This window comes from Bombilactobacillus sp. ESL1097, assembly GCF_058107205.1.
This window is the reverse complement of record NZ_JBYLUB010000001.1, coordinates 576,715-634,385: the sequence shown is the minus strand read 5'-3', so window position 1 is coordinate 634,385 and position 57,671 is coordinate 576,715. Positions and strand designations below refer to the sequence as shown.

At 38.4% G+C, this 57,671-nt stretch carries 51 protein-coding genes, 1 tRNA gene, 1 other RNA gene, 1 pseudogene and 1 riboswitch (2 of these 55 only partly in view); of the genes and pseudogenes, 13 read left to right on the top strand and 41 right to left on the bottom strand.

What is annotated here, in order from left to right; translation table 11 throughout:
* Nucleotides 1-261: the beginning of a C69 family dipeptidase gene (locus tag AC3B6D_RS03050; protein WP_489774881.1), read on the bottom strand. Its footprint begins 1,158 nt before the window's first position; only the first 261 of its 1,419 coding nucleotides appear in the window; its start codon is at nt 259-261; its stop codon lies off the left edge, out of view.
* A gap of 154 nt (nt 262-415) precedes the next feature.
* Between AC3B6D_RS03050 and AC3B6D_RS03045 the strand changes: the two genes are divergently transcribed.
* Nucleotides 416-488: transfer RNA gene (locus AC3B6D_RS03045), tRNA-Gln, on the top strand.
* 537 nt (nt 489-1,025) lie between these two features.
* On the opposite strand, the gene AC3B6D_RS03040 is transcribed toward AC3B6D_RS03045, so the two are convergent.
* Nucleotides 1,026-2,408 (bottom strand): NAD(P)/FAD-dependent oxidoreductase, encoded by a 1,383-nt coding sequence (locus tag AC3B6D_RS03040; RefSeq protein WP_489774880.1) that lies wholly within the window; start codon nt 2,406-2,408, stop codon nt 1,026-1,028.
* 283 nt (nt 2,409-2,691) lie between these two features.
* Here AC3B6D_RS03040 and AC3B6D_RS03035 point away from each other — a divergent pair, with 283 nt between their 5' ends.
* Together AC3B6D_RS03035 and AC3B6D_RS03030 are read left to right on the top strand one after the other, a co-directional pair.
* Complete coding sequence (locus AC3B6D_RS03035; protein WP_489774879.1) at nt 2,692-5,103, top strand: Xaa-Pro dipeptidyl-peptidase; 2,412 nt, start codon at nt 2,692-2,694, stop codon at nt 5,101-5,103.
* A gap of 34 nt (nt 5,104-5,137) precedes the next feature.
* Nucleotides 5,138-6,193: a YdcF family protein gene (locus AC3B6D_RS03030; RefSeq protein ID WP_489774878.1), complete on the top strand. Its 1,056-nt coding sequence runs from the start codon at nt 5,138-5,140 to the stop codon at nt 6,191-6,193.
* A 113-nt stretch (nt 6,194-6,306) separates the two neighbouring features.
* On the opposite strand, the gene AC3B6D_RS03025 is transcribed toward AC3B6D_RS03030, so the two are convergent.
* Genes AC3B6D_RS03025 through lysA form a run of 7 tightly spaced genes read right to left on the bottom strand, consistent with a single transcriptional unit; the run spans nt 6,307 to nt 13,438 of the window.
* On the bottom strand, nt 6,307-7,356 hold the full coding sequence (locus tag AC3B6D_RS03025; protein ID WP_489774877.1) for an aspartate-semialdehyde dehydrogenase: 1,050 nt from the start codon (nt 7,354-7,356) through the stop codon (nt 6,307-6,309).
* 23 nt (nt 7,357-7,379) lie between these two features.
* Nucleotides 7,380-8,561, bottom strand: a complete 1,182-nt coding sequence (locus AC3B6D_RS03020; RefSeq protein WP_489774876.1) for an aminotransferase class I/II-fold pyridoxal phosphate-dependent enzyme — start codon at nt 8,559-8,561, stop codon at nt 7,380-7,382.
* A 14-nt stretch (nt 8,562-8,575) separates the two neighbouring features.
* Nucleotides 8,576-9,334, bottom strand: coding sequence for a 4-hydroxy-tetrahydrodipicolinate reductase (dapB, locus tag AC3B6D_RS03015; RefSeq protein WP_489774875.1), 759 nt, complete (start codon nt 9,332-9,334; stop codon nt 8,576-8,578).
* Nucleotides 9,334-10,248 carry a 4-hydroxy-tetrahydrodipicolinate synthase gene (gene dapA / locus AC3B6D_RS03010; RefSeq protein ID WP_489774874.1) on the bottom strand — a complete coding sequence of 305 codons (915 nt, stop codon included), beginning with the start codon at nt 10,246-10,248 and terminating at the stop codon, nt 9,334-9,336. The genes dapB and dapA overlap by 1 nt, the downstream gene beginning before the upstream one ends.
* Nucleotides 10,249-10,259: 11 nt before the next feature.
* Nucleotides 10,260-11,405, bottom strand: coding sequence for an N-acetyldiaminopimelate deacetylase (locus AC3B6D_RS03005; protein WP_489774873.1), 1,146 nt, complete (start codon nt 11,403-11,405; stop codon nt 10,260-10,262).
* Between the two features lie 5 nt (nt 11,406-11,410).
* Entirely contained in the window at nt 11,411-12,112 is a 702-nt protein-coding gene (gene dapD, locus AC3B6D_RS03000) for a 2,3,4,5-tetrahydropyridine-2,6-dicarboxylate N-acetyltransferase (protein ID WP_489769083.1), read from the bottom strand.
* A 6-nt stretch (nt 12,113-12,118) separates the two neighbouring features.
* Complete coding sequence (gene lysA, locus AC3B6D_RS02995; protein WP_489774872.1) at nt 12,119-13,438, bottom strand: diaminopimelate decarboxylase; 1,320 nt, start codon at nt 13,436-13,438, stop codon at nt 12,119-12,121.
* 102 nt (nt 13,439-13,540) lie between these two features.
* A riboswitch (Lysine riboswitch) is annotated at nt 13,541-13,720 on the bottom strand.
* A gap of 171 nt (nt 13,721-13,891) precedes the next feature.
* Here lysA and AC3B6D_RS02990 point away from each other — a divergent pair.
* Nucleotides 13,892-15,244 (top strand): aspartate kinase, encoded by a 1,353-nt coding sequence (locus AC3B6D_RS02990; protein WP_489774871.1) that lies wholly within the window; start codon nt 13,892-13,894, stop codon nt 15,242-15,244.
* Nucleotides 15,245-15,255: 11 nt separating this feature from the next.
* Nucleotides 15,256-16,224, top strand: coding sequence for a diaminopimelate epimerase (gene dapF / locus AC3B6D_RS02985; RefSeq protein WP_489774870.1), 969 nt, complete (start codon nt 15,256-15,258; stop codon nt 16,222-16,224).
* A gap of 87 nt (nt 16,225-16,311) precedes the next feature.
* Here dapF and AC3B6D_RS02980 read toward each other — a convergent pair whose 3' ends face one another.
* The 3 genes from AC3B6D_RS02980 to AC3B6D_RS02970 form a co-directional block, all read right to left on the bottom strand.
* On the bottom strand, nt 16,312-17,751 hold the full coding sequence (locus AC3B6D_RS02980) for an APC family permease (protein ID WP_489774869.1): 1,440 nt from the start codon (nt 17,749-17,751) through the stop codon (nt 16,312-16,314).
* Nucleotides 17,752-17,957: 206 nt separating this feature from the next.
* Nucleotides 17,958-19,406, bottom strand: a complete 1,449-nt coding sequence (locus AC3B6D_RS02975; RefSeq protein ID WP_489774868.1) for a multicopper oxidase family protein — start codon at nt 19,404-19,406, stop codon at nt 17,958-17,960.
* A 54-nt stretch (nt 19,407-19,460) separates the two neighbouring features.
* Nucleotides 19,461-19,940, bottom strand: coding sequence for a GNAT family N-acetyltransferase (locus AC3B6D_RS02970; protein WP_489774867.1), 480 nt, complete (start codon nt 19,938-19,940; stop codon nt 19,461-19,463).
* A gap of 93 nt (nt 19,941-20,033) precedes the next feature.
* Here AC3B6D_RS02970 and AC3B6D_RS02965 point away from each other — a divergent pair, with 93 nt between their 5' ends.
* Nucleotides 20,034-20,966, top strand: coding sequence for a glycosyltransferase family 2 protein (locus AC3B6D_RS02965; RefSeq protein WP_489757398.1), 933 nt, complete (start codon nt 20,034-20,036; stop codon nt 20,964-20,966).
* Nucleotides 20,967-21,052: 86 nt separating this feature from the next.
* On the opposite strand, the gene AC3B6D_RS02960 is transcribed toward AC3B6D_RS02965, so the two are convergent.
* Complete coding sequence (locus AC3B6D_RS02960; RefSeq protein WP_489757397.1) at nt 21,053-22,393, bottom strand: glucose-6-phosphate isomerase; 1,341 nt, start codon at nt 22,391-22,393, stop codon at nt 21,053-21,055.
* An 88-nt stretch (nt 22,394-22,481) separates the two neighbouring features.
* Nucleotides 22,482-23,087, bottom strand: coding sequence for a VanZ family protein (locus AC3B6D_RS02955; RefSeq protein ID WP_489757396.1), 606 nt, complete (start codon nt 23,085-23,087; stop codon nt 22,482-22,484).
* A 71-nt stretch (nt 23,088-23,158) separates the two neighbouring features.
* On the opposite strand from AC3B6D_RS02955, the gene AC3B6D_RS02950 reads away from it, so the two are divergent.
* Nucleotides 23,159-25,279 (top strand): LTA synthase family protein, encoded by a 2,121-nt coding sequence (locus AC3B6D_RS02950; RefSeq protein ID WP_489774866.1) that lies wholly within the window; start codon nt 23,159-23,161, stop codon nt 25,277-25,279.
* 91 nt (nt 25,280-25,370) lie between these two features.
* Here the strand turns inward: AC3B6D_RS02950 and AC3B6D_RS02945 are convergent, their stop codons facing one another.
* The 5 genes from AC3B6D_RS02945 to AC3B6D_RS02925 all read right to left on the bottom strand — a co-directional run bounded on the left by AC3B6D_RS02945 (nt 25,371) and on the right by AC3B6D_RS02925 (nt 32,719).
* Nucleotides 25,371-26,657 carry an NCS2 family permease gene (locus tag AC3B6D_RS02945; protein WP_489774865.1) on the bottom strand — a complete coding sequence of 429 codons (1,287 nt, stop codon included), beginning with the start codon at nt 26,655-26,657 and terminating at the stop codon, nt 25,371-25,373.
* A gap of 150 nt (nt 26,658-26,807) precedes the next feature.
* On the bottom strand, nt 26,808-29,351 hold the full coding sequence (locus tag AC3B6D_RS02940) for a M1 family metallopeptidase (protein ID WP_489769089.1): 2,544 nt from the start codon (nt 29,349-29,351) through the stop codon (nt 26,808-26,810).
* Between the two features lie 106 nt (nt 29,352-29,457).
* Entirely contained in the window at nt 29,458-30,942 is a 1,485-nt protein-coding gene (locus AC3B6D_RS02935) for an ATP-binding protein (RefSeq protein ID WP_489769090.1), read from the bottom strand.
* A complete protein-coding gene (locus tag AC3B6D_RS02930; RefSeq protein WP_489769091.1) occupies nt 30,939-31,655 on the bottom strand; it encodes a winged helix-turn-helix domain-containing protein in 717 nt (238 codons plus the stop codon). Before AC3B6D_RS02930 ends, AC3B6D_RS02935 begins: the two co-directional genes overlap by 4 nt.
* 47 nt (nt 31,656-31,702) lie before the next feature.
* On the bottom strand, nt 31,703-32,719 hold the full coding sequence (locus tag AC3B6D_RS02925) for a zinc-binding alcohol dehydrogenase family protein (protein WP_489774864.1): 1,017 nt from the start codon (nt 32,717-32,719) through the stop codon (nt 31,703-31,705).
* Between the two features lie 160 nt (nt 32,720-32,879).
* Here AC3B6D_RS02925 and AC3B6D_RS02920 point away from each other — a divergent pair, with 160 nt between their 5' ends.
* Nucleotides 32,880-33,353: a nucleoside 2-deoxyribosyltransferase gene (locus AC3B6D_RS02920; protein ID WP_489757389.1), complete on the top strand. Its 474-nt coding sequence runs from the start codon at nt 32,880-32,882 to the stop codon at nt 33,351-33,353.
* 88 nt (nt 33,354-33,441) lie between these two features.
* On the opposite strand, the gene AC3B6D_RS02915 is transcribed toward AC3B6D_RS02920, so the two are convergent.
* From AC3B6D_RS02915 to AC3B6D_RS02905, 3 genes and pseudogenes are all read right to left on the bottom strand, one after another.
* Nucleotides 33,442-33,630: a hypothetical protein gene (locus AC3B6D_RS02915; protein WP_489757388.1), complete on the bottom strand. Its 189-nt coding sequence runs from the start codon at nt 33,628-33,630 to the stop codon at nt 33,442-33,444.
* A 7-nt stretch (nt 33,631-33,637) separates the two neighbouring features.
* Nucleotides 33,638-33,967: pseudogene (locus AC3B6D_RS02910) on the bottom strand (C40 family peptidase); the annotation flags it as partial.
* Between the two features lie 477 nt (nt 33,968-34,444).
* Nucleotides 34,445-35,392 carry a nucleoside hydrolase gene (locus AC3B6D_RS02905; protein WP_489757387.1) on the bottom strand — a complete coding sequence of 316 codons (948 nt, stop codon included), beginning with the start codon at nt 35,390-35,392 and terminating at the stop codon, nt 34,445-34,447.
* 343 nt (nt 35,393-35,735) lie between these two features.
* Here AC3B6D_RS02905 and AC3B6D_RS02900 point away from each other — a divergent pair, with 343 nt between their 5' ends.
* Nucleotides 35,736-36,656, top strand: coding sequence for a DUF5067 domain-containing protein (locus AC3B6D_RS02900; RefSeq protein WP_489774863.1), 921 nt, complete (start codon nt 35,736-35,738; stop codon nt 36,654-36,656).
* On the opposite strand, the gene AC3B6D_RS02895 is transcribed toward AC3B6D_RS02900, so the two are convergent.
* Complete coding sequence (locus AC3B6D_RS02895; RefSeq protein ID WP_489774862.1) at nt 36,653-38,023, bottom strand: IS3 family transposase; 1,371 nt, start codon at nt 38,021-38,023, stop codon at nt 36,653-36,655. The two genes, AC3B6D_RS02900 and AC3B6D_RS02895, sit on opposite strands and share 4 nt — an antisense overlap.
* 5 nt (nt 38,024-38,028) lie before the next feature.
* On the opposite strand from AC3B6D_RS02895, the gene AC3B6D_RS02890 reads away from it, so the two are divergent.
* The 3 genes from AC3B6D_RS02890 to AC3B6D_RS02880 all read left to right on the top strand — a co-directional run bounded on the left by AC3B6D_RS02890 (nt 38,029) and on the right by AC3B6D_RS02880 (nt 39,247).
* Nucleotides 38,029-38,220: a hypothetical protein gene (locus tag AC3B6D_RS02890; protein ID WP_489774861.1), complete on the top strand. Its 192-nt coding sequence runs from the start codon at nt 38,029-38,031 to the stop codon at nt 38,218-38,220.
* A 66-nt stretch (nt 38,221-38,286) separates the two neighbouring features.
* On the top strand, nt 38,287-38,625 hold the full coding sequence (locus AC3B6D_RS02885; RefSeq protein ID WP_489774860.1) for a hypothetical protein: 339 nt from the start codon (nt 38,287-38,289) through the stop codon (nt 38,623-38,625).
* Between the two features lie 52 nt (nt 38,626-38,677).
* On the top strand, nt 38,678-39,247 hold the full coding sequence (locus AC3B6D_RS02880) for a hypothetical protein (protein WP_489774859.1): 570 nt from the start codon (nt 38,678-38,680) through the stop codon (nt 39,245-39,247).
* Between the two features lie 568 nt (nt 39,248-39,815).
* Here AC3B6D_RS02880 and ssrA read toward each other — a convergent pair.
* The 12 genes from ssrA to glmS all read right to left on the bottom strand — a co-directional run bounded on the left by ssrA (nt 39,816) and on the right by glmS (nt 49,408).
* Nucleotides 39,816-40,184, bottom strand: a transfer-messenger RNA (tmRNA) gene (gene ssrA / locus AC3B6D_RS02875).
* A gap of 116 nt (nt 40,185-40,300) precedes the next feature.
* A complete protein-coding gene (locus AC3B6D_RS02870; RefSeq protein WP_489757377.1) occupies nt 40,301-41,488 on the bottom strand; it encodes an acetate/propionate family kinase in 1,188 nt (395 codons plus the stop codon).
* Between the two features lie 4 nt (nt 41,489-41,492).
* Entirely contained in the window at nt 41,493-42,521 is a 1,029-nt protein-coding gene (locus AC3B6D_RS02865; protein WP_489774857.1) for a class I SAM-dependent methyltransferase, read from the bottom strand.
* A 220-nt stretch (nt 42,522-42,741) separates the two neighbouring features.
* Nucleotides 42,742-43,179: a hypothetical protein gene (locus AC3B6D_RS02860; protein ID WP_489774856.1), complete on the bottom strand. Its 438-nt coding sequence runs from the start codon at nt 43,177-43,179 to the stop codon at nt 42,742-42,744.
* Complete coding sequence (locus tag AC3B6D_RS02855) at nt 43,139-43,450, bottom strand: hypothetical protein (RefSeq protein ID WP_489774855.1); 312 nt, start codon at nt 43,448-43,450, stop codon at nt 43,139-43,141. Before AC3B6D_RS02855 ends, AC3B6D_RS02860 begins: the two co-directional genes overlap by 41 nt.
* Nucleotides 43,440-43,907: a hypothetical protein gene (locus AC3B6D_RS02850; protein WP_489774854.1), complete on the bottom strand. Its 468-nt coding sequence runs from the start codon at nt 43,905-43,907 to the stop codon at nt 43,440-43,442. Before AC3B6D_RS02850 ends, AC3B6D_RS02855 begins: the two co-directional genes overlap by 11 nt.
* On the bottom strand, nt 43,873-44,184 hold the full coding sequence (gene comGC, locus AC3B6D_RS02845) for a competence type IV pilus major pilin ComGC (protein ID WP_489757372.1): 312 nt from the start codon (nt 44,182-44,184) through the stop codon (nt 43,873-43,875). Before comGC ends, AC3B6D_RS02850 begins: the two co-directional genes overlap by 35 nt.
* 3 nt (nt 44,185-44,187) lie before the next feature.
* Nucleotides 44,188-45,186, bottom strand: coding sequence for a type II secretion system F family protein (locus AC3B6D_RS02840; RefSeq protein WP_489757371.1), 999 nt, complete (start codon nt 45,184-45,186; stop codon nt 44,188-44,190).
* A complete protein-coding gene (gene comGA, locus AC3B6D_RS02835; RefSeq protein ID WP_489774853.1) occupies nt 45,155-46,126 on the bottom strand; it encodes a competence type IV pilus ATPase ComGA in 972 nt (323 codons plus the stop codon). Before comGA ends, AC3B6D_RS02840 begins: the two co-directional genes overlap by 32 nt.
* Before the next feature lie 107 nt (nt 46,127-46,233).
* Nucleotides 46,234-46,962 (bottom strand): YebC/PmpR family DNA-binding transcriptional regulator, encoded by a 729-nt coding sequence (locus AC3B6D_RS02830; RefSeq protein ID WP_489757369.1) that lies wholly within the window; start codon nt 46,960-46,962, stop codon nt 46,234-46,236.
* Nucleotides 46,963-47,035: 73 nt separating this feature from the next.
* Nucleotides 47,036-47,545, bottom strand: coding sequence for a VanZ family protein (locus AC3B6D_RS02825; protein WP_489774852.1), 510 nt, complete (start codon nt 47,543-47,545; stop codon nt 47,036-47,038).
* A gap of 51 nt (nt 47,546-47,596) precedes the next feature.
* A complete protein-coding gene (glmS, locus tag AC3B6D_RS02820; RefSeq protein ID WP_489774851.1) occupies nt 47,597-49,408 on the bottom strand; it encodes a glutamine--fructose-6-phosphate transaminase (isomerizing) in 1,812 nt (603 codons plus the stop codon).
* 224 nt (nt 49,409-49,632) lie between these two features.
* Between glmS and AC3B6D_RS02815 the strand changes: the two genes are divergently transcribed.
* On the top strand, nt 49,633-50,475 hold the full coding sequence (locus AC3B6D_RS02815) for an SPFH domain-containing protein (RefSeq protein WP_489774850.1): 843 nt from the start codon (nt 49,633-49,635) through the stop codon (nt 50,473-50,475).
* Nucleotides 50,476-50,561: 86 nt separating this feature from the next.
* Here AC3B6D_RS02815 and AC3B6D_RS02810 read toward each other — a convergent pair whose 3' ends face one another.
* The 6 genes from AC3B6D_RS02810 to AC3B6D_RS02785 all read right to left on the bottom strand — a co-directional run.
* On the bottom strand, nt 50,562-52,241 hold the full coding sequence (locus AC3B6D_RS02810; protein ID WP_489757365.1) for a sensor histidine kinase: 1,680 nt from the start codon (nt 52,239-52,241) through the stop codon (nt 50,562-50,564).
* A gap of 116 nt (nt 52,242-52,357) precedes the next feature.
* Nucleotides 52,358-53,026: a response regulator transcription factor gene (locus AC3B6D_RS02805; RefSeq protein ID WP_489774849.1), complete on the bottom strand. Its 669-nt coding sequence runs from the start codon at nt 53,024-53,026 to the stop codon at nt 52,358-52,360.
* Nucleotides 53,027-53,033: 7 nt separating this feature from the next.
* Nucleotides 53,034-54,162 (bottom strand): peptide chain release factor 2 gene (prfB, locus tag AC3B6D_RS02800; protein ID WP_489774848.1). Its coding sequence is split into 2 segments (ribosomal slippage): nt 53,034-54,089 and nt 54,091-54,162, totalling 1,128 coding nucleotides; the frame shifts between segments, so codons are not numbered across the junction.
* Nucleotides 54,163-54,212: 50 nt separating this feature from the next.
* On the bottom strand, nt 54,213-56,573 hold the full coding sequence (gene secA / locus AC3B6D_RS02795; protein ID WP_489757362.1) for a preprotein translocase subunit SecA: 2,361 nt from the start codon (nt 56,571-56,573) through the stop codon (nt 54,213-54,215).
* A gap of 154 nt (nt 56,574-56,727) precedes the next feature.
* Entirely contained in the window at nt 56,728-57,276 is a 549-nt protein-coding gene (hpf, locus tag AC3B6D_RS02790; protein WP_489757361.1) for a ribosome hibernation-promoting factor, HPF/YfiA family, read from the bottom strand.
* Nucleotides 57,277-57,356: 80 nt separating this feature from the next.
* A protein-coding gene (locus AC3B6D_RS02785; RefSeq protein WP_489774847.1) for a ComF family protein crosses the window boundary here: on the bottom strand, nt 57,357-57,671 show its 3' portion. Its footprint extends 369 nt past the window's final position; only the last 315 of its 684 coding nucleotides appear in the window; its start codon lies beyond the right edge, outside the window; it ends in the stop codon at nt 57,357-57,359.

The window sequence follows — 57,671 nt, the reverse complement described above, 5'->3', positions numbered from 1 at the left end:
TTCAAATAGACCGTTCTTTGAGGTACATTCTGGAGTCGCTGTATATTTAAAGCGTTCTTTAGGCAACGGCATTTGAAAATGATTGGCTTGTGAAACAAATTGTTGTGCAGTCGTAAACTGTTGATGCTGATGTACTAGAAAATGTTTCGGTAACGCGGTATTAGCATCTTCATTGCGTCCAATAATAATTGAACCATCCAGGCTAGCATTTTTACCAATTAAAATACTAGTACAAGCACTGGTTCTATGTGGGGTTTCCATTGTTTAACCTTCTATCTAACATTATTTAATCAACTTATTTTAATTGTAGGCATGTTTATGCAGCAGTGCAACTAATCCCCCAATTAATCTTTAATTTTTCAAATTGCTATTGACACAAACGCCATATTTCGATAGTATATTAATGTTGATTCATTGGGTATTCGCCAAATCGGTAAGGCAACGGACTCTGAATCCGTAATTTGTAGGTTCGAGCCCTACATACCCAATCAGTTCTAAAACGTCAAAATACCAACCAAAAGGTTGGTATTTTTTTATGTTATTAAATTTTTAAAATAAAATGAGCATTAGGTATCATAAAATTGGTTAGTACGCACGATGCTAGTTAAAAAATAATTGAAATAAAAAGCCCGATCTCTAAACTATTTATACTATCATAATACCTCTTCTTTTTGTCCATAACATTTCCTTCAGATTTCCCCCAGATCACGAAATATAATTTTTAACGGCAACTCGGGTGCCATCATGTTTAAAGACGTCTTTATCTACATGCCAATTATAACACGACTATTTAAAAACTAACAACCTGCCATTTTGGTAAACTTCAAAGAATTCAATTTATGCCTGATCAAACTGATTTTGCATCATTCGCACCAAAATTAAATTGTGGTAAATCCATTCAGCAATTAAAACCAAAAAATGATATGTTTTGCAAATATCAGCTTTCTTTGCAAAGCATATCATTTTTAAATTAAGAAAATATTCTATAGCTCAATACTTAATCATGATTTTCATCACAGCCATTATTATTTAGTAAATTCTGGTTCATTTAAAGCATGTTGGGCAGCTAGATTGAGTAAGCTCCATTGCCGATCGAATCCGGGCTGGAAGAAGAAGTCCGCTTCTGCTAAATCTTCGACCGTCAATTGGTGTTGAATGGCTAAGGCTAAGACGTTAGCTTGTGCTGTAATATCATAAGTTGACAAGACTGCCCCTCCTAATAGCACATGACTTTGCGGATCAAAGAATAATTGCACGTAGACAGCTGGATTATTTGCACCACTAGGAACATAACTTGGCCGCAAAGTATCTTGGTAAAATGAACTAGCTAGCTGAACTCCTGCACGCTCGGCCGTGCTACTATTCAAACCACTTTGGGCAAAATGATAGTCAAACACACTCAAAGCTGACGAACCCACTACGCCCTTGAACGGCTGTGCCGGTTGTTCTTCAAATAAGTGTTGCACCACATAACGAGCTTCGCGCCGGGCTACCGTCGCTAAGGCAATGGGCATTTTTTGTCTAGCAGCTACCGAGTAAGCTAAGGTTGCATCCCCGATTGCATAAACATCTGGCAAATTAGTCCGCAAATATTCATCCGTTTGAATAAAACCGCGTTCATCTAAAGCAACCGTATCTTGTAACCAGTCAGTTACCGGTTTGACGCCTGCTGCTTGAATGACTAAATCACTGGGATAAGTAGCTTGCTTACTTTTGACGGCCTGAACTTGACCCGCTTGACCACTAAATTCCGTAATCTGGACATTAGTTTGAACATTAACACCTTGATCAGCTAAATGTTGACTTAAGATATCTGTTAACGGGGCATCTAAATACATTCCCAAAGGGCGCGCAATCACGTCTAATAAAGTAACTTTTTTACCAGCTTTCGTGGCGGCTTCCGCAGCTTCAATCCCAATATAACCGGCACCAATGACCGTTACATTTTTAACCATTGGATCTGCTAATTTAGCCTTGATTTTGGTAGCCCAATCTAAGCCCCGCATCAAATAAACATTATCTAAATCAGTTCCTGGAACTGGCAGTGATTTGGGTTGGACACCGGAACTCAAGATTAGTTTATCATAAGCAACCGTTTGACTTTGCCCCGTTGTTACATCTGTTACTGCTACTGTTTTTTGATCACTATTAATCTGAGTCACCTGGTGATTACTTAAAATGTGCACGTTATCTTGCGGGAAACTCTCCGCGCTAAAGTTGCGGACATCATGAACATCAGTCACGCTGTCTTCCAAATACAATTCCATACCGCAAGACATAAACGAAATAAAATCGCCGGCCTCAAATAACGTAATCTCGACCTGATCATGATAACGATTGAGTAATTCCAAGATGGACTGATGACCACCATGAGAAGCACCAACAATTACAACTCTCTTTTTTTTCATAAAAAATCTTCCTTTGAAAAATCAAATTAGTGATCCCATCAAATTGCTATTATTGTAGCAATAATTATTCAATTTAATAACAATTTGAACACCACCATTAAAGTTAGCACATTGAATTATAGTTTTCAAAGTTAAATTGGCCTAACAATTTAAATAGGAACGTTTAAAAGCTAAATTAACCAGTAAAAACAATAGCTTAATTTTTATTTTTAAAAATTCATTTAGCTTATTTCACTGTTACTCTATAATAAGAAGCATAACTAACTTGAAAGGAATTTTGGCAATGAAACTTAATCAATTTGGTATTCAACCTACTACTACTGAACAAGAAATTAAAGAACTGCAACAAATCAAATTTCTGTCCAACAGCCAACTACAAAAACCAGCAGCCACACTTTTTGCAGAATTAATCGGTAACTGCTTTCCTGAATTAACTAATCCTACATTAAAAATGCAACAATTAGAGAACCTCATGGCTACCCCCAACTTGACTGTTGCCCAATATCTTCAGCAGTACGATTTTGTCTCACCCAATGTTTTTTATAATGTCTACTTTCAATTACTAGGTTTAGAAATTGACCAAGATTTCACCTTAGCGACACCGCAAAAAACGACAGTCAAATTAAATTACCCCGCTTTTGCGCATAATCATTTAACCACTGCGGAAGTTATTCATGGCTTTTACCAACTGTTAATTACACATACCGTCAACGGGCAAACGTATCTCGATGAATTAGCTAGTCGGGGGTACTTTGTTGAATTAATGAAGGAGCAGCAAGTGCCCCAACCGTTATTTTTTAACGGCAAAGCCCAGCCTGTATTTGACACAACACAATTAATTAACGAAGTCGTTTATGTCGAATCTAGTCAAGACACCGACCACGATGGCCAGCGCGATTTACTCAAAGTCGAAATTACGCGTCCTGCGGAAACCAATAACGGACTTAAAGTCCCTGTTTTGTACACGGCTTCACCTTACAACCAAGGTACTAATGATGCCGCCGGTCAAAAATTAACGCACGAAAATATGGGCTATCAAGAACCCAAACAGCCACAAAAATCTACACTTTCAAATACTCTACCCCAAAATCCACCCATTCCTGCCCCCCGTAAAATCCTGGGCCACACTACTCAAGCGGAACAGAGTTTCGGTAACCATTTTACGTACAGTTTAAATGATTATTTTCTGGCACGCGGCTTTGCGGTTGTTTATGCTGCTGGTATTGGCACCAAAGATTCCGATGGTTTTCGCACCTGCGGTGATCAACAAGAAACCATCTCGACCACTGCTGTAATTGAGTGGCTTACCGAAACACGTACTGCTTTCACCAATAAAACAGACCAAATTCAAATTAAAGCTTGGTGGTCCAACCATAAGATTGCCATGACGGGCCGGTCATATTTAGGAACCTTAGCGACTGCTGCGGCCACCACTGGCGTTAAAGGCCTAAAAACCATTATTAGTGAAGCTGCAATTTCCAGCTGGTATGACTATTACCGTGAACACGGTCTGGTCGTGGCTCCTGGCGGTTTTCAAGGCGAAGATTGTGACGTTTTAGCTGAGGAAACTTTTTCTCGGCAAAAACAAGCGGGTGATTATCACAAAGTTCAACAGCGCTGGCAACAACATTTACAACAAATCACCCAGGGTCAAGAACGCGAAACTGGTAATTATACTGATTTTTGGGAACAACGCAATTACCGCCATCAAGCCCAAAATATTAAAGCTGACGTTATTTTAGTGCACGGCTTAAATGATTGGAATGTCAAACCTAAAAATGTACAAAAATTGTGGGCCAAATTACGTGATTTGCCAATTACCAAGAAGTTGATTTTACATCAGGGACCCCACATTTATATCAATAATAATCGTTCGCTAGATTTTAACGATATGATGAATCTCTGGTTATCCTACAAACTTTATGATGTGGATAATCAAGCTGACCAGATTTTACCAACTGTGCTCATTCAAGATAATACAGTTCCAGAAACGTGGCACACCTATGAAGACTGGTGCAGTCCAGCTAATCCTGTACAAACTTACTATTTATCAGATCATTATTTAACCAAGCACCAACCACAAGCCATTGAAAAAGCAAGCTTTACTGATCGTTCACATTGTTTTTTGACCTATTACAATAATGCCAAACAATGGCATGACAACTTAATGAATCTCAACTATTCGACCTTAGCCAACAACCGACTAATCTTTTTGAGCGATAACCCTAATGATCAACTAATTATTGATGGTCGTCCCACAGTTCACTTACGGGTTGCTAGTTCTGATAAGCAAGGCTTCTTAAGTTTGCGCTTAGTCGATTTTGGCACCGCACAACGGCTCAAACCACTCCCCACTACTTTGGCTGCCCAAGCCTATGATCAGGGTTATCATTATCATTCAGAAGATTTAAAAGAATACGAATTAGATTCCCAACGAAGCGACTATCAATTAATTTCTTTAGCACATATTAATTTACAAAACCGCCACAGCCCGAGCCAAGTCGAAAGAGTAACTCCCAATCATTTTTATGATATTGACGTGCAGTTGCAACCTACTCATTATAAATTAAGCAAATTCCATCAACTGGGATTAATAATTTATTCCAGTGATTTTGAAATGACCAATCGTCCCAATAATATTATTGATTATACCTTTGAGTTAAGTCATTGCTCTTTAGATATTCCCCACTTATAATAATGATAATTATATTTTAAAGGGGTCATTTAGTATGCCAACTCATTACTTGCTTTGGGGACTCTGGTTGATTGTTGTCGGCAGTCTAGTCGGTTTAAGTATTAGTCTGGCTCAAAATAAGTTTCGCTTATTAAACGGTGCCTTGGCTAATATTCTCGTTTTTACACTCGGAATTGCTTTAATTTTAACCGTTGAAACCATGCATAACCCTTTGCTGTACCAAATTGTCTACTGGATTGTCGCTGCTATCACTACTGCAATTCTGATCTTTTACGCTTCTTTAGGATTGTTGCTCCTTTGGAATGCGGTTATTGTCTGGCAACACGAAAGTCATTCATTGGCTAATAATTTGACATTAATTTTAGGAATAGTACTTGTTAGCATTCCTATTATTAAATTATGTACGCGCCATTTTCTATCGCCGACTTTCTTTAATTTATATAAGCATATTGTTATCCCCATCGTTGGCTATGTTGTTTTTTGGTTTTTAGCCTTTGTAACTTCTTTTTTAATCACAAGACTCTATCGACCACGCTTCAATCAAGATTACATTATTATTTTAGGTGCGGGATTATTACACGGTGATCAAGTTTCGCCCCTGTTAGCAGCGCGAATCAATGTAGCTTTAAATTTTGCACAGAAACAATTTCAAAAAACAGGCTACTTTCCGTTAATCATTTGTTCCGGCGGCCAAGGAACAGACGAAACGATCCCTGAAGGTCGTGCCATGAAAAATTATGTTTTACATCAAGGTATTGCGCCGCAAAATGTGCTGAGTGAGGAACAATCACGTACTACGTATGAGAATATGCTTTTTTCGAAAAAAATTTTACAAGCCAAACACATCAATTTACAAAATGGTATTTTTGCCACCAGTGACTATCATACCTTTCGTGCCGCCGGTTACGCTCGTTATGTTGGCTTAAATATCACTGGTATTGGTGCGAAAACGAGTCACTTTTTTGTGCCAAATGCTTTTTTACGGGAATATTTGGCCCTATTAAATAATCATAAAAAATTTCATATTATTTGTTTGAGTTTGATTTTAGTAGGTTCACTTTTTGATGTTTGGGCGGTCCTAACCAATTAATCATTAACCTAAATATTTGCTTCAAAGTTAAACGTTTAATCGTATGTAATGAAAAAGTAGCTAGTAACAATCATCATCCTGTGACTGTTACTAGCTACTTTTTATCGCTTAACTTATAACAATTGATCTTCAATCAAACATTGCGCAATTTGGACAGCATTCCAAGCAGCACCCTTTAATAGATTGTCGGCAACCACCCACAAGTTAAAGGCTCCCGGATTTTCTGAATCTGCACGCAAACGTCCAACAAACGTTTCTCGCTTACCAGCAGCCGTAAGTGGTTGCGGATAAAGTTGGTGTTGAGGATCATCTTGGACAACCACACCAGGCGCTTGTACTAACAGTTCACGTAATTGGTTCGCAGTAGCACTTGTATCTTGGACAGTGAAATAGACTGATTCACCATGACCAATCGCTACCGGTACCCGAACACAAGTTGCTGTAACTTTGAGTTGAGGATCGTCCATATCTTCTCGTAAAATCTTTTTAGTTTCATGAATCATTTTCCATTCTTCATGGGTATAACCAGAGTCCTCAAACACATCAATCTGTGGTAATAAATTAAGCGCTTGCGGATAATGTTTACGATCACCTTTGGTTGGTAAAATTTCCGCGGTTAAAGGTTCATTATTTAAATACTGTCGGGTTTGTGTTAATAACTCATTTAAAGCGGATTGTCCCGCACCAGAAACTGCTTGATAAGTGGAAACAATCACTTGTTGCAAACCAAATTTTCGATCAATAGGAGCTAAAGCCATTAACATTTGAATCGTGGAGCAATTAGGATTAGCAATAATGCCATGGTGATGCGCCAAAGCAGTTCGATTAACTTCTGGAATCACCAGAGGTACCTCGGGATCCATCCGAAAAGCACTAGTATTATCTACACAAATCGCTCCGGCAGCCACCGCATGCGGCAGTAAATGCTTGGAGACTGCGCCACCAGCTGAAGATAAAACCAAATCGACGTTTTTAAACGAATCTTCGGTCGCTTCTTGAACGGAACATGTGGTCTCACGAAAATGTAATTTTTTACCAACTGAGCGTTTAGAAGCTAATAATTTTAAATTTTTTACTGGAATTTGTGTTTGTGCTAATTGTTCAATCATTCTGGTACCTACGGCACCAGTAGCTCCTAAAATTGCTACATTGTACTCTTTCATCTTTTCAATCTCCTAATTACTTTTTACTTCAGTAACCAATCACGCATTTGCTGGACCGCTTGCTGTAATTTCTCTTGACTAGCAGCAAAGGAAAAGCGAATGTAGCCTTGACCTGCTTGGCCAAATGCTCGCCCGGGCGTACAGCCAACTTTGGCTTTTTGCGCTAACAACCGCGCAAATGCTAAATCATCATCACCAAAGCGAGCCGGTATTTTGGCAAACATATAAAATGCTCCTTGCGGTTTGACTGGGGTAAAGCCCAAATTAGTTAACTCTTGGAACAAGTAATCGCGCCGCTGTTGGTACAAGTTTACTGCTTGCTTGGGATCTGCATCGCCTTGAATTTGCAGTGCTTCGGTCGCCGCCGCTTGTGACGGATTAGGCGGACAAGTTACTAAAAAGCCGTGCATTTTGGCAATTAATTGAATCCAAGGTGCTGGTGCTACCACATATCCAGCCCGGTAGCCGGTCATCGCATGTGATTTTGATAAACCATTGACTAATACGGTGCGTTCACTAGCAAATTGGGCAATCGACTCGTGTTGACAGTGGTCATACGTCAATTCACTATAAATTTCATCAGCAATAATCCCTAGATGATAGTTGCGACTAAGCTGCGCCAATTGCTGCAATTGTTGATGTGAATATTCTTGACCAGTAGGATTTCCCGGGTAATTTAAAATTAAAAATTTAGCATTCGGATGTTTATTTAGAGTAGCTGCTAATTGCTCCATTGCCAAAGTAAAATTAGTGGGCGCAGTGTTAATTTCTATCATCTTGGCTCCTGCCAATTTTAATAGTGGAAAATACAATGCGTATGTGGGTGTTGGGATTAAGACTTCATCACCTGGATTAACTAAAGCAAAAATCGTTGCTGTCAACGCCTCGGTTGCCCCAACTGTGGCAATGATTTCCGTTTCTGGGTCGTACTCTAATTCGTATTTGCGTTTTAAATATGCACTAATAGCTTGCCGCAATGCAACTGTCCCTTTTTGTGGCGAATAATGTGATTCATTTCGTTGAATACTAGCAATTGCCGCTTGTTGTACATGCAATGGTGTATCCAAATCTGGTTCGCCTAACGTTAATTTCAAAATTCCCGGAATATCGGAAATTTCTTGATCAAATTGTCGAATTGCTGAAGGTTCAATGGCCGCTAAGGTTTGATTACCTGCTGATTGTAAATCATCTGCTAATTGTGGCATGCTATTAACTTCCTCTATAAAATATTTTCTAAGCCCCAAACTAGTTGAGTCAATTGTGGCACCTTGTCTAAGGCCACATCAACGCCGCGCATAAATGAACTGCGATCAAACGAATCTTGACGAATACTCAAAGCTTCACCTGGTCCGCCAAATAAAACTTCCTCGTGAGCTACATAACCCGGTAAGCGAACTGCATGAATGGCTACGCCCTCATGATCTAACCCTCGAGCCGCTTGGGCAAAAGTTGGATTAGAACGTGCTACTTTACGACCAGCTTGAATCTTGCGTGCCGTATTCAAAGCGGTTGCTGAAGGCGCATCTTTTTTATCTGCATGATGCAGTTCAATCACTTCTGCGTCTGGGAAATATTCAGCCGCCATTTGGGCAAAACGTAACAACAACACCGCCGATAAACCAAAATTAGGGGCAATCAAACCGCCTAAACTTTGTTGTTGTGCTAAATTTGTGAGTTCTTGAACTTGTTGTTCATCTAAACCACTAGTTCCAATAATTGGTCGCATTTGGTGATTTAATGCAAATTGCGTATTTTCAAAGACGGCTTGCGGCGTCGTAAAATCTAGCCATAAATCATAAGTTTGGTTAATTTGTTCCAATTTAGTAAAGCGTTGCGTCGTGGAACTGAGTTCTAAATCAGTTGTGTCAGCTTGGGGCGCTAAAATGGCCGACACTTCATAATTGGACTTATTTTGAACTAATTGAACTGCTTGTTGACCCATTTTGCCCGTCGCACCAGCTACTAAAACTTTATACATTATTTATCCTCTTCCAAGTCAAAACTTAAATTATCACTTAATTGCTGAACTCCTAACGCTTGGGCCACCTGCGCTTCTTGATCAGACGTTAAAGTTGCAATTGGTAACCGACAACTCCCCGTTGTAAAACCTTGAGCATTTAAACTAGCTTTAACAGCAGACGGTGATGGATACATAAATAACGCATGCATCTTAGGGGTTAACAACCGTTGCCAAGCTCCAGCTTGCGCCACATCACCCGCAGCTAAAGCCGCATACATTTTTGTCATTTCTCTTCCATATAAATGGCTGGCTACTGAAATAACTCCTTTGGCGCCTAATACTTTTGCTGTCAAAGCTTGTTCATCTTCGCCAGTGTAAACGGCAAAGTCTTGGGGTACTGCTTGAATAATGGCTTGTAAATCCGTTAAGTTTTCACATTCCTTAACGCCAATAATATTCTTATTATGTGCTAAATGAATAACGGTTTCTGGTCGCATGCTAACGCCAGTTCGTCCTGGAATATTGTAAATCACAATTGGTAGAGGACTTTGAGCCGCTATGGCTTCATAATGGGCAATCATGCCGCGTTGGTCAGGCTTATTATAATAAGGAACTACTACTAAAACGGCATCAATTCCGGGAATTTGCCCGACTTGCTTGGTAAAATCAATCGTCGCTTGTGTGTCATTAGAACCACTACCAGCCACAATCGGTACACGGCTATTAATGGTCTGACTAAAATGTCGGTACAAAGCTAATTTTTCTTCATTAGACATCGTAGCTACTTCGCCCGTAGTTCCGCCAACAATAAAACCTTGACTACCAGTCTGTAGTAAATGCTCAATCAATTGATCCAAACCGTCAAAATCAATTTGATTATCTTCGGTAAAGGGTGTCACAATCGCTGTCATTAATTCTACTTGTTCAAACATTATTCTTCCTCCTATTGTCCCATTCTCTGTTCCAAAAACTTCCGGCCCACGCGTACACCTACTGCCAAAGCCGCTTCATTCGGCTGCAATTGGGCAGTATGTAAACTCGCAGAACTCTGCACTCCCAACCAAAACATTACACCAGGAAAATGATGCAACAAATACCCAAAATCTTCACCAGTCATAGCCGGTTTGGTTTCTACCAATTCAATCTGTGAATCGCTTTGACAAGAATCCATAAACAATTTGGTTAATTGCGGATCATTGACTACTGGCAAATAGCCCCCTTGATTAAGTTTTAACTGAACTTGCAAATCAAAACTTCGCGCAATTCCATGAGCTATATCATCTAGCCGTTGCCCAATTTTTACGATCATGGGTTGATCCAACCCCCGAATCGTCCCAGCTAAATGGGCACGACCAGCAATAATATTCCGAATTGTTCCAGCATTCAGCTGACCAAAAGTAACTACCCCACTGGCTAGAGGATCAATATTGCGAGCTACTATCGTTTGAGCTTGGTTAACAAACTCTGCGGCCGCCACAATCGCATCATGGGCTTTTTGGGGAGCAGCTGCATGCCCACCTTTGCCAATAAAATCAACATCAACCTCGGTAGTTCCAGCAAATAATGTGCCCTGGCAACAACCGATTTGGCCGACTTTCAAATCGGGATTAACATGCAAGGCATAAAATTCGTCTGGCCGAAATTGCCCGGTAAATACACCTGATTTTTCTGCTATAACTGCACCACTATCACTTTCTTCCGCTGGTTGAAAGAAGAATACTAAATTATCTTGTGGTTGATGCTCCGCAAAATATGCTAAAATCCCCAAAGCAATCGTTAAATGAAAATCATGCCCACAAGCATGCATGACACCAGCATGCTTAGATTGATAGCTTAAGTTAGTTGCTTCGGTCAATGGTAAGCCATCCATATCTGCCCGATAACCCAAAGTTCTTTTCGGATCCGTACCTTGAACATGAACCAAAATGGCCGTTGATAATTGACTAATCGTTTGTACTGTTAGATATTGCTGTGGTAATTGCGCAATAATTTGTCTTAAGTAGGCAGACGTTTGCGTTTCTTTTAAAGCTAGTTCGGGGATTTGGTGCAAGTGGCGCCGAATTTGAATTAAATCTTCATTTAATAGCATTAATTTCACAACTTTCGTAAGTCAGATTCTAAACCGGTTTTTTGCTGTGTTTGAGTATCAACTTGTTTAATCACTTTCGCCGGTACCCCCGCCACAACACTATTGGCAGCCACATCCTGGGTCACTATTGCTCCGGCTGCTACAACTGCATGCGATCCAATTTTCACCCCCTCTAAAACTACAGCATTAGCACCAATTAAAACATCATCACCGATAACAACGGGCTGGGCAGAAGCCGGTTCAATCACACCAGCAATCACGGCGTTAGCTCCGACATGAACCCGTTGACCAATCTGAGCGCGCCCACCGATGACTGTGCCCATATCAATCATGGTTTCGGCACCAATTTGAGCACCAATATTGATCACGGCACCCATCATCACCACGGCCTGATCACCAATTTGTACGTGATCACGAATCAAAGCTCCAGGTTCAATCCGCGCATTAACATTCTGAATATCTAACAAAGGCACCGCTGAGTTACGCGCTGTTACTGTTAAATGTTGAGCTGTAATGACGCTTTGGTTAACTTGTAAAAATTCTTGCACCTGAGCATAATCGCCATAAATAACTCCGACTTGCTCGCCAACAAAACTTTCAACCCCAGCTATCGCTTGTAACTTAGATAAATCGCCCTTAATTACTACTTGCACCGGCGTTTTCTTGGGTGCTTGACTAATAAAATTAATAATTTCTTGTGTATTCATCACAAATCACTCTTCTCCAGTTACTTGATAATCTTGATCTAAACGAAGTAAATCCATCGGTGTTTCTCGTTTGACAACTACTTGGCTATGCCCACGTTCGGCAAAAACCACTGCCGGACGTGCTACGCGGTTATAGTTGGAAGCCATTGAATAACCATAAGCACCCGTATCCAAGATTGCTAAAATATCGCCCGGCTGCGTTGGCGGTAAAGGTTGATTCTTAACTAAGATATCACCAGATTCACAATAACGTCCTGCAATAGTTACCGTTTGCGTCGTTTTAGCTTGTGGTGCTTTCGCTAACACAGCAGTATAATCCGCTTGGTATAAAGCGGGGCGAATATTATCACCCATGCCCCCATCTACCGTGACAAAATTACAAATCCCAGCCACTTTTTTATGGGTTCCAATTGAATAAAGACTGACTCCGGCGGCCCCGACTAAAGAACGTCCCGGTTCAATCCAAATTTCTGGTAAAGGTTGTGAAGCTAATGGCCAAGCTTGTTGTAATGTTTGAACAATGGCTTGAACAAATTGCTTAGGAGCCAAATCCTCGTCACTTGCAACATACTGAATACCAAAGCCGCCGCCAAGATTTAAGACTTGTGGTACAAATTGAAATTTTTGGTACCAACTGGCGACTAACTGACATAACTTTTTAACTAACAATTCAAAACCTTCAACAGCCATGATTTGGGAACCGATATGGGCATGTAAACCAATAACTTGTAATTGTGGTTCTGCCAAAGCCTGTTGTAAGGCAGCTTGTGCTTGCTGTGATTGCACATCAAAGCCAAACTTGCTGTCAATTTGCCCAGTTTGATCATATTCATGGGTATGTGCTGAAATACCAGGCGTAATGCGTAGCATAATCGCCACTTTTCGCTGAGGATAACTTTCGTGTAGCAATTGTGTCAACATGTTTAATTCATCAAAATTGTCAACAATGATGACTCCAATCTGATTTTGCACGGCGTAATTTAATTCTGATAATGATTTATTATTACCATGAAAACTAATCTGCGCGGCGGGAAATCCGGCTTGTAATGCCGTCATCATTTCTCCTAAAGAAACTACATCAACATGTACTTGTTCTTGTTGCATCACTTGATAAATAGCTTTCACAGCAAAAGCTTTGCTGGCATAACTAATCGTGGCGTTAACGCCGGCTTGTTGAAAAGCTTGCTTAAATTGATGAACTTGTTGCCGAATTTGGGCGACATCATACACAACCAATGGTGTTTGATATTTATGTGCTAAATCCAGGGCATCGCAGCCCCCGATTGTCAAATGTCCTTGCGCGTTTAATGCCATTGCTGACTGCATGATTGCGACCTCCAGTAAAAATAAAAATTAATAATAAAAAAGGTCCTTTTGCTCGCTTTCGAACAAAAGAACCCATCATTCATTGCTAAAATTATGGCATTAGTTTGTCGTAAGCGCTCCGTAGAGATATTTTTCTACGACAGTCCATAATTTATTCAATTATGTCCCAGAATTTAAGCCCCGGCCTTTGGACTTAATCCTTCGGCAATCGCCCCTTTCACTATATTCTCAGCTGACCAGCTCCTATAGTTACTCTTGTTGATTGCGACCTCTTCGATATGTAAAATATTATAATTAATTAAAATATTTGTCAAGCTATTTTAATTTATTTCGGCAGATAGTTAAAAAATAAGTAGTTGCAGATTAAAAAATAAATGTTAGAATGCAAATTAATCCCCTAATAATTTTAATAATTGGGTAATAATTGATCAAGCAGAGAGGAATTCGTTAGTTATGAAAGTTATTAAATTTGGTGGTAGTTCGCTAGCCACTGGTTCACAATTTCAAAAAATTATTGCCATTATTCGAGCTGATCCTCAGCGCCGCATTATCGTTACTTCCGCTCCCGGTAAAAGATTTTCCCAAGATACCAAAGTAACCGATTTGCTAATCAAATACAGTCAATTAGTTATTAACCATCAGGATTTTACCCCCATTGTGACCGAAATTTGGCAACGTTACGTCGAAATTGCCCAAACTTTTGGTTTATCGAGTCTGCAAATTGCTGACTTAAAGCACCAATTAGACATTTTACCCACTACCACTTTCGCCAATAATGATTATTTAACCGCCGCGTTTAAAGCCCATGGTGAAAAGTTAACCGCCCAATTATTAGCCCTGATCTTGCAACATCAAAATCTTGATGCCCAATACATATCACCGCAAGATCTCGGTTTATTAGTTAGTGATCAACCTCATGATGCTGAAGTTTTACCGCAAACTTATCTTAACCTCAAAAAAATTAAGCTCCAACACCAATATTATATTGTGCCCGGTTTTTATGGCCTCACGGAAAAGCAACAAATTGCGACCTTTTCCCGCGGCGGTTCTGATATTACTGGGGCCATTTTAGCTAAGGGATTTCAAGCTGATCTTTATGAAAATTTCACAGATGTTGACGCTATCTATGCGGCTAATCCCCAAATCGTTGAGCATCCTCAAGCTATCAAAACTATGACTTACCGGGAATTACGTGAATTATCCTATGCTGGTTTTTCTGTTTTTCATGATGAAGCGCTCATTCCGGCCATTCAAGCCCAAATTCCGATTAATGTCAAAAATACTAATCATCCCGATTTACCAGGAACTTTAATTGTACCTGAAAAAGACTTTCACCCTCAACAATTAATGACGGGGGTGGCCACGTCCAACCATTTTGTGGCTCTCTATTTGCACCGTTATTTACTCAACAAAGAAGTGGGCTTCACACTCAAATTACTACAAATTTTTTATAAATATCATATCTCTTACGAACATATGCCTTCTGGAATTGATGATGTTACAATCATCTTTGATCAACGCCAATTTACACCTCAAATCGCCAAACAAATGTGTCAAGAAATTCAAGACACGCTTCATCCCGATCAATTAGAATGGATCGATGATTACGCCATTACAATGATTGTTGGCGAAGGTTTCCGCCAAAAAATTGGGGTCTTAAAAAAGATTATTGATCCGTTAGCACACGCCCATATTGGTTTACACATGATTAATCAGGGGGCTTCCCGTATTTCCATTATGATCGGTACCAAACAATCAGACGCTGATAAGGCCGTGCGGGCCATTTATCATAGTTTTTTCGAATAGGAGACTTTAATATGGTGCAATTACTCAAAGTTCATGGTTCACTCAATCAATTCTTATTGCTGGACCAAACCCTTTTACAACAACCATTAACTACTCAAGAATTACAATTATTAGTCCAAACTTTAACCCAGATTCCCGCTTTGCAGCCGGTTGACGGTTTGCTTGTCGTGGACCAAGCAACTGAGCCAACAGCCTTAGGTCAAATGCAAATTTTTAATGCGGACGGTTCAACAGCTTTAATGTGCGGCAATGGTTTACGAACAGTGGCCCGCTATTTAGCAGATAAATTTCAGCAAGATGATTTCACTGTGGAAACTTCACAAAAAAGTTTACACGTTAAACGTTATCCCAATTTGGCACCTAACGTACCGGCCTTTGGTGTGGAAATCTCCCCCGTAAGTTTTAAACCACAGACTGTCGGTTTAACTACTCCAACAGAGCCGGTCATCAATCAGGTTATTCCCACGATTGATCCTGACTTAAAATTTACCGCTTTAGCTGTTCCCAATCCGCACTTGATTACTTTTGTACCAGAAATTGATACAACTCGTTTGCAACAGCTCGGTCAACAATTAAATGACCACAATCCTGAATTACCTGACGGAGTTAATCTAAGCTTTGTTAAAATTTTAGGAGCGCAAACAATTTTTGTGCAAACTTTTGAACGCGGTGTCGGTTTAACCAACGCGTGTGGGACCGCAATGTCTGCGGCCAGCTTAGCTTTAGTCTTAAATTATCCGCAAAAAGCCCAGTTAGAACAACTACTTCAAGTTTACAATCCGGGCGGTATGGTTCAAACCAAAGTTCATCACCAAGCCGCTCAATACTGGATGGAATTAATTGGTAATGCGACCATCATGGGCCAAACGCAGTTGTCAGAAGCTTGGTTACATCAGCCCCAAGCTATGGACAAGATTAGTTTGCAAACTGACAGTGAAGCCATTGCATACCGTAATTGGACTCAACAGCTAAAACTTTAAAATAATAATAAAATGAGGCTAGAACAATAAGATTACGCTCTTGTTATTCCAGCCTCATTTTTGTTTTAGTTTAAAATAATTGATTTTTTAAGATTTGGCTTTTTGATTCAAATACGAATGCCGAATACCATAACAGAAATAAACAATTAAGCCAATGATAAACCAACCTAAAGCATACCACTTAGCTTCTTTACTCAAGCCCCAAAAGACTAAGAGTGAACCTAAAAATCCTAGTAATGGCATAACTGGGTAAAAGGGCATCTTAAATCCAGGTTCCGGCAAATCTTTGCCTTCACGCTTCCGTAAGCCGTAAATTCCTAAAGTAACAAACATAAATGCAATTAAAGTTCCGGCCGAAACTAATTGTGACAAAATACCAAATGGGAAAATAGCGCCCACGATTACATCAACAATCGTCAAGATTAAAACAGCATGATTAGGCCGATTTTTTTGATCCAAATGACCAATCCACTTAGGTAACAAACCATCACGGCCAAAAGAATACAATAACCGTGATCCAGCCATCATCATTCCAATTAAAGCGGTAAACATACCAATAACCGCTACGGCTTGCACAATAGCTGCCACTAAACTATGACCGCTATGCCGTAATGCCCAACCAACTGGTTCAGCATTATTAGCATATGCAGTATACTTAAACATTCCCACCAAAACTAACGAAACACAAACAAACAAAAACACAGCAATTAATAACGAGCCTAAAATGCCCCGCGGCATAGTTTTTTGTGGATCCTTAGCTTCGGCCGAATTAGCTGCAATTGAATCAAAACCAATATAAGCTAAGAAGATCATCGAAACACCAGCATAAATACCACGCCAACCACCAAAGGCACTACCATCAGGGTTTAAGTGATACTTAGGAATAAATGGTACATAATTGTGCGGATGAATTGCAGTTAAACCAACGACAATAAATAACAAGATTGCTAAAACCTTGCACACGACTAACACATTTTCTACTCTAGAAGCTTGAGATGCACCTAACGATAACAAAAGAGCAACCGCAATAATTACCACAGCAGCAATTAAGTCGATGCCGCCACCTGAAGTTCCAATCGGATTCGCCAAAAATTGGGGCAATTGCAAACCTAAAGGTTCAATCAATCCCCGAAAATTAGCCGAAAGACCAGAACCAACAAAGGCCACCGCAATGAAATACTCTGCTAATAATGCCCAACCGGCAACCCAACCAAAAAATTCACCAAAAATCACATTAATCCACGAATAAGCGGAACCCGCAAAGGGCATGGCTGAAGCCATTTCTGAATAAGCAAAGGCCACTAATCCAGCAACAATCGCCGCTGCTAGGAACGATAACACTACCGCCGGTCCAGCATGTAAAGCTGCCACATCACCAGGTAAAGTAAAAATGGCCGTCGATACAATGGTTCCCACTCCTAGAGCCAAAAAGTCCTTTGTTGTTAAAGATTTAACTAAGTGTGAATCCTTTGATTCATAAACACTCGGATCTTCTTTTCGAAAAATCCGCTCCTTAATACTCGCCATAAAAATGCCTCCCATAACTTTGTTGCTTTAATGAAACTTCATTAGAGTATGGTTAACATTTTCTAACAAAAATATAAATTTGTCAATCTTTCATTTCCACTTTTAGCTATTTATTCAAAAATAGTATTTTACAGATAATTTAATGTGCCTGAAGCATAGAGAAAGGCCTAATTATTAGGCCTTTCTGAGATTAATTCTTAACTTCTTTACATTTCGTGCATTGCGTGTAAATGGTAAGTTCGTGGTTGCTTAGGATCGTAAACTTCAATTTGCGCCATCATGCCGGTATCTTCATGCTCCAAAATATGACAGTGGTACATAAAAATACCTAAAACATCAAAGCGAACTCGAATGCGCACCGTTTCGCCAGCATTAACACCCACTGTATCCTTAAAACCGGTTTCGTTAGGATACGGGGCTTGACCATTACGACTAATTACTTGAAAATGACAACCATGCATGTGAAATGGGTGAATCATCCCCCCACAAGTATCATTTGTATTCGTAATTTCCCAATCAACGGTTTGTCCTAATAATTGTTTGCGATCAATTCGCGTCATATCAAAGCGCCGACCATCAAGCAAGACCTCATCATCCATTCCCGACATTACAACCTTTTGAACCGGAGCTTGTTCATCAGCTTGCCACTGCGGAACATCGAATAACTGATTGGGAATAGTTTGTTTAGCTTTAGTCATGGCACCAATTTCAAAAGTACATAAAACCGTATCATCAGACAGCAACTGTACTTGATCGCCAACTTGACAATCACTAAAATCAACCACAATTTCAGCTCGTTCAGGAACAGTTAACATTAAACGATCTAAATCAATAGTTTGTTTTAAGAAACCACAGTCTCCCGCAATTTGCGTAAAACGGCGCCCATCATTAAAATGCAACCGAAATTCACGTCGATTAGCAGCATTTAATAAGCGTAACCGCACTTGCGGAGTCGTCACCTTAAACACACCATTGATCGTACCGTTCACTAACGGATACTCACCTAAAGTCCCATCCACATCATAATCGGCTTGATAATCCAATTGATTATCATGATAGGAGCGATCTTGCAGAATTAGTGGTAAATCATCGACACCGTATTCTTGAGGCAGTGGTAAGGTTTTAGCATGTTCATCAGTAACAATTACCATGGCTGCTAAACCATTCCAGACTTGGCGGGCTGTATTGGGACACGGATGTGGATGCATCCAATCTGTTTGCGCCCCTTCTTGATGCAATGTAAATTCAATATCGCGCGCTTGCCCAGGCAAAATGGGAGCATGGGGACCACCATCAGTAATGGGCCCCGGAATGTTTAACCCATGCCAATGTAACGTCGTGGTTTCGGGTAAGTGGTTTTCAATATGCACATGATAATGCCAACCATCATGCAAGACAACCGTTTGTCCCAAAATCTCAGCATTATAGCCCCAGGTCTTGGTTAATTCACCTGGTAAAATCGCAGCTTGTGACTCCTGAGCCACTACGGTATACCACACCTCATGATCTTGAACTTTATCTGGCTTTAAAATTGGCGGAATCTTGAGCGCCTTACTAGGCACCTGCGGCAACGTCAGTTTTTTATAACCACCATCATGTAGGTCATAGACATTTTCATCATAAAAATATTCTTGATAAAATGGTCGTTGACTCAAATTAATCACTCCTTTTCACAATTTGATCATAACACACTCTGCGTTTAGGAGAAATCAAACTGAACGCTTCATCGTGACATCGGTTACCTGAAAGCCCAACTTTTGATAGAGATGCTGTGCCTTATGATTAATTCCAAATACGTGCAAGCCAAGCTCTTGATAACCCAAATCATGTGCCTGATGAATCACCAAATTTAAAGCTTCTTGCCCCAAGCCTTGGTCTTGAAAAGTATCCAAGATGGCAAAATCATATAAAAACAAATACGGTCGTTCTGAGTAATCACTATCCATGACTTCCGCTAGCCAAACATAACCCACTGTTTGTTCAATATTTTGCACCACATACAAAAAATTGTGGTAAGTATGTTGTTGATCCGGTAATAATAATTTAAACTCTTCCTCCGCTCGAAATAATGCTTCCTGCTTCGTCCAAGCATGATTTAACATCTTTTGCTGTGCGTATTCTTTTGTTTGCGAACTAAAAAAGCCTTGAAATTGTTGATCATCCATTGTCTTTAATACTAAATCTGTCATATTCATTGACCTTCCTTGCCAAATTCTAAATAAATAGTAGCTTTTATATTTTTTTAAAGTTAAAATATTACTGATATTCAAGGGGGTTCTTTGATGGCGACAAAAATTAGCATTATTGTACCATGCTTTAACGAAGAAGAAACGGTGGAGCTATTTTATCAAGCTATCGTTCATACTTTTCAAAAATTACCAGCATATGAGCCGGATATTTTATTTATTAACGATGGCTCAACCGATCACACCTTACAAAAATTACGCCAATTACACGAAGAGCCAACCATTGAAAGCCACTATTTATCTTTTTCCCGGCAATTTGGGAAAGAAGCCGGCATTTATGCAGGGCTGAAAAACGTTGACGGCGAATTAGTGACAATTATGGATGCTGATCTACAAGATCCCCCCAGCATGTTGATTCAGATGGTCCACCTCTTAGAAACCACGGATTACGATTGTATTGGTACTATGCGCCAAGATCGTAGTGGTGAACCACCGATTCGTTCCTTCTTTTCCAACCTTTTTTACCGCATCATCAATAAAATTTCCGATACGCAAATCATTCCGGGTGCCCGCGATTTTCGCCTAATGCGCCGCGATATGGTCAATGCCATATTAGAGATGACTGAATATAATCGCTTTTCGAAAGGAATTTTTTCTTGGGTTGGCTTTAAAACTAAATATTTACCATATAAAAATGTCGAACGAGTTGCTGGCAAAACTAGTTGGAATTTTTGGAGTTTATTTAAATATTCTGTCGAAGGCATTACTGATTTTTCCACAGTGCCCTTAATTGTAGCGGTTTGGCTCGGCTTAATTGTCATGTTCTTAGCTTTTGTAGCTCTATTATTTATCGTCGTGCGTTCTTCGATTTTTGGCAACCCGACCAAAGGTTGGTCTTCTTTAATTTCCATCATCCTCTTTTTAGGCGGTATGCAATTATTTTTCCTAGGGATTATTGGTAATTATATTGGCAAAATCTTCTTGGAAGTGAAACGCCGTCCGCTATATATTGTGAAAGAAAAAAAGTAGATTGCAAATAAAACCACTTTTTTATGCAATAAAAAAAGCCTAGAAAATTCTAGACTTTTTTTGTTGACGCAAAAACATTAAAAATTTTATAACCGTTGATTCAATTCTTGGCCTAATTCTTCAAAACCAGGTTTACCTAACAAAGCAAACATGTTCTTCTTATAAGCTTCAACACCTGGTTGATTAAACGGATTGATACCGTTCAAATAACCTGAAATAGCGATCGCAATTTCAAAGAAGTAAATTAAATAACCTAAAGTATAAGCATCTTGTTCTGGAATATGCACACTCATTACAGGCACACCACCATCAGTATGCGCTAAGACGACCCCTTCATAGGCCTTCTTGTTAACGTAATCCATGGTCTTACCTTCCAAGTATTGTAAACCATCTAAATTATCGCTTTCTTGTGGAATAGCAACGTCTTGACGTGGCTTGTCAATCATAATCACTGTTTCCATCAAGTTACGCTTACCTTCTTGGATATATTGGCCTAAAGAATGTAGATCCGTGGAGAAATTAGCAGAAGCAGGGAAAATACCTTTTTGGTCTTTACCTTCAGACTCACCAGCTAATTGCTTCCACCATTCACCAAAGTACTGTAAGTTGGGTTCATAATTTTCCAATAATTCAACCGTATAGCCTTTACGATATAAAATATTGCGCAAAGCAGCATATTTATAAGCTTCATTTTGTTGCACATCAGGATTTTGATAGTCATTACGTGCACTAGCTGCACCTTGCATCAATTGATCTAAATCAATGCCAGCCACTGCAATTGGTAACAAGCCGACCGCTGTTAAGACTGAGAAACGACCACCGATATCATCCGGAACAACAAATTCTTCATAGCCTTGAGCATCAGATTCTGTCTTTAAAGCACCCTTTTGCCGATCAGTCGTTGCATAAATCCGCTTCTTAGCTTCGGCTTCACCATATTTAGCAATTAATTTTGCTTTCAAAACTCGAAAAGCAATTGAAGGTTCGGTCGTAGTACCTGATTTAGAAATAACATTAATACTAAAGTCCCGATCGCCAATAACCGCTAACAAGTCACTTAAATAATTAGGGCTAATAGAATTACCACAGAAGTAAATTTCTGGTACTGCTTTTTCATTTTTGATATTGTAAAAGCTGCTACTCAAAAAATCAATCGCTGCCCGCGCTCCTAAATAAGAACCGCCAATCCCAATAGCTACGAAAACTTCGGAATCTTTTTGAATCTTTGCTGCGGCGGCTTTAATCCGGGCAAATTCTTCTTTATCATAATCAACTGGCAAATCTAAAAAACCCCGAAAGTCATTGCCAGCACCAGTTCCTTGCCGCAATTCTTGATCTGCAGCAGTCACTAACGGTTGCATTTCAGATAGTTCATTTTCATGAACAAATTTGCCCAATTTTGAGTCATCAAATTTGATATGTGTCAATGTACATTCCTCCAAATTTTGCTTAATTTTCTTAATAAGTACTACGAACAAATTATAGCATATTCAATTGCGAACAAGCCTTGCGATTTCAGAAAATTTTCTGACCCAACCAGTAAATCATATAACCACAAATCACCCCCAAAGTGTTAAAAATAACATCATCAACATCACTCACACCCGTCAACAAAACAAATTGTAAACTTTCAATTCCAATCGATAATAAACTGCCTTCAATAATTGTTTTCAAAGCTGCAGATTGTCCCCGACTAATTAAAGGACGCAATAATCCAAACGGAACAAACCACAAAATATTGCCTAATGAATTATATAAAAAATCAATCATTGATTTACCGGCAGTTAATTTCCACGTTTCCACTAAGGGCACCCAATTGATGGCCGTTAAGGAACGGTGCCAATAAAAATGAAAATCCCACGGAAAATAACCCTGCCGAAAAACCGTCAAAAAGAGCAGTAACAAAAAATAAATCACAAACAGATTAACTAATAATTCATGCCCCAAACTGGTCGCCTGCCGAAAAATAGCTAACCACAGTATTCGACAAAGTAAGAATACTAAAAAATAAAAAATAGTTTTATCAAGGCTTAAAAAAATCAGCCGAATTAACGGAAAATGATTAATACGTCCTGCCAAATGCTGATAAACTTGTTGATATATTGAATTTAAGAAAATCATGTCTAACCTCACTGTTACCATAATTAAATGGTAAAATTATGAATGATACTATTATGGAGAGAAATTAATTCATGAAAATGCACAACCAAATGAACACTCGGCGCAGTGGCTGGTTATTAATCTTAACCGGAGGTCTCTGGTTAAAAACCGTCATTGCTTATTACTTAGATTTTAATATGGGCGCCGCTGATCCCTTTCAGCATTTTTTACTCATTATGAATCCCATTGCTACAAGTTTACTCTTATTGAGCTTGCCACTTTATTTCAAAAAAGCGAAACCATATTATTGGACCACTCTAGCCATTTATGTTTTAGAAACAATATTACTATATAGCAATATTTTATATTACCGCGAATTTAGTGATTTTATTAGTATTAACACCATTTTAAGTGTGGGCAAAGTTGCTAAAGGCCTTGGCAGCAGTGCCATTGCCATGATTAAAGTACACGATTGGATTTATTTTATTGATTTTCCAATTTTTGCTTTGTTATGGATTACTAAAAAAGTTACTGCCGACCCCAAGCCCACTAGTAAGTTACAAGCTTTTTTAATTACCAGTCTGAGTTTAACCATGTTAGCCGCTAACGTTTTTTTAGCCGAATTAAGTCGACCACAATTATTAATGCGGACCTTTGATCGCACCTATATTGTTAAATATTTGGGACTGAATTCTTTTTTAGCATATGATAGTTTTAAAACCGCCCAAAGTAACAATCTCCGCTCCGGAGCGCAAGGAGCTAATATGGATCCGGTCTTATCTTATGTCAAACAACATTACGCCACACCTAATCCCAAGTATCAAGGCATTGCCAAAGGAAAAAATGTTATCATCATTCATCTCGAAAGTTTTCAACAATTCCTGATCGATAGTAAAGTGAAGGGTCAAGAAGTGACTCCCTTTTTAAATAGTCTTTATCATTCCGATAATACCCTAGCTTTTTCCAATTTCTTCCACGAAGTTGGTCAAGGCAAGACGAGTGACGCAGAAACTATGTTAGAAACGGGACTTTTTGGCTTACCCGAAGGATCTTTTTTTACTAGTTTAGGATCTAACAATACCTTCCAAGCCGCACCGGCCATTTTAAATCAACAACAAGGTTATACCTCGGCGGCGTTTCATGGTAATATTGGTTCTTTTTGGAGTCGCGACACTGTTTACAAAAATATGGGCTACAATTATTTCTTTGATCAAAAGTATTTTCAACAAACTGCCGATAGTAACACTTATTGGGGCAGCAAAGATAAACTGTTATTTGCGGAAAGTACCAAATATTTAGAACAGCTGCAACAGCCATTTTACGCTAAATTTTTGACAGTCACTAATCACAACCCCTTTGAATTAGCCAATGATGACCTCGGTGGTTTTCAAAAACCGGATACTAATAATACAATGGTCAATAATTATTTTGGCACTGCACATTATCTTGATGAAGCTGTTCACGAATTCTTCGACTATTTAAAGGCTAGTGGTTTGTATGACAATTCGATTATCATTCTTTATGGTGATCACTTTGGACTAAGTGAAGGTGATGAAAAAGACGTTGCGCCGGTCATTGGGCATGATCCGAAAACTTGGAGTCAATTCGATCATATTCAACTGCAACGTGTTCCGTTTATGATTCATATGCCCGGATTAAAGGGAGGAATTCAAAAACAATACGGTGGAGAAATTGATGTTTTGCCCACTTTATTAAATCTCTTGGGCGTCAATACTAAGCCCTATATCTTTATGGGCAATGACCTCTTATCTAAGCAACATGACCAAAATGTCATTTTCCGTAACCATACGTTCGTGACACCTAAGTATACCGTGATTAATAATAGTAATAACAAAATGACCATTTATCAAAACAGTAATGGTCAATTAATCACTGATCCAACACCCGAATTGAAAAGTAAACTACGCCAAATTGCCCAAAAGAAGGATACTGAACTGAGTTTATCAGATTCCGTCAATAAAACTAATCTCTTGCGTTTTTATACTCCCAAGGGCTTTACCCCTGTCAATCCTAAGGACTATAACTATCAAAACGAATTTCAACACTTAATGAAAACGCGCGATGCTTTGGGGGATAAATCAACGAGTCTTTATTCCAAAAATAATAATAAAACGACTACTGATTTATATAAGAGCAATGCCCCTGAACTAGATGGTAATGATAATTTTCTCTATGAAGTTCCCCAAAAATAAGCTAAACAAACTAACTAAAAAAGCATTAGTTCAACATTCTAGTAACGAATTCACAGTTGAACCAATGCTTTTTGTTTTATTCTCAACTTAACTATAAAATAGCATTTACAATTAAATCTAATAAAAATAAACCACTTAAAACTAGCAATGTGGCATTTAATTGCTGCCCTTGCTTAGTGGCCCATTTAACGACAGGATAACTCACAAAACCAAAAGCTAACCCCGTGGCAATACTGCCAGTTAGCGGAATCAACGTAATAATCAAAAACGCCGGAAACCATTCACTAAAATCTTGTAAATTTAAAGTTTGCAATTGTTGCATCATCATAGCCCCTGTCAGGATCAAAGCCGGTGCAATCGCGGCTTGAGGGATATATTTTAAACCACCGACTACAAACAACGAAGCACTAAATAAAATAGCTGCTACTAAAGATACAATCCCACTGTGACCCCCACTTTCAATTCCCGCAGCACTTTCCGCCGCGGCAACAGTCGGACTACTACCTAAAATTCCAGATAAGACAGCTGTAATGGAACTACTTTGAAAGGCCCGCGGAAATTTTTTCTGATCAGGTAAAATGCCAGTCAACAGCCCCATGGATTCAAATACTAAAATCATGGTCAAAGAAAAGACCGCCAACCAAAATTTCAAATTTCCAATTTGACTAAAATTAGCTTGATTAATTAACTGTGACATTTGGGTTAATTGACTTAATTTGACCGGGGGAGCAGCTGCTTGTAAATGAAAAATAACCGCTAAGATACTGCTCGTAATAATACCGATAATAAAATAACCTGGAACTTTTTTTAAATATAAAACTAACGTTAATACTAAGCCAAATAAGGCCAGTAACGTCATTGGCGCAGCTAAGTTGCCTCCTGCTACTAAGGAACCATTATGACCTGCTACAATGATCCCCGCCTTTTTTAACCCCAGTTCGACTAAGAACAAGCCGATCCCAACGCTAATCCCTGTTTTTAAACTAGCTGGAATTGTTTTAGCTAACAAGTGTACTAATGGTGTAAAAGCAATCACTAAATACGCCAAACTGCTTAAGATAGAAACTGCTAAGGCCTCTCGCCAACTAAATTTGAGGTTAACTACTAAGGTATACGTAAAAAAGGCATTGACGCCCATTCCTGGGGTCAAGATCACCGGTGCATCTGCCCAAAAAGCCATAATTAAACAGCCGATTGCCGAAATAATAATCGTCGCAAACACACTCAGATTAACCGGCATGCCGGCATCCTTTAAAATTAGCGGGTTAACAATAATAATATAAGAAATGGCGAAAAAACTGGTAACCCCCGCTAACAGTTCAGTCTTTAATTGCTGTGGTTGCTTGAATATTTTAAACAAAATGATCTTACTCCTCATTAATTTCTTTCGGAATGCCATCAAAACAGCAAAGAAGCCAAGAAAAAAATCGCTGAGTATGATTATAACTTTCTTAAGTGTTAGTAACACCAAAATTGAATCGCAATAATCAGCTTTGAGCGACTTTGATCTCAGCCTCTAACTTCAGCTTTAGAATGATGCTAAAATTAATTCCTTGATTGCTGTTTGCACTCCTTGTTGTTGCTCTTGAACTAAAGCGACGCGACCAGCAATGGCTTTTTCATCCATAGTAATTTCTCGACCTAAACCGGGCACAGCCACTTTGGGCTCAAAAAATTGTTGAAATTCTGCTAAACGCTCTGGTGTATGAAAGGCATTCGCGGTCACCGTAATAAACGCAGTAAATTCCATGTCGCCACCTAAGCTTTGTTCCAGCCAACTCCAATCGCTGCGTAACCAATCCCAAGCTAGTTGTTGCCCCTGAGGATTAAGTAACACGCCCCGATACCAAGCCCGTAAGTCTTGCGGTTTAATTGTTTGACTATCTTCAAATAAAGCGATCATCTGGTGTAATAATGATGGATCTGCTATTTTGGGCATCGCAGCAGCGATATCACTCTTTAAATCAGCCACACTAGTTTGCCGATATAAAGTCATTAATTGCTCAAACAACGCCGCATTGCCATAGTTTTGCACTTCATTAACTAACAAACTTGCTCGCGTGGCAGCTGGAAAACTAGCCAAATTAGCTTGATACTGACCGAATAATTGATGCCCTTGTTGAATGAGAGCTGGATTTTCACCATAAAGACCCGCTTGTATCAAAATTGGGCGACTTAACTGATCATCTAGACTTTCTTGTTCTTGAGGTAGCCACCCTAAACGATTGATTTCCGCCGCACTAAATTGGCGATAAACTTGTTTTAATGCAGTTTCGGCAGCTGTTTGTGGTTGGACAAATTTTTGCAATTGACGCAAAATTTGGTAAAATTCGGCATTCACAATATTAGAAGTACTATGACTAAACTGCGGTAAAATCTGAATAACTGCAGCATAAGGCTTTTGTTGCCCTTCGGCCAATAACGCCGCATCTTGTAAAATTTGTAATTGAGTCACCGCATCTAATTCGCTAACGTTTTGAACCAAATCGGCTAAGAGTTGATCATCATAAGCTACAATAAAGTGTGATTCATTTTCCACGTTCAACTGTAATGGCTGCTGAGCTGCTTGCCGTAACTCGGTATAATGCGGAATTTCTATGGTGGCTGTCGTCATCAACTGAGGTACGGCTGTAAAATTACTCTTTAACGGAATTTGCCACTGCCGCTGTTGGTCTTGACTTTCGCCAATAAAAAATTGTTGTTGATGTAAGACTAATGTATCAGCCTGCAGTTTAACTGTCACGACTGGATACCCCGGCTGCTCCAACCAAGTATCCATAATCTTTTTTAAATCCATGTGGGCAGCATTACCCAAAGCTTGCCACAAATCATCGCCAGTCGCATTAGCATACTGGTGCTGGTCAAAATAGGCTTTGAGACCTTGCCGTAACGCTTGATCACCAATCAAAGCGCGCACCATCACTAACATGCGTGCCCCCTTGGCATAAACAATCGCACTATCAAAGATCGCGTCAATTTCGGCGGGCTGTTCAACTTGCACGTGAACTGACTGGACCCCAGCAGTGGCATCTCGCTTTAGTGCTGCCGGCACTTCGGCTGTTTGAAACAATTCCCAGATATGCCAATCCGGTTGCAAGGCATCAATCGCCACGTATTCCATCATATTAGCAAAACTTTCATTTAACCAGAGATCATCCCACCACTGCATGGTTACCAAATCGCCAAACCATTGGTGAGCCAATTCGTGGGCGATCACTGTCGCTACATATTGCTGATTTTCTAAAGCGGCGTTTTGCGGATCAACTAGTAAACAGGTTTCCCGATAAGTGATTAAGCCCCAGTTTTCCATGGCACCTGCTGAAAAGTCTGGCAAGGCCAAATGCCAAGAATGTGGCAAGGGATATGGTGTTTGATAATAATCCTCATAAAATTCAATTGAACGTTTGGCGATGTCTAAAGCAAAAGTTAATTCCTGAGCTGAATGGGCTTTGGTAGCAAAGACGCCTACCTCTACCCCACTTTTCGTCGTGGTCGTCACTTTTTGCAACTCACCAAAAGCAAAGGCTACTAAATAAGTCGACATTTTAACTGTCGTTTCAAAATAGTGCACCCCTTGCTGCACTTGTTTTTCAGGCATATTGCTAATAATTGTTTCACCGGGGTGTTCATCAAATTTAATAGCTAAATTAAAAGTTGCCTTGGCCGCTGGTTCATCGACACAAGGAAAAGCTTGCCGCGCAGCTGTCGTTTCAAACTGAGTTCCAATTAATTGCTTGGTTTGGCCGGCCACTTGATAATAAGAGGGGTAAATGCCCATCATTGAATCAGTTAAAGGTGCCTCATAAGCAATTGTTACCGTCGTAGCTCCTGCTTGCGGCAATTCAATCGTCACAGTTTCTTTTTGTTCATCAACACTAAAAGTTAAGTTTTGATCGGCTGCGGTCACGTTTTGAATAGTTAAATATTTTTGATGCAATTTAATAGTTGAAGTCACAGCCCAACCGCGCACTGTCGTTTGCCCATGAATCATTTTAGTTTCTCGATTAATGTCTAAATACAAATCATAATGCTCGGGTTGAAATTGTGCGTATAATCTAGTCTTATCTGTCATTATTAATCCACCTAACATGAGAATAATTTCATTATAATTTATCTATTCTGCAGAAACTAGTAAAAATTTTTTCAGGTATTCATCCAAGTTGTTATCTAGTCGGCTACTAAGCGCCTTGGGGATTGCTTTTCTTGGCTGCAGCCAACTTATCTTCATCATAAAAAGTCAGCGTAAACGTCGTGCCTTTTTCTAATCGGCTATGGACTTGGATTTTACCTTGATGTTGTTGCATTAACTGGTGCACAATGGCTAGCCCTAACCCTGATTCGCCATATTTGGTATTTTTGCGGGATGGGTCAGCTTTATAATAGCGTTCCCAAATGTTTTTCACTTGGTCTTCACTCATGCCAATGCCATTATCACTAATCGTAATCATGACGGCCTGTTGTTGGTCATCATGCCAAGCCGTCATTTTAATCCAACCTTGTTGGGTAAATTGAATAGCATTTTGGGTAATATTAAAAACTACTTGAATAAACCGATCATAATCCGCATAAACATCTAACTTCTCCGGTGCTTGCAAAATTAATTGATCCTGTGCCGATTCCGCCTTTTCTTTTAATTGCGCAATAATATTATTTAGACAATCCGTGGCATTAAAAGTTCGTTGATGCAACGGAATTTGGTTAGTCCGAATTTTTTCATAATCCAAATTCTCATTAACTAAGCGAATCAAACGTTTAGTTTCATTGCGCATTAATTGGATACTATGCTCACGCTGATCCTCGGGAATAGCATCATAAGCCAAGCCCTCTAATAACCCATTAATTGTCGTTAACGGTGTGCGCATCTCATGCGAAGCATCGGCCATAAACTCTTTGCGACGTTGTTCTTGGCGTTTAATTTCTTGATCAGACTCTTGTAATGATAAAGTCATCGCATTAAAATCATTGGCCAAATCATCCAGTTCATCTTGACCATCCGCAGCAATTTGAACATCAAAATCGCCACCCGCGACTTGTTTAGTCGCGCGCCGTAATTTATCAATCCGTTTGACTTGCCAATTAGCCAAATACCAACTCATAACCAAAGCAATTAACACTGAAATTAATAATGCTATTAATAAGTTATGTTTAATCGTATTAATACTGGTTTGAATCGCTGATACTTCAGAACCAGCCAATAACACCGCCACTAATTTATTATTATGATCAAACCAAGGCTTCATAATATAAGTCATCGGCTGCTTATTATAAACTCGCGGCCGTTCGTTTTCATGACTATTGCGCTCGCGAATAACGTTTCCCGCTTTTAATAATTTTAACGTGTGGTGATCAATTACCGGCCGTTGCGTTCGGTTCGGATAAATCTCACTCCCCGTTTTATCAAACATGACAAAATTAACCTTTTGGTCTGCCAAAACTTCTTGCATTGATTCTAAAGTGTCTGCGGTAATGTTATCAATATTGCCCGTGCGGGGATTCACTTTGAGCGCCATTTTTTGTAAGTTATCCGAATAGCCCTCCAATTGCACCCAGGTTTGACGATAAGCCATATTTTCACTATAGCTATAAACTGCAATGGAGATAACTCCTAGACAAGTTCCCACGACGATCAAAAAACCTAACATATATTGATAGATTAATTTCATGATGCACCTAAATCCGAATCGTCAAACTTATAACCTACTCCCCAAACAGTTTGAATCACTTGGGGACCGACTTGTTCAATTTTTTGGCGTAATTTTTTAATATGGGCATCAACCGTCCGCTCATCACCAAAATAATCATAGCCCCAAACTTGTTGTAACAATTGTTCCCGCGAAAAGACTTGGCGCGGCTTATTAGCCAAAGTTTTCAACAAATCAAACTCTTTAGGAGTTAGATTAGGAATTTCTTGTTGCATTAAATAAGCTTCACGAGTATTACTATTCAGTTTGAAATATTTAGTTTGAATATCAAAATTTTTATCACTAGCCGTGGAAGTTTCGGTATCAGTTAATTCACTGCGCCGATGCAAGGCTTTAATCCGAGCAATTAAGGTAATCGGGCTAAACGGTTTCGTGACATATTCATCCGCATATTCCAAACCTAAAACTTGATCACTTTCAGAATCACGGGCCGTCAACATAATAATGGGCACACTGGCCGATTTTTGGCGAATCTCTTTAGCCACTTCTAAGCCATCTTTACCGGGTAAATTCAGATCCAAAGTAATCAAATCCCAGGAATTCGGCTCTTGATTAAACATCTCTACCGCTTCATTACCATCATAAGCAAAATGAACGTCCCAATTTTCTTTTTGAAAAAACATCGACATCATTTCGGAAACAGATTTATTATCCTCAATCATTAATAATTTCATAAATTATCTCCACATCAATTATTCAAATCTTACTTATAGAATACAGTTTAAGGCTTACCATACGTCAACACAACCTTTCCCGTGGTATGTTGACTTTCTACCAGCTGGGTTGCGTGTTGCAAACTCGCAACTTCAAACCCAGTGATTTCTTTGGTTAACGTGGAGTGCAGTAAACCTTGATCTAGCCAAGCTGCAATTTGGCGCAAATACTGACCTTGTGAAGCCAAATTTGAAGTTTGATAATAACTTTTCGCAAACATCCACTCCCAGCAAAAGCTAACACTTAACCGTTTTAAATCGTTAATCTGGTGCTGACTCATATTAGTAATTGTGCCAATCATGCCAGTTGCTGGTTGAATGAGTTGAATAATCTCTTGCCAATGCGCATCGACATCACTCAAAACTAAAATATAGTCAAACTGTTGCTGGTGTGCTTGCGACACTAAATCTTGATGATGATCTAAAACATGATCCGCTCCTAACTTTTGGACCCAAGCGACAGCTTCTGGGCGTGAAGCCGTCGCCCAAACCTGCAAGCCACACAACTTAGCTAATTGAATCGCACTTGAACCAACACCACCAGCACCGTTAATAATAAGAATAGATTTAGCTTGATTAGCTAAGGTATTCAACGTTAAATGTAATTTTTCAAAAAGTAATTCGTAGGCTGTCAGAGCAGTTAAAGGCATAGCAGCACTTTGAGCCACGGACAATTTTTGGGGAGCTAACGCTACTAAGCGCTGATCGACCACTTGTAATTGGGCATTACTACCCGGTCGCTTCAGATCGCCGGCGTAAAAGACCCGCTCTCCAGGATAAAAATCTCGAACGGCGGAACCAACTTGTTGAATAATACCAACAGCATCAAATCCCAAAACGCGAGGTTGCTTTAAAGCGTGTAATGTTTTACGCGTCGCAATATCAATCGGATTGACAGCAGTCGCTAAGACTTCCACCAACAAATCATTCGCTTTTATCGTTGGCAAAGTCAACTCCGTCTTTTGAAAACACCGGTCATCTGTAACTGGGTAATAATTATCTGAACCCATTGCTAAACTTAACATCGCAATTCCTCCTCAAAATACTACTTAAAATTTTAATAACTAACGTTGATTAAACAATTGCTACTCCAAATTTTTCTTTTAGCACAACCTCATGGTTTTTTGACTAAAATACGCTATAATTAATTCATTATACTTAATTTATCTTGATAGGAGTTTTCTCATGACCCAAAAAAAATCACTCTACTTGGCTTGTTCTTGGTTTAGTCCGGAAGAAGAACAATATATGCAGCAAGGCCAAGCCGCTTTAGCACAAAACCCAACGGTTGATTGGGAAAATAGTTTTCGACCACTGGAACACCAATTTAATGACGTTGACGTGACCAAACAACCAGAAATGTTGGCTGATCCTTTATGGCAAATTGGCACTTTTCGTGGTGATCTCGCAGGAATTGATCGTTCTGACGTAGTCTGTGGCATGTTTTTACCAACACATGCAGACACTGGGATGGCTTTTGAATACGGTTATGCCTATGCTAATCACAAACCTATTGTCGCCGTCATTCCCGACGATAATCAAGAAGCCATCAACTTAATGCTGATTCCTAGTGCTACTTGTTATATTACGTTGAGTCAATTAGCAACCTTTGACTTTAATAACATCACTTATCAAGTTTATCCTGGAACTTGTTATTAACTTTTAAAAATTCATAACATTAAAAGAGCCCCTTGGTAATTAGATTACAACAAATCTAATAATTAAGGGACTTTTTTTACTTTGTAAATTAAGTTATGAACAAAATTCGACCACCCAGTATCAATAACAGAATGGCCAACACTAAGTTACCAATTTGTGCCACTCGCCAAATCATTTGAAATTGTTTACCTATAGGCCGCTTAGCATTTTGATAAATCCGGTAGAATTGCCAAATGCTTAAACTAATAATAAAAATTGCACTTAATATTTTTAACATCTGTGCCTCAATTACTTAATCGGCGACCAAAATCTGGTTTAAACCATTTAAATTGGCCTACCCGAACCTTTTCTCCTGGCTGAGGAGCATGAATATACTCACCATTACCGGCATAAATTCCCACATGTTCAGCACTCCCGGGTGCGCCCCAAAAGATGAGGTCACCAACCTGTAATTGATCTAATGGCACATACTGTCCCACTAAACTCTGTTCTTGCGAAGTTCGTGGCAAAGCTAGACCCAACTGGCGCCCCACATATTGAACTAATCCAGAACAATCAAATCCTGCAGGTGTAGTACCCCCATAAACATATGGCACTCCAATATAGCGATTAGCTAATTGAACAAACTCGTTATTTTGCGCCATCGGTGGCAATTGTAAATTAGGAATATCGGTAATCTCGCCCCGCATTTGCTTTTCGTGAATTTGATAATCAGTCGAATTAACATTAATTTCCGGAACTGGTAAAGTTTGCGTTTGTGCTAACGTATTTTCAACTTTAATAATTGGTGTTGTGCCTGTCTCTGCATGAACAACAGAACCACTGACACCAGCAACTCCTAAAATTGTGATTAAAACTGACTGTCTAATAAATTTTTTTAATATCATTAAATCATAAACCCCTTAATGATTTATTTAAGTTCAGTTTATAATTTAACAAGCATTGGTGCAAGCTTTTTCACAAATAATTTGCAGCTAATTTTTGATTATGTCAACGCTCACTGTATTAAAAATATCCACAGATCCTTTAACAGCAAAATAGCGTGTTCAGCGCCTACAAACGACGCAGCAACACGCTTAAATGATTGAACTTTATTTCTGAGCTGAATAATTAATTTTAGCTAATTCATCAATCTTGTCGTAGAAAGCTTCGGCATCAACATTCGTTACGAACGTTACTTCGCGACCTTGGTCCGTTTGATAAGTTCGACCTTGGGAAGCTCCAGTGGTGGAAACGTCTGACTTAACCACTTTAGAATCCGCCAATTCAGGATAATTGCTTAACAATGTGGTCAGCACATCCCATAAGTAATAGATTGAATTAGCTTCAAACGAATGCACCAAAGAATAGCCCTGACCAATTAAATCTAAAATTGGATACTGGCGCTGTTTTGCCCAACGTAACCGCAACTCTTTTGTCAAAGGAACTTGATCCGTACTATCTAAACCAACCATTGTAATTTTTAAATCAGAATCCCAGACTTTTTTGACAGCAATCGGATCCCAATAAGCATTCCATTCCATCGTATCATCAGCGCCGGGTTCAAAAACATTACCTTGACTATTCAAAGCTCCGCCCATCCAATATAACCGGTCAATCTTATTAACAATGCTGGGATCTGCATCTAATGCCCGCGCCAAATCGGATAAGGGACCAGTCATGACCAACGTAATTGGTGCACTAGCAGCTTGAATCTTGTCAATCATATCCAAATGCGCTGGCTTAGCAGCAATGGGCGTTTTGGGTGCGCCATGTTCATTTAAAATTGGAAAATCATCAAACGAAAAAGCACTCAAGCGCCACTCTTTAGGAAATTGATGAGCCGCCCGGGAGTCTGATTTAGCAACTGCTGCTGGTCGGCGTCCGGCTTGCCCAAACGTATCAATGATTTTCTGTGAAGCACTAGCAGCGGGATCCACATAACCATCGGCATCGGTGACACCAACGCCAATGACATTAACATCGGGCATTTGTAAGAGCAGTAACAATGAAACTAAATCATCAACATTACCATCGTGATTTAAATAAACATTACGCATGAATGAAAGCCTCCTAATTATTTAAGATAAGAATGACACAGGTCTCATAAAATCGTCAAGTAAAATCTTTTTGAGGTTAAACTTTAGATCATTAAGGTGCTTTAAGAAAGTTGTTTGGAATTAAATGTAAATATCATGATATATTAGTAATTAGCAAAAACATTTGTATTATTCGTGAATTAATTGAATTAAGGTAAATAAATAGAGTATTATTTGAATTTATATGTAAGCGATATTTTAGATTATATTAATGATAAGCTAAAAATCATTAGAATTAATAACTATGATAGTCCAAAACTGATTGACTTTAAAAGCTGTATTGAGGGGGGAATTTAAGTGAAGAATGGATTTCATAGGTTTAATGGCTGCTAGCATATTAGCTGGTTGTGGCAGTAATAACAGCCAACAGCAAGAAACAAAAATCAGCAAGAGTGAATTGAAAGAAATAGTTTACAAAGACACCAATTTAACTGGTGCTGTTTATGAAAAATACGCCGATATCATGCAAACAAACCAAAATTTAACTAAGCCATCCGCAGAGAAAGCAAAAAAATTCACTAGCATAACGATTAAAAAACTTAAGAATAGTGAACAAACAAAAACAGAAAAAAATGTACTTAAGTTAAATAAATATCTCCATAATTCATCTGTTGCATTTGAAGAGTCTGATTTTAAGGAAGCAAACGCTGAGATTAATGCAATGGCACCTTACTTAGGCAAATCTCGTAAAGCGCTAGGAATTAATATTAAAGATAAAAAGTTATCTCCTTATAGAAAGTCTATGGCACATTTTGATAAAGTTGCTGATGAAATTAAAAAAACTATGCCAATGATTGATAGGAAAAACATGACCGTACGAACTTCTGATGAGAAAATTCAGTTTACTAGTGCTCAAATAGTACCGGGATACGAAGACAAATCCACTATTTTAGTTTATTACAATGCCACTAATTTATCAGATGAACCTCAAGATGCTTATTCATTGATGCTTGATGCTGGCGATTGGCAACAAGATGATGGAGATTCGTATAAAGACTTGGATATGGATATATACGAACAATTAGATAAGGATAGCTCTGAATCAAAATTAAAACCGAAAACCCAAGCACAAGGTGTTGCAGTTTTAGAACTAGCAAACAACGAAAGTCCTTTATTATTTAATGCCAAAGATGAAGAAAGCGGCACCAAATTAGGCACAATTAAAATCCCTCTGAATTATAACAATGATATGAACCCAAAAAGTAAGACAGTTTTTAAATTTTAACTTAGGACTAATTTCCGATACTCAATCGGTGTTAGTCCTTTTAATTTTATCTTGATTCTCTGATGATTATAGTAATGAATATATTCCTTGATTGCTACCTCTAAGTCATCTAAGCTTTCAAATTGTTTCTCAAAGCCATAATACATTTCTCGCTTGAGTATACCAAAGAAGCCCTCCATTAAGCCATCGTCGAGTGAATTTCCTTTACGTGACATGGATTGTTTGATTCCACGTTGTTTTAACCATGATTGAAATCTTTGGTGTTGATACTGCCAGCCTTGATCAGAGTGCATAATGATACCTTTCAAGTTTGGATATTTATGCTCTGCTTTTTCCAACATAGTCATTGTTTGTTGGAGATTAGGACTACGAGAAATGGTGTAGGAAATAATTTCTTGCGTACACCCATCCATGATAGGCGATAGATATGTCTTCTGACCATGAAGATTGAACTCAGTCACGTCACAATACCACTTATGATTAGGTTTATTTGCACTAAAATTGCGTTGAATTAAATTGTCTTTGATATGACCTTGGCGTCCACGATAACTGTTGTACTTACTGTGCTTTTTACTAACTATTCCTGAAATTTTTAGTTTGTTCATTAGGCGTAAGACCTTTTTATGATTGACGATAATACCTCTGCGTCTTAACTCACAAGTAATTCTACGATAACCATAGCGATGACAGTTAGTTTCATAAATCTCTTTAATCTGGATCATTAAAGCTTGGTTTTTGGTATCTTTATCAGTTTTATTGATTGTATAGTAGTAGTTACTACGGGATAAATTGGGTAAATCAGAACATTCATTAATGATTTTAAGGACATACTCAACGCTGACGCGGAATTCTTTTCTTACCTTGATAATTGCTTGAACTAGTTCCTCTGATCGGACTGGTCGATCAGAGTATTTAACTTTTTTCTTAATTCGATCTCGACATGCATTTTCAAGTTCTGCTGCTCTAAGTCTTGGATTTTTTGTTGGAGAAGCTTGATTTGTTGAGCTTGATCGTTCATGAGTTGGTCTTCCTCTCTTATGATTAATCACATTATACCCGTCTGTTTTGTATTTGCGTATCAAAGATTGTAATATCGATCGATTTTTTAATCCTAAATCAATAGAAACCGAGTAGATGGTTTCGTGATTCAGTAATACACGATTGATTGCTTGTTCTTTAAATTCTACAGAATGGGGCATATATGGGCGATCCAGCAGTTCAATACCGTGTCGATCAAGTAAAGCCACCAAATATATAATAGTAGATCGCTCAATCAAGAACTTTTCGGACAGTTCCTTAATTCCGTATGAATAATTTTTCCATAAATTGTAAATATCAATTTTGTCTTGTTTAGATAATCTGCTCATAAAAAATGCCTCCAAAAATTAAGATTGTTGTCTTAATTTTTGGGGGCATATCAGCTTGGGTTCAAGGACAGATTGACTGGGAGAAACAGAATGGTTATTTGAATGCTGACGGTACACCAACAGATAAAGGACAGCAAGCTATTGATGAAGTGAATGCTAACGCTAGTTATGACTATGACGATACTAATGGATATTAAAGGATAACTCCCCTTTTGGGGATTACATACGTCCAAAACTAACTAATTAATTACGAGGTAAGGTTAATGCACATAGGCGAACAGACAGTTGACAAGCACGATATTTTGACACAAATGAAAGAAAAATACTCAGAACAATTACAATATATCGGAATATCTGACGATGATTTAACGCGCTTTAGCTGGTCGCAAAATAAAAAGCTTAGATTTTATATAACCAAAGTTCACGACTCATTGGACGACGTGAATAGCAACGCTTATCTTATATTTGCAATGGATAATAAAGAAGATGACTTTATTTATATAGATCTATTGAAAGAAACAAAGAATTTTGAATTTGAAAATTTAAAAACACACAAAAAAGCTTATGTATATATTAGAAAACAGCATAAAATTAAAAGTTAATTCTGAAAATATTGTATAAAACAGCATTGACCTCAGATTTAGTCTCATGAACATGAACATCTATACAATCAAAAAAAATTTTCAAGAGAATTTATTTGAGTTTTTAAAAGAATATATTAAAAGCTTTGTAACTATGGAATTTAATAATTCTAAAAAGAATCTAGAAAAAAGAAACAGTATTGAAAGCTTTCCTTTTTCAAATAAACAAATATTTGTAGATAAATATCATTTTAATGACATGCTTAAATCTATAAATGATGATCAATTTACCGATGAATTTAATCAATGTCTTTTTGCTTATGAACATGAAAAATGGTTTATTTGTGCTACAGGTATAGGCAGCTGTTTGGAGCATCTGATGTTACTTATTATTTATAATTATAAATTAGAGAGAAAATTAAACAGTAGAAATCCAACCGCATCGGATTATCTTAAAGTATTTACTCAACCAACTATTAATATTGATTCGCGTCAACAAACATTCTTCGATGCTCTTTTTCACTTAAGAAATTCTGTCGATCACCATAACTCTGGCTATACATCTAAGGGGATCTGTGATCAACTATTAAATGGAATAACTGATGTTTTTAATGAATATTACTTACCATCAGTTAAAAAATGAGATTAAACGTGATAATTGGTTAGCCATATTAACTTCTGGCGTGTCATAAACCATATTTCCATCATCATCTAAGTAATCCAAGTCTTCATCCTGCCACCCAAAAGTTAAGACTCTATCTAGTAGAATAATAGTTTTGGACTCCGTAACCGTAAATTTGTTAAATTAATGATGCAAAAAACTCAAAAATAACTCAATTTAGATATTATGCAAGTCAATTGATTAACCATTTCCTAAAACATGAGCCTATATTCGCTAAGTAAAGTTTAAAAAATTATTGCTTTGTAAAAGGTGACACAAATGAAATCTGTAACACTCACGCCAACCTGTTATATAATAAGAATCCGTGCATTACCCCTAATTCTAATAATGTTTGAGACACTCTAACACATAAATAATCATGAATATTTATAAACACGCAACTGATCATTCAAACCAAAAAATAAACAATAGCCAACTAAAGTAACTCAAAATTCAAAATAAAATTAAACCGATTGACATTTATAAATGTAACAAAAAAACACCCTCAAATATTGAATTTGAAGGTGTTTTTATAAAATTGAAAAAGTTGCAATGGAGATGAGGAGAATCGAACTCCTGTCCATACATACTGCCACATTAGTCTCTACATCCATAGCTACACTATTTAAAGTTCACCGTTAAGCGCGCCGTGTAACGAGGCTAACCTTAACGGCTAACCTACTAATCTCTTTTTAATTGCTCAGGTGGCACAATCAAACGTAGCCTAATTATTTGAGACCCAGGATCAACCCTTAGGCAAAATTGACTGGATCACACTTTAAACTGTGATTAAGCAGCTAAAGCGTAAGAATTGTTATTATTTTTTGCAGTTATAATTTAACTGTAACGTTTTTCCGTAGCCGTAACCTACGAGATGCAACCAATGCTCAACTACATATGTCGAATCCATAACATCCCCTTAATTTTAATAATCAAATTTTATCACGTTTTAGAACCAATTTCAATTTTCAAACATCAAAAAAGATGAGACCTCACTTAAGATCTCATCTTTCATCAAATTCAATATTTAAATAACTATTTAACTAACCGCGCAAACTCCCGCGCAATCATTAACTCTTCATCAGTTGGAACGACTAACGCTTTAATCTTTGAATCAGGAGCAGAAATTACTCGGGCCCCATGACCATCGTAATTGGCGTCATGATCAGCTTTGACACCCATAAAGCTAAAGGCATTCATAACTTTTTCACGAATATGGGGATTATTTTCGCCCATCCCAGCGGTAAAGACTAAGACATCAACGCCCTGCATCTCAGCAATATAACTCCCAACATATTTCACAATGCGGTTAATAAAGACATCAATCGCTAATTGGGCATCTGGGTTTGTCTTGCGCGCCGCAATCAAATCCCGCATATCGGGTGAAATTCCAGAAATACCCTTTAAACCAGATTCATTATTTAACAGGTTAATCATCTCTTGCATATCAGTAATTTGCAATTTTTCCATTAAGAACGCCACCAATGATACATCAATATCACCAGCACGCGAACTCATTGTCACTCCAGCAATTGGTGTAAAGCCCATTGATGTATCAAAGGCTTGCCCATCTTTAATGGCTGTGACTGAAACACCGCTCCCCATATGCAAAGTAATCATCTTTAATTTATCATAATCAACATTTAACAGTTTGGCTGTTTCGTGTGAGACGTAATTATGGCTAGTTCCGTGAGCACCATAACGATGAGCACCATACTTTTTATCTAATTCACGGGGAATTGAGTAAATCTTATTCATTTCAGGTAAGTTATGATAGAAAGTTGTATCAAACACTGCCACCTGGGGTACTCCTGGTAGGATTTGGTTAAAAGCTTCCACACCTTTACGTTCCGCTGGATTGTGTAATGGCGCGTATTCATCAATTGTGGCTAATTTAGCCAAGTTATCTTCTGACAAAACAACTGAATCACTGAACACCGGACCACCAGAAACCACACGGTGACCAACTCCTGAAATATCTTGGATACTATCAATTACCTTCAATGCTAACAATTGTTTGATTAGTAAATCAACTGCTGCACTGTGCGACTTAATTGGTAATTGTTGCGTATGCTTTTGACCATCATAAGTAATTTCAAATGTTGATTGATCACTACCTAACCGGTCAACCATTCCTTTCGCAACAACTTGTTCATCTGGCATATTAAACAACTTAAACTTCAAAGTTGAACTACCAGAATTAACTACTAAGACTTTACGCATAACACTACTCTCCCCACTGAAAAGTTTTCTGACTCCAAGTTTGCAATTGTTGTTTAAATTGTGTTAAATCTTGCGCATCATCTAAATTAGGAATTTGCCCCATCAAAACTTCGGGAGATTGTTGTGCCAAAGCACCGTGCCGTTGCAACACTACCAGTGATTTGGCAGCTTCTGCGCTCGCAAACAATTTCGTAGGTAAGCTTAAAACTGCTTGTAAGTATACATCTTGAACCATCCACTCTGCCAAGTGTTTGGCTTGTTCTGTTTGAAAAATTTGCGACGGCACAACAAAGATACCGATTCCACCAGGCTGCACATTTTTCATTGCCTGCTCCATCAAAAGATGATGAGCATACGAATGTCCTTTTTGGGCCTTAGTTTGAAAATTAACAACATTATCATCAACCGGATAATAACCTACCGGTAAATCCGACAAGATCAAGTCAAAATCGCTCAATAACCAATCAGCAACCGCATCTTGATGATATAAGTCAACAGAAACTTTAATTGCTTGACTAACCGCATCAGCCAGCATCAACATTTGATCATCATTGTCCAAGCCATACATTTGTAAACTCAGCTCTGTGCTGTGCTGTAATTCATGATTAGTTTGGTACAGCAAATTACCCGTGCCAATCGCTGGATCCATGGTCTGCAAAACTTTTTTCGGATACTGCTGAAACACTTCTGTAATTACTAAGGAACAAAGAGTGGCAATAATATTAGGTGTCATTAAATGATTGACATCGACTTGATCCAACCGCTGTGCCTTAATAATTGCTAAATCTAGTGCTTCCTTGACTTCCTTAGTACTAAAAGTCGTTAAATCAAAACTTTGATATTGTTGATTTAAACTCTTAGCCTGCTCTTCATTCGGAAAACCATCCTCAATAAAAGTTGCTTGACTCAAAATATTTAAAATATTTTCGGATAAGGCATCTTGATAAGTCACCCGTAAATCTTGTTTTAATTCTTGCGTCGTTTGATCCACAAATTGATAAATTTGTTGAATCCGAGCTTGAGTTTGACTCATAGTCGTCTTCCTTTCACTTCACACTTCCATAATATCTTAGCGGAAGTTACTTCAATTAGCAAAGTTTATAATTTTTTCCGTATAAAGCTGATCTAATTGACGTTGTGTGTGTAATTCCGACTGGTAAAAATTCAAATAGACTATCAAGAATAAACATTCAACATTCAATAAAAAAATTGCACTAATTGATACCATAGCCTGCTGTTTTAAATGATGTTGCTTATTGGAAGTCAACATAATATTCCCACTTTCGACGATACTGGTCAATGGCTTTTATTTGTAAAATTTGATTTTTAACTTCTAAATGCAAATTTTTTTGCTTAATTAATAATGGCATGTGACCCTGGCTCACACCGGTGAGTCGTAACATATCATGATAAATCTGTAATTGATAAATTTTGTGCGGCAATTTAGCCTGCTCATCCGTTTTTATCACTACTTTAGTAGGCGTTGCTTGTTGGATACTAGCATGCTGGCTAATTTCCTCCAGTTCCAGCATCGCTACCACCCAATCACTACTAGCCCGAAACAAACTGACTTTTTGTTCATGATAAGTTGTTAGAAAATAAGCAATGCAAGAAAAAGTCAACATTGAAATAAATAAGGAGACTAATACTTCACTGAGTAAAAAAGCGGAATGTCTTTGTTTGAGTATCATAAGTTAAACCTACATTTTGACAAGATACTTTAATTAAATCCGTTCGTTGATTAAACGTATACTGTCGATTATCAAGTGTAATTTGTTGTAAATTTGGTTGTTGTAATTTTTGATACAGCGCGATTTTCAGACCCGTCTGACGCTGTGTTTCATGCAATTTCGTTTGCGTTGGTAAAATGCACAAGGGGATAATACTAATCGCTTGCAAAACTAAGAAGAACCCCAGCATACTATCAAGTAATAAAAAAGCGGCCTGCCGTTTATGTGGCAATTAATTGCCCCCATCCCATTTGAATTTTATAAATATACTTTTTATTTTTGGTGAAAAAAACAATCGTTGCTGGTGAAACTATCGCATCACCAGCGATTTCTAACTTTAATGCTCGCCCATGATTCGTATCAAACTCAAAAGTCATACTCTGCGGAAAATCTTGAATGATTGTTTGACCATTGGGCAAACCAATGCTGCGAAAATAAATTCGATGAGCTTGATTATCTAACAAAATGGTACATGAATGCTTCGTTATAAAGACCATTTTTAAGGCAGTGTGCCAATTATATTCAAACTTAGCTAAGGCTAATTGTTCTTGTTGGTCGACTAATTGTTCATGATAGTCATTAGTCGGAATTAACAAAATAGTGCACACTAAACCTAACGTGATGACTGCTTCTAACAAGGTAAAAGCTGCTTGACTATTTCTTAGGTCCTTGAACGGTGCCATTTTCAATGGTATAGCCATCTCCCTTGGCTTTTTTAGCTTGTGCTGCTGATAAATAATGATCTTGTTCTAATTGATCCCAACTAACATTGTTACCATCGTCGTACATATCAACCTGAGTTTGTAAAGTTGATTTAAAGGCATTATCAGTTTTGGACTGCGCCGAGTGTTTTTGCGTATTAATATTTGGAATAATGATTAATAATAATAGCGAAATAATAAACAAGACGATCACCATTTCGATCAAGGTAAAGGCAGACTGCTTTTTCGTCAATTTTTTCTTCATGATCTACAATCCTTTCATCATGGCATAAATTGGTAAGAGAATGCTTAAATATGTTCCTAGGATCATGACCGCAACTATTATGAAAAAGAAGGGCTGGATTTGATTAATTAACCGTTGAATTTGTTGTTGAACTTGTTGATACTTTAATTCAGCAATAGTTTGTAATTCAATCGCTAATTGTAATGTCGCATGCCCCAGATTCACGGCAATATTAATCTCTTTCGGTAATAGCGGACTCGTTTTAACAATTTCGTTCAAAGAAAGACCGTGAATGATTTGCTGTTGAATCTGCTGGGCCAAATCATATTGAATCGATCCGGGTGTTAACTTTTGGGCTGCTTGCAAAATTTCTTGCAAGGACAAACCACTTTTTAAAAAAGTCGCTAAAGACGTCAACAAAACATACTGATAATAATTTTGATAAATACGTCCTACAATTGGCCAGTGTAATTTATGCAAAGCTTGCTTTAATTCTGGCAATCGCCGTAAATAAAACAATTCTGTTAATAAACCACCAACAATTATTAAACCTAATATTCCGAGAATTACCTTACTCCAGATAGATAAATGAATTTTAGGTAATTGTTGGGCCAATTCAACTTTTAAAAAAACTAATAATGTTGCTAAACTAATCAACAAAAATATTGGATAAGCTAATAAATTCAAAATTGTCCGAGTATTTTTTTGCCGCGTCTTTAAGGTTGCGGCATTTTCTTCTAAGCAGCGCACCAAATTACCGTGAATATCCGCAATCGTTATTTGACTAATAATTGTTTTGGATAGTCCTGTCACAATTAAAGCTTGATCTAACAGCATTCCCGCGTTTAACCGTTGCAAAACTTGGTTCAAAACCTGCTTTTGTTGCGGATAAATTATTTTTAACGATAGTAGTGCAATTTCTATCGAAAAGCCATTTTTAACTAATTTAGCTAATGTGGATAAAAATTGTGCTTGTTGGGCTACCGTCAATTTAACCGGTCTGTAATTGTTCAAAAACTTCATCACTAATCAATCCCTTTTGATAATCATGGTGTAATAATTGCTGCCAATCGTCAAAATTACTTTGCGGAATTTTAATGGCTTGCACCAAGTCATCATCTAACAAAACATCTTGATAAACTTTGACCGTTTGACTAACTAGGGGCACTAACCGCTGGTAAACCACGCAGTTTAAGACAGAATACATTTCACTTTGACTAATTCCGAGTTCCATCATCCGCCCAATGACGGCATACTTATTGCGTGCATGTACCGTTGATAAAACCAAATGTCCACTCAAAGCAGCCCTTAAAGCCATGCGTGCTGTGGTTTCATCTCTAATTTCTCCTAGTATTAAAACATCTGGTCGGTGCCGCAATGAAGTTTTGATTAAGTCCGCGTAACTCATTTGTGCTTGATTATTGACTTGAATTTGTAAAAAACTCGGTTCGATGATTTCAATTGGATCTTCAATCGTCAATACAATTTTCTGAGCGGCATATTGTTTCGTTAATTGATACATTGACGTTGTCTTCCCCGAACCTGTCGGACCACTAAATAAAATTAAGCCCCGGCGATTCATTACTTTAGCCCATTGCTTACGTAAAAGTGTTGGACTAGTATCAGACTTTAAAGGGTACAGTAAGCGAATCACTAAAGATTCCTGATTGGAAAAATTGCCGACTGTTGACAATCGTAAATTTAATTGTTGCTTTCGATAAGAGAAACTTCGCGCTCCTACTTGGGGCCGGCGGTGTTCACTGATATCCATATCCGAACTAAATTTTAAATAATTAATCACACCTTGAGCAAACGCCGCATCCAAAATTTGATAATCATGTAAACCATCGAGTTCACGCATTTTCACTGCAAACTTGGAACCATGGGGCAGGAAAAAAATATCCGAAACTTCGCGTTGACAAGCAAATTCTAACAACTGTTGGGTATAAACTTCTGGTTGCATCTTTAACCTCCTTTCAGTTTAAAAATACCCGGAAAAACAAAAAAACTTTTCTTAAAATTAAGAAAAGTTTTTTATCAGAAATTTGTAATTTTTAGTTAATTAATAATTTAATCTTCTTCAGCAGCCGCCGTAAAGACTTCTGAAACATCATCATCATCTTCTAATTGATCAATCATGTGTTCAAATTGTTCTTGCTTATCTGCGGGAACTGGTACCGTGTTCTTAGGAATCATCGTTAAAGTAGCATTAGCTAATTGGTAACCCATTTTTTCCAAAGCATCCCGGACCTGCGTAAACTCTTTGGCTTCCGTATAGATTTCAAAAGCGTCATCACTAACTTCCAAGTCGTCAGCGCCAGCTTCCATCAAATCTTCTAGCATCTTATCTTCATCAGCATCCGTTGTTGAACGATCAATGACGATGTAACCTTTACGATCAAATAAATAAGACACTGAGCCAGCAGAGCCCATACTACCACCATTGCGGGTAATGGCTACTCGCACAGAAGTGGCAGTCCGATTCTTATTATCAGTCAATGTATTAACTAAGACTGCCACACCACCCGGAGCATAGCCTTCATAAGTGATTTCTTCATAGTTAGCGCCACCAGCACCGGAAGCTTTATCGATCGCCCGTTTAATATTATCTTTCGGCATATTAGCTGCACGAGCTTTATCCATCACCAAACGTAAGGAAGCATTGTTCGCTGGGTCAGGATCACCACCCTTTGCTGCCATGTAGATTTCACGTGACAGCTTTTGAAAAATTTTACCACGCTTTGCATCTTGAGCGTTTTTCCGCCCTTGAATGTTATGCCATTTAGAATGTCCTGACATTCGCTTACTCCTTCTTTCCGATTAGTATAATTAATAGACAAAACCTTTATAATCATACCAAATTTAACGTCTATCAGCAACGTTTTCTCCATAATTGCCAAAGCCATAAGAAAATATAGGTTAATCCGGCGCCAATAAAAGCTCCCAAACTATCCAACATGACATCTTGAATTAAGGGACTGCGGCCACTCGTCAACAATTGATGAAATTCATCTAACCCCGCTAAACCAGTAGTACTTAACCAACTCAGCCACGGAGCTAGGTGCCAATGCTTAACTTCATTTTTTAAAAATAAAGTTCCCACTATGCCTAACATTCCAAAGACACTCAAATGTGCTAATTTGCGAATGCCAAATTCAATTAATTTGTAATAACCAACCGTTGCCACTGCTTGGCGCTTATGACCATAAACAAAATCAATGTTTTGTAAAAACCGATTGCCTGGACGATTAGGTAAATAGTGCTTTAAGAAAGGTACTAGTGACTGCTGATGATAAGTCATGGATGAACTAATAAAAATTCCAATAATCAATACTACAATTAAAATTAACCACCAAATTTGTCGTAAGTGTACTTTTTTCATCTTAACCTCAACTAACGCTTTGCTGCATTAATTTTAATATATTCTCAAGATTTATTCCACCGTCACACTTTTGGCCAAATTACGGGGTTGGTCAACATCATTGCCTCGGTTTTTAGCAGTATAGTAAGCCAACAATTGAGCAGGAACAATCGCTACCAACACATTTAACAGCTCGCTTAACTCACTAAAAACAATTTGATCTGTAGCTAAGGCCAAATTACTTTGACTAATCACTAACGGCTTCGCGCCCCGACTGACAACTTCTTGAATATTACTTCTCGTATGACTAGCCGTCTCTTTTTCCGTGATAAAAGCAATGACGGGAGTCTCTTGTTCAATTAAAGCGATGGTTCCATGTTTCAATTCACCAGCGGCAAAACCTTCCGCGTGTAAGTAAGAAACTTCCTTTAATTTTAAAGCGGCTTCCAAAGAAACATAATAACCGTTACCACGGCCAATAAAGAAAGCGGCTGCTTGGTGATCAAAATACTGTTGCGCCAATTGGGCAATCTGATCTTTTTCATCGACAATGGTTTGCATGCCATTAGCTGCTAAAGCTAATTGTTGTTGTACATCAAAAGTTTGCGCTGCACTCAGTTGCTTACTTTCACCTACTGCTTGCGCTAAAATGGCTTGGACAGCAATTTGAGCTGTATAAGCTTTGGTTGATGCCACTGCAATTTCAGGGCCCGCATGTAACAACAAAGTAAAGTCTGCTTCACGTGATAATGTAGAATTGGCAACATTAGTCATTGTTAACGTCGGATAACCTAAGGCTTTAATCTTAACCAAAACTTGTCGACTGTCAGCTGTTTCGCCACTTTGACTTAAAAATAAGAAAAAGGGTTTGGCAGATAATTTGGGAATGTGATAACCGAACTCGCTGGCTAAAGCTACTTCCACTGGGATATCAGCCAAAGTTTCAAATAATTGCTTTCCAATTAACCCAGCATGATAACTTGTTCCGGCCGCCACAATATAAAGGCGATCGCTTTGTTTGAGCGCTGTCAATAACTGCGGGTCCATTTGAATTTGTTTTTGCTCAAAATAATGAGCCACAATTCGGCGCAAAACAGCGGGTTGTTCATCAATTTCTTTTAACATATAACTATCATACGTACCCTTAGACAAGTCATCGGCCGCTATCTGAACTTGATAAGTTGCTCGCTCAATAGGTTGATTGTCAATATCAAATAACTGCACTTGATCTTGTGTAATAATCCCCGTTTCGCCATCGTTAATTTCCATAAAATTACTCGTTTGCTTCAACATTGCCAAGGCATCCGAGCATAAATAGTTGGCAGTAGTTCCGACGCCGATTAATAATGGACTTTTATTTTTAGCAAAGAAGATCTGTTGGGGATTTTGGCGGTCCATTAAAGCAATCGCATAAGAACCCGACAATAATTGCACTGTCTGTTGTAACGCTTGTAAAGTTGTTAATTGTTTGGTCTGGACAAAGTAAGCAACTAATTGCACAATCACCTCGGTGTCCGTTTCACTATGAAACACCACATCAGCTAAGTATTTTTGCTTCAAGTCTGCACTATTGTTAATGACCCCATTGTGCACTAAATAAAAGCGTTCATCATTAGAAAATTGTGGATGGGCATTTGCTTGCGACGGCTGGCCATGTGTGGCCCAACGTGTATGTCCAATCCCCGTAGTTCCCTGAGGATAACTGGCAACTGCTTGTTTCAGATTATTAATTTTTCCCGAGCGTTTACATAAAAAGTCTTGCTGATCCGTGGTTGTTAAATAAATTCCGGCAGAATCATAACCCCGATATTCTAATTTTTCCAAACCTTCTAATAAGATTGTTTTTGCTTGTTCAGCTCCGGCAACGCCGACAATTCCACACATAAATGTTACTCCTTAAAAATTGGTATAGTCCTAAATCCGTTTTTTGATTGATTAGAACAGCTGAAATAATAGCTTTTTTTAAAGATTATGTCAACTTATTGAAAAATTGGTATACACCGATTGCTGATAAAATTAAGTTGCTTTTCTAAAATTAAATGTTTATCATTTAAATGTAAGCTTTAATACCTAAAAATAACTAATTAATTGCGTGAGGTGAAGGATTTATGCCCTTAGGAATCAAAATTATCGCCCAAAATTGTCAAGGCTTAGTGACCACCTTTGGCAAATATAAACGTAGCGTAACCCCTGGTTTACATTTTTATGTACCTTTAGCTCAAAAAATAACTTCGGTCAGTTTGGCCATGCGTCCCATCGAACTGCCCCACTACTCCATCATCACTAGTGATAACGCCGAGGTTTCAACTTCGGTAACTTTAAATTTCCACGTCACAGATGCAATCAAGTTTGAATACAACAATACTGATTCAGTTGAATCGATGGCCCAATTAGTACGCGGGCACCTCCGGGATATTATCGGGCGGATGGATTTAAACGCCGCTTTAGGTTCTACTGCACGTATTAATTCTGACCTCTCCAAAGCCATCGGTGACTTAACCAATATTTACGGCATTACAGTCGATCGTATTAACATTGACGAATTGTTGCCTTCCCAAGAAATTCAAAAGGCTATGGATAAACAATTAACCGCTGATCGGGAACGGATTGCCGCAATTGCTAAAGCGCAAGGTGAAGCCGAATCCATTCGTTTAACTAATGAAGCCGAAAATAACGCGTTAATTGCCACTGCTAAAGCCAAAGCACAAGCAACCAGAACACGGGCCGACGCTGAACAATATCGCATTGATACTATTCAAAAGGGATTAGATCATGTTGACGATAAATTCTTTCAAAACCAATCGATCGCTGCCTATCAAGCATTAGCCACATCAGATACTAACTTAGTCGTCGTGCCTAACGACAGTAGCAACGATTTTGGTCAAACTGCTTTGTTAGCGCAAGCCATTCAAAAAAAGCAACCTTCGGCATCGGAACAAACTGAGAGTTGATTTTCATTAAATAATATCCAAACTAAAAAGACGAGGTGGGAGAATAAGCTGCACAAGCTTATCGTAATTGCCACCTCGTCTTTTTATCATAATGGTAATAATACGGTCACTGTCGTTCCTTGATTTAACCGACTAGTAAGGGTGATTTGCCCCTGTAATGCTTCGACGGCTTGTTGTGTAATAGCTAAACCTAAGCCCGTCCCACTAATCTGGTGGTTGCGTGATTTATCAGCACGGTAAAAGCGTTCAAAAACATGTTGTTGATCCTGCTTTGCAATACCGCTGCCAGTATCGCCAATTTTTATTCGTAACTGCTTGTTAATTGCATCATGTTGTATTTGAACATGAATCTGACCATTGAGGCGGTTATATTTCACTGCATTAGTAATTAAATTTTCCAAAATTTGCCGTAACTCCGCCCCAGCCAGCTTCACCCAAACATCCCCTTGAAATTTGGTCGTCACTTGTAACTGTAATTGCGCAATTTGGGGCTGTTGTTGCCGCAAAATTTGTTCGACTAGTGCTTGAACATTTACACGTTGACTATTTAACTGCGAAGTTTGTTCTAAACGAACTAGTGTCAGAGCATCTTCAATCAAATCCACTAAGCGCTGAGCTTCTTCTTGAATAATTTGAATAAATTGGGTATTTTTGACTGGATCATCTTGGGCGCCATTCAATAGCGTCTCGGCAAAACCTAAGATCGCTGTAATCGGCGTTTTCAATTCATGGCTAATATTCGCAATGAAATTTTTTTGCTGTTGTTCCAGTTGATGCACATGCGTTAAATCATACAAAATAACTATGACTTGGCGTTCTGTTAATGCTTGATCGCGGGCAATTTCAATAACATTGGCATCAACAAAACAATTGGAATCACCGATTAATTGAATTTCTTGATGATGATTTTGATTTTTGCGCAGCGTGTGTTCAATCATCCGACTTAAGGCGTAGGTTTTAATATCTTCAACAAAAGGATGTGGCTGATCAGCAATCTCTTTGCCTAAAATATCCACCAGCGCTTGATTATGCAAAATAACGTCTCCTTGTGCATCTAGCAACATAATTCCTAATGGCAAATGGCGTAATAAACTAAAAAAGCTTTGCTCCAACAGTTGATTAGTTGCTTCTAATTGGGTAGTGTATTGTGTCACGGCATTGACAGTTTTAATTAAATCTGTATATGGCGTATTATCTAAGGCAATTAAAGCCGGTGTGTGGCGCTTTTGGTTTAAGCGTTTTAACTTATCAATCGCGGCCTGCAGATATATTTTTTGATTGCGATCAGCTCGGAGTTGACTCGCCAACAAAATCAATAATAAAAACAAATAGCCACCGGAAAAAAGCCCAACTAAATTTGATCTAGCCCACACAGAAAGATATTTTTTGACAATCACTTTTCGCTTGGTTACCGCTGATGGTGTTAATAAATAAAAAATATATTTTTGTCCGTGAACTTTTTGAATCCGGTAAAGATGATTACTATCCAAGACATCTTGGTTCAATAACGTCAGCGCTTGCTTTTGTAAATCATTCTGCGGTCGTCCTTTTTTAATCGTCAACACCCGTAACTGATGATCGTCAGCCCAAGTAGCCAGCAATTGTGGTTTATTATCCTGATTTAAAACTTGATAATCTGCTTTTAAAGCCGTGATATGGTTGATTTGTTCTTGCTTATTGAATTGAATTAATATAAATAAACAAAAACCATAAATTAAGCCACCAAAAACCATTGTTCCTAAGATCAACTGCCGCTGTCGTTTCATATTATTCTCCTGAATTAATCATGGATTAAACGAAAAATTATCAGCTGTTTTACTTATTAATCATTAGACATTAATTGAAGATTTAACGAAATCATAGCAATACTTCTTGAATGATTTTAAATTGTTAAACGATAACCAAATCCGCGGATGGTTTGTAAATATTGTGGCTCTTTGGGATTTTGTTCAATTTTATCACGCAAATGACTTACTTGGATATCAATTGCTCGAGAATCTCGATCAAGCTCAGCAGCCGTTCCCCAAAGATGTTCTCTTAACTGCTCTCGAGTTAAAGTGTGATTGGCATTGCTGTAGAAATAGTCAAATAATTTATACTCCGTTTTAGTTAACGCAATAGCTTGTTGGTTGACAATTACTTGAAAATTAGCCCGATCTAACTTTAACTTGTCAGACGTTACCGTTGTCGATTGCCGCCGCAAAATAGCATTAATCCGAGCGATTAATTCTGATAAGTTGAACGGCTTCGTAATATAATCATCTGCCCCCAGATTCAGACCTTGTACTTTGGTTTGTGCATCATCACGCGCTGTAATCAAGATGACTGGAATTTGATTATGTTGTGCTCGCAATTGCTCTAACACCTGTAAGCCATTAAATTGGGGCAGCATTAAATCTAGTAGCACTAAATCAAACGCTTGTTCTGCAATTTTTTGTAACGCATGTTGGCCATCAGTAGCTGTTTGCACCAGAAAATCATTTTGTTCCAAATTATATTTCACTAATTCTACAATTGCACGTTCGTCATCAACTACCAAGATTCTCTTCATGAGTTAATTACCCTTTTTCATTTAAATCCTGCTGACTTAACTTCCATTGCAAGTAAGCATTCATAAATTCATCTAAGTCACCATCTAAAACCGCTTGACCATTACCCGTTTCCATATTAGTACGGTGATCTTTGACCATCGTATACGGATGAAAAACATACGACCGAATTTGTGAACCCCAACCAATATCTAATTGTTCACCTTTGAGTGCCGCTTGCTGTTGGGCCTGCTGTTCCTGTTCACGTTGATACAATTTGGCACGTAACATATTCATAGCCGTCTCCCGGTTTTGTAATTGGGAGCGCTGAGCTTGCGAGCTCGTAACAATGCCTGTTGGCAAATGGGTGATGCGCACTGCCGAGGATGTTTTATTAATATGCTGGCCACCAGCTCCACTTGATCGGAAAACATCTACCCGTAAATCATCCGGATTAATCTCAATATTAATCGTTTGGTCTAACTCAGGCATAACTTCTACCGAAGCAAAAGACGTATGGCGCCTTCCAGCGGCATCAAACGGTGAAATCCGAACTAAGCGATGCACTCCATGCTCAGAACGTAAAAGGCCATAGGCATTATGACCTTTAATAATTAACGTCACACTTTTCAGACCGGCTTCATCACCAGCTTGGTAATCCGCCAATTCTACGGCAAAACTATGCTTTTTAGCCCATCGTTCATACATGCGTAATAGCATCGCTCCCCAATCTTGGGATTCTGTCCCACCCGCACCCGGATGAATTTCCAAAATTGCATTATGACTATCATAAGGTTCACTTAACAGTAAGGCAGTTTCATATTGTTGCAGTTGCTGCTGTAAATCCGTTAAATCTGTAACAGTGGTAGTCAATAATTCCTGATCGGTAGGATCTGCTTGCAGTAATTCGAGTGCAATCTGTAGATCCGCCAATTTCGTTTGCAGCTGGCGAAAATTATCATACTTTTCTTTTAAGACATTATTTTGAGCAATAATGGTCTGCGCGTGAACGCGATCTTGCCAAAAATCTGCTTGAGCCATGGCGTGTTCATTTAAAGCAATACTCTCTTGTAACTCGTCTAAGTCAAAGAGACCTCCCGAATTGCTCAATTTTTGTAGCTGCTTGACTTAGTTGTTCTTTAATATCCGCAAGTTCCATCTTTAAACTCCTATATTTCATTTCTAAAAAAACAGGCCGCAGCCTGTTTTTTATCTTTGTGCATTTTGGCGAATTTCCGCCTTCATAAATAATCGTGTCACATCATATTCAATATCAGCAACCATGCTTTCGAACATCCGAAAACCTTCTTCTTGATATTCAACTAACGGGTTCATCTGACCATAGCCACGTAAACCAATTGATTGCCGTAACTGATCCATTTCATCAATATGATTAGTCCAGTGTTCATCAACAACCCGCAAAATAACTACTTTTTGAAATTCTAACATTTGTTGCGGATCTTGGAGCTGCTGTTGTTTTTGTTCATAATTTTCTTGAACAAATTGTTTAAACAACTCTTTTAATTGATCCACCGTTTTGCCATCCAAATCGGAACGTTGTAATTGTTTTGGACTAACTAAAACGTTAATCGCAAAGTCGTAAATACCATCTAAATCCCAATCTTTGGCATCCCCGTACGTGCGTGAATCAATCGCACTGGCAATGGTACGTTGCATCATTGGTACCAAAACATCTTGTAAACTATTTTCTTCAGTAATTACTTGCATGCGTTGCTTATAAATAACTTCACGTTGTTCCCGCATCACATCATCGTATTGCAAGGTATTTTTCCGCGTATCGTAGTTATTACCTTCAACCCGCTTTTGTGCAGATTCAACCTGACGAGTAATCATGCGACTTTGAATAATAGCATCATCATCATCAATTTTCATCGACTGCAAGAAGTTCTTGATACGCTCTGAACCAAAACGCTTCATTAAGTCATCTTCTAAAGACATATAGAAGATCGTCTCACCGGGATCACCTTGTCGTCCGGACCGACCCCGTAACTGGTTATCAATCCGCCGCGATTCATGCCGCTCGGTACCAATCACACATAAACCGCCTACTTCACGGACACCAGGTCCCAATTTAATATCAGTTCCCCGACCAGCCATGTTCGTTGCAATTGTCACAGCGCCTTTTTGACCAGCACGTGAAATAATATCAGCTTCTTTAGCATGATTCTTCGCATTCAAAACAGCATGAGGAATGTGAGCCTTATTTAATTGCTGCGATAAATATTCAGACGTTTCCACCGCAACTGTCCCGACTAATAATGGCTGCCCTTTTTTATGGCGCTCAATAATATCTTCAATAACCGCTTTGAATTTATTCTTGAGTGTTGGATACAACACATCGGGATAATCAATCCGGGCAATTGGTTTATTGGTCGGAATTGTAATAACTTCCATGTTATAAATTTCCCGAAATTCTTCTTCTTCAGTTTTCGCTGTTCCGGTCATACCCGACAACTTGTCGTACATTCTAAAGAAGTTTTGGTAAGTGATATTGGCCATGGTCTTGGTTTCATCTTGAATGGGGACACCTTCCTTGGCTTCAATAGCCTGGTGCAAACCATCTGAGAACCGACGTCCTTCCATTACCCGACCAGTAAAGGAATCAACAATCATAACCTTTTTATCACTAACCACATAATCTTTATCTAATTCCATAATATAATTAGCTCGTAAAGCTTGATCAATATGGTGATTCAATAAAGTGTTATCAATATCATAAAGATTTTTTAACGCAAAAGTTTGTTCACCTTTTTTAATACCACTTTCAGTTAAACCAATGGTCTTAGTCGGCCAGTCAATCTTATAATCAGCTTCATTCAAAGATTTGACAAACCGATCAGCTCGCAGATAAAGTGCTGTCGATTGCTCAGCTTGTCCAGAAATAATCAATGGAGTTCTCGCTTCATCAATTAAAATGGAGTCCACTTCATCGACAATGGCGTAATTTAACGGCCGTTGCACCATTTGCTCTTTATAAACAACCATATTATCCCGCAAATAGTCAAAACCTAATTCACTATTCGTCGAGTACGTAATATCACAGTTATAAGCAGCCCGTTTTTCTTCTGCACTTTTAGAATTTAAGTTTAAACCAACGCTCAGTCCCAGCCAATTATATAATTGCCCCATTTCTGTAGCATCACGTTGTGATAAATATTCGTTAACCGTCACAACGTGCACACCCTTACCAGTCAAAGCATTGAGGTAAACCGGTAATGTCGCGGTTAAAGTCTTTCCTTCACCAGTTTTCATTTCAGCAATATTACCTTCATGTAAGGTAATACCACCAATAATTTGTACACGAAATGGATACAATCCTAAAACGCGTTTAGCAGCTTCTCGTGCAGTAGCAAAAGCTTCTGGCAACAGATCATCTAAAGTTTCACCTTTGGTTAATCGCTCTTGAAAAGCCGGAGTTTTAGCCTGTAAATCTTCATCCGAAAGTTTCGCGTATTCATCAGCGTAGGCTTCTACCTTATCCGCGATCTTGCCCATACGCTTAACTTCACGTTTGTCACTTTCTACCCATTTTTTAATTGGATTCGTCATTTATTAAATCTCTCCTGTACTTTCAATCTGGTACATCTATAATATCTTATCATTTTAGTAGCAATAATTAAACTCTAACTTAATTAACGAAAAAGGTGCTCGGAAGTTCAGATTCCGACCACCAATCAAAACGATTATTAAAATTCAATCAAACTCATTCATCAGTTTCAATTAAACCATAGCGTCCATCATTTCGCTTATAGACAATACTTGTTCCATTAGTTTGAGCATCTTCAAAAACAAAAAAGTTATGTCCTAACATATCCATTTGCAAAACTGCTTCTTGAGCATCCATCGGCTTTAAAGCAACGCGCTTTGTCCGGACAATCGGCAAATCCTGTGAATCATTAGCTGATTCATCGCTCGGACCAGTTAAATCAAAATCTTTAATCCCCTTTTCGCGCGACTTCCGATTGATTCTAGTTTTATATTTTCTAATTTGTCGTTCCAATTTTTCAAAAACATCATCAATACTTTTATACATATCCTTATCCGTTTTTTCGGCTCGTAAAATCAAATAAGGCAATGGGATAGTAACTTCGACCTTAGCATTTTTATTACTATAAACTTTTAAATTAACATGAGCAATCGGATGATCAGTATCTTTAAAATACTTATTTAAATTATTTAAACGTTTCTCAATATAGCTTCTAATTGCCTCTGTTACTTCGATATTTTCTCCACGAACATTAATTGTCAACATGAAGAGCACCCCTTTTCATTTGCCAATTAGACTTCTATTGGTCTACTTATATTATAATGATTTTATTAATAAAAAGCCAATCATCTGGCCAAAGAAAACGAAGAAATTTCTCCCTGATAACCCGCTTGTCGTAAACAATCATAGGCGTGCAAAATGGTGCGCCCTGTTGTATAAATATCATCCACTACTAAGATTTGTTTGGCTGCTAAGATAGAATCATATTGATGATTAAATTGCAAAAACTGAGTCGTTTGCAATCTTTCTCGGCGATTTTTTTGCGCTTGTGCTTGCTGGGTGGGTAACTTAATCAATGCTGGTGTTAAATCGACTACTTCCTTGAAAAGACCGACAACTGGATCAAAATGTCGTTGCTGCAAATGCTCCGTTGAACTAGG

Excerpts from the sequence above, each read along its gene's own strand:
- AC3B6D_RS03040 (WP_489774880.1), bottom strand. The coding sequence starts at position 2,408 with ATGAAAAAAAAGAGAGTTGTAATTGTTGGTGCTTCTCATGGTGGTCAT.
- AC3B6D_RS03035 (WP_489774879.1), top strand. The coding sequence starts at position 2,692 with ATGAAACTTAATCAATTTGGTATTCAACCTACTACTACTGAACAAGAA.
- AC3B6D_RS03030 (WP_489774878.1), top strand. The coding sequence starts at position 5,138 with ATGCCAACTCATTACTTGCTTTGGGGACTCTGGTTGATTGTTGTCGGC.
- AC3B6D_RS03025 (WP_489774877.1), bottom strand. The coding sequence starts at position 7,356 with ATGAAAGAGTACAATGTAGCAATTTTAGGAGCTACTGGTGCCGTAGGT.
- AC3B6D_RS03020 (WP_489774876.1), bottom strand. The coding sequence starts at position 8,561 with ATGCCACAATTAGCAGATGATTTACAATCAGCAGGTAATCAAACCTTA.
- dapB (WP_489774875.1), bottom strand. The coding sequence starts at position 9,334 with ATGTATAAAGTTTTAGTAGCTGGTGCGACGGGCAAAATGGGTCAACAA.
- dapA (WP_489774874.1), bottom strand. The coding sequence starts at position 10,248 with ATGTTTGAACAAGTAGAATTAATGACAGCGATTGTGACACCCTTTACC.
- AC3B6D_RS03005 (WP_489774873.1), bottom strand. The coding sequence starts at position 11,405 with ATGCTATTAAATGAAGATTTAATTCAAATTCGGCGCCACTTGCACCAA.
- dapD (WP_489769083.1), bottom strand. The coding sequence starts at position 12,112 with ATGAATACACAAGAAATTATTAATTTTATTAGTCAAGCACCCAAGAAA.
- lysA (WP_489774872.1), bottom strand. The coding sequence starts at position 13,438 with ATGCAGTCAGCAATGGCATTAAACGCGCAAGGACATTTGACAATCGGG.
- AC3B6D_RS02990 (WP_489774871.1), top strand. The coding sequence starts at position 13,892 with ATGAAAGTTATTAAATTTGGTGGTAGTTCGCTAGCCACTGGTTCACAA.
- dapF (WP_489774870.1), top strand. The coding sequence starts at position 15,256 with ATGGTGCAATTACTCAAAGTTCATGGTTCACTCAATCAATTCTTATTG.
- AC3B6D_RS02980 (WP_489774869.1), bottom strand. The coding sequence starts at position 17,751 with ATGGCGAGTATTAAGGAGCGGATTTTTCGAAAAGAAGATCCGAGTGTT.
- AC3B6D_RS02970 (WP_489774867.1), bottom strand. The coding sequence starts at position 19,940 with ATGACAGATTTAGTATTAAAGACAATGGATGATCAACAATTTCAAGGC.
- AC3B6D_RS02965 (WP_489757398.1), top strand. The coding sequence starts at position 20,034 with ATGGCGACAAAAATTAGCATTATTGTACCATGCTTTAACGAAGAAGAA.
- AC3B6D_RS02955 (WP_489757396.1), bottom strand. The coding sequence starts at position 23,087 with ATGATTTTCTTAAATTCAATATATCAACAAGTTTATCAGCATTTGGCA.
- AC3B6D_RS02950 (WP_489774866.1), top strand. The coding sequence starts at position 23,159 with ATGAAAATGCACAACCAAATGAACACTCGGCGCAGTGGCTGGTTATTA.
- AC3B6D_RS02945 (WP_489774865.1), bottom strand. The coding sequence starts at position 26,657 with ATGAGGAGTAAGATCATTTTGTTTAAAATATTCAAGCAACCACAGCAA.
- AC3B6D_RS02940 (WP_489769089.1), bottom strand. The coding sequence starts at position 29,351 with ATGACAGATAAGACTAGATTATACGCACAATTTCAACCCGAGCATTAT.
- AC3B6D_RS02935 (WP_489769090.1), bottom strand. The coding sequence starts at position 30,942 with ATGAAATTAATCTATCAATATATGTTAGGTTTTTTGATCGTCGTGGGA.
- AC3B6D_RS02930 (WP_489769091.1), bottom strand. The coding sequence starts at position 31,655 with ATGAAATTATTAATGATTGAGGATAATAAATCTGTTTCCGAAATGATG.
- AC3B6D_RS02925 (WP_489774864.1), bottom strand. The coding sequence starts at position 32,719 with ATGTTAAGTTTAGCAATGGGTTCAGATAATTATTACCCAGTTACAGAT.
- AC3B6D_RS02920 (WP_489757389.1), top strand. The coding sequence starts at position 32,880 with ATGACCCAAAAAAAATCACTCTACTTGGCTTGTTCTTGGTTTAGTCCG.
- AC3B6D_RS02915 (WP_489757388.1), bottom strand. The coding sequence starts at position 33,630 with ATGTTAAAAATATTAAGTGCAATTTTTATTATTAGTTTAAGCATTTGG.
- AC3B6D_RS02905 (WP_489757387.1), bottom strand. The coding sequence starts at position 35,392 with ATGCGTAATGTTTATTTAAATCACGATGGTAATGTTGATGATTTAGTT.
- AC3B6D_RS02900 (WP_489774863.1), top strand. The coding sequence starts at position 35,736 with ATGGATTTCATAGGTTTAATGGCTGCTAGCATATTAGCTGGTTGTGGC.
- AC3B6D_RS02895 (WP_489774862.1), bottom strand. The coding sequence starts at position 38,023 with ATGAGCAGATTATCTAAACAAGACAAAATTGATATTTACAATTTATGG.
- AC3B6D_RS02890 (WP_489774861.1), top strand. The coding sequence starts at position 38,029 with ATGCCTCCAAAAATTAAGATTGTTGTCTTAATTTTTGGGGGCATATCA.
- AC3B6D_RS02885 (WP_489774860.1), top strand. The coding sequence starts at position 38,287 with ATGCACATAGGCGAACAGACAGTTGACAAGCACGATATTTTGACACAA.
- AC3B6D_RS02880 (WP_489774859.1), top strand. The coding sequence starts at position 38,678 with ATGAACATCTATACAATCAAAAAAAATTTTCAAGAGAATTTATTTGAG.
- AC3B6D_RS02870 (WP_489757377.1), bottom strand. The coding sequence starts at position 41,488 with ATGCGTAAAGTCTTAGTAGTTAATTCTGGTAGTTCAACTTTGAAGTTT.
- AC3B6D_RS02865 (WP_489774857.1), bottom strand. The coding sequence starts at position 42,521 with ATGAGTCAAACTCAAGCTCGGATTCAACAAATTTATCAATTTGTGGAT.
- AC3B6D_RS02860 (WP_489774856.1), bottom strand. The coding sequence starts at position 43,179 with ATGATACTCAAACAAAGACATTCCGCTTTTTTACTCAGTGAAGTATTA.
- comGC (WP_489757372.1), bottom strand. The coding sequence starts at position 44,184 with ATGAAGAAAAAATTGACGAAAAAGCAGTCTGCCTTTACCTTGATCGAA.
- AC3B6D_RS02840 (WP_489757371.1), bottom strand. The coding sequence starts at position 45,186 with ATGAAGTTTTTGAACAATTACAGACCGGTTAAATTGACGGTAGCCCAA.
- comGA (WP_489774853.1), bottom strand. The coding sequence starts at position 46,126 with ATGCAACCAGAAGTTTATACCCAACAGTTGTTAGAATTTGCTTGTCAA.
- AC3B6D_RS02830 (WP_489757369.1), bottom strand. The coding sequence starts at position 46,962 with ATGTCAGGACATTCTAAATGGCATAACATTCAAGGGCGGAAAAACGCT.
- AC3B6D_RS02825 (WP_489774852.1), bottom strand. The coding sequence starts at position 47,545 with ATGAAAAAAGTACACTTACGACAAATTTGGTGGTTAATTTTAATTGTA.
- glmS (WP_489774851.1), bottom strand. The coding sequence starts at position 49,408 with ATGTGTGGAATTGTCGGCGTTGCCGGAGCTGAACAAGCAAAAACAATC.
- AC3B6D_RS02815 (WP_489774850.1), top strand. The coding sequence starts at position 49,633 with ATGCCCTTAGGAATCAAAATTATCGCCCAAAATTGTCAAGGCTTAGTG.
- AC3B6D_RS02810 (WP_489757365.1), bottom strand. The coding sequence starts at position 52,241 with ATGAAACGACAGCGGCAGTTGATCTTAGGAACAATGGTTTTTGGTGGC.
- AC3B6D_RS02805 (WP_489774849.1), bottom strand. The coding sequence starts at position 53,026 with ATGAAGAGAATCTTGGTAGTTGATGACGAACGTGCAATTGTAGAATTA.
- secA (WP_489757362.1), bottom strand. The coding sequence starts at position 56,573 with ATGACGAATCCAATTAAAAAATGGGTAGAAAGTGACAAACGTGAAGTT.
- hpf (WP_489757361.1), bottom strand. The coding sequence starts at position 57,276 with ATGTTGACAATTAATGTTCGTGGAGAAAATATCGAAGTAACAGAGGCA.